The sequence below is a fragment of the Bradyrhizobium sp. MOS001 genome, from assembly GCF_004634465.1.
Lineage (GTDB): Bacteria > Pseudomonadota > Alphaproteobacteria > Rhizobiales > Xanthobacteraceae > Bradyrhizobium > Bradyrhizobium barranii.
In genome coordinates, this window is sequence record NZ_SPVJ01000014.1 from 110,424 (window position 1) to 159,333 (window position 48,910).

The following is a 48,910-nucleotide window of genomic DNA, read 5'->3' on the forward strand; positions in this document are numbered from 1 at the left end:
TGCGTCGAACCGCGCATGTCCACGAACAGGCTGACGAGGTAGCGCTCCTGGCCGATTCTGGCTGATGTCGAGGCCTGTCCGTCCGCCGAATGCGTGTGGGGCGTGAAGAGCTGGAAGAAGGAGAGGTCGGAGTCCGGCCGCAGCTGGCAGGCAAGCCGGATCGAGGGATCGGCGGTGCCGACGCGCGCGAGCACGAAGGCCTCGCGCTGCGACGGCACGGGCAGGGCGGCATGATCGCCGATGATGCGGATGCGGCAGGTCGAGCAGCGGGCGCGGCCGCCGCAGACGCTGGCATGCGGCACATTGTGGCGCAGGCTCGCCTCCAGCACGGAGAGACCCTTCGGCACGCGCACCGTCTTGCCGTTGCCGTAGGACAGCGCGATCATGCCGCGGCGCCGCTCGCGCAAGGCGCGCACGCCGCGTGCCGCCAGCGCCAGTCCGAGCAGGCCGACATAGCCGATGGTGAGGCCGCCGGTGATGCGGTCGAGCGTCGCGGCTTCCGCGGTCGAGCCGAGCTGGCGGCGGGTGAGATTGTGCGTGCGCCATTCGCCGTCGTCGACCTCGATCTGGACACTGCGTCCGCCCTGGTAGACGCCGAGCAGCGACAGCGTCGGGATCAGCACGGCGGCGGCGAGCAGATAAGGCGCGGCGCGCGCGAAGAACGGTTTCAGGCGCAGCCAGAAATAGATGCCGATGCAGCCATGGACCCAGGCGATGATCAGCAGGATCGTCATGGTCCAGATGCGGTTCGAGGTGACGAAGAACAGATAGAGTTCCTGCGGATAGAGTTTCTGGTGCCCGTACAGCGTGTAGCCGAGCCGGACGCCGATCACATGGGCCATGACGAGGGCGGGGATGCTCAAGCCAAGCACGAGCTGGAGCGGCTCGATCGTCCGCCAGCGGAACTGGCGGCGTTGATAGAGCGCGTAGATGCCGAGCCCCATATGCGTGAGCGCGGCCGTATAGAACACGATCGCGATGGGGAGGAACCGCCAGAACGCCGTGTGATAGTAGACCCCGATCTCCATGGCATCGACCGAGATGTTGCCGAGCGCATGGTTGAGGAAATGGCTCACCACGTAGGAGAACAGGATGACGCCGCAGACCAGCCGAACCTGCCGCATGCTGGTCGCGCGGGACAGTTCGGACAATCGTGAGGATGCAGTGGCCATGATTCAGTTTGTATCAGTTCATGAAGGAGAACAGCCAGCGTAGCGTTTAATTCCAGGGGCGGACAGCTGGCCTGATCACATGCGCGGCAAGGTTACCGAACCGTAGGGTGGGCAAAGGCGCGCGCCACACCCACCGCTGTCGTCCCGGACAAGCGGCGCGCCGATCCGGGATCCATAGCCACAGGATCGGATTTGACGAAGACTCGTGGTTACCAGTTCGCGCCACGACTCCTCCCTGTGGCTATGGGTCCCGGGCTCGCGACTTCGTCGCGCCCCGGGACGACACCGGTGTTTGCGGCACCACCCCCTGCATTGACTCCCCCTCCCAGGTTGGCGAAAAGCGCGGCCGTGACGACAGCCCCTGATATGACCGTGTCCCCAGCCGGCGCCGCGCGCCGACCCCTCGTTATGGCCGTGCTCGTCATTGCCGCGATGACGCTGCTGCGGATCGTCTACGCCTCCGCGATCGAGCTGCGCACCGACGAGGCCTATTACTGGACCTGGTCGAAGGAGGCAGCGCTCAGCTTCCTCGATCATCCCCCCATGATCGCCTGGTTCATCCGTTTTGGCACCGCGATCTTCGGCGACACCGTGCTCGGCGTCCGCTTCGGCGGCATCGTCGCGATGCTGGTGACGCAGCTGCTGCTCGCCGACATGGTCCGCCGCCTCACTCATGATGCGCGCGCCATCATGTTCGCGGTGCTGATGCCGGAGGCTGCGCTCTATTACGGCCTGCTGATGGCCAAGGTCGCGCCGGACGTTGCCATGATCCCGTTCGCGGTGGCGATGATGTGGGCCCTGGTGCGGCTCGCGCAGGGCGGCGACGGACGCTGGTGGCTGGCGGCGGGCCTGTTCGCCGGGCTGTCGATGCTGTCGAAATTCACCGCGATCATGTTCGCGCCGGCGGTCGCCGCGTTTCTGCTGGTGCCGGATTGGCGCTGGCGCTGGCTGCGAAGTCCTTACCCCTATCTCGCGGTGCTGATCGCGATCGCCGTGTTCTCCCCGGTGCTGATCTGGAACGCGCAGCACGACTGGGCCTCGTTCCGTTTCCAGGGCGTGCGGGCCACTGCCAATTACGGCATCTCGCTGCGCACCATCGGCGACTACATCGGCCTGCAATTCGGGCTGGTCGGCTTCGTCATGCTGCCGGTCGTGCTGTCAGGCCTCGTGATGACGGCGTGGCGCGGCTATCGCACGCGCGAGCCGGTCGCGATCCTGCTGTCGACCGCGGTGCTGGTGCCGTTCCTCTATTTCTTCTTCAAGTCGACGACGCTCAGGGTCGGCGACACCTGGCCGATGTTCATGTGGCCGGTCGGCTTTGCCGCCGCTGCGGTCAACCTCGTCATGCTGTCGCACGAGCACTGGTCGGCGCGGATGATCCGCTCGAGTATCTTCTGGCTCAACACGGCGGTCGTCACGGGGATCGCCTTCGTCGTCATCGTATTCCTGTACTACGTCGCCGCGCCCTGGAACCTACTCGGCAAGATCGATCCGATCGGCGCCGAAGCCGGCTACGAGCAGATCGCGGCGCGTGCGCAGGCTGCGCTCGACGAGACCGGCGCGACCTGGATCGCGACCACGGACTATCGCACCTACGCGATGATGCGCTGGCTGTTCAGGGGCCGCGTGCCCGTCGTCGAGATCAACGAACGCGGCCGCTTCCAGGATTTTCGCGATCCCGGCATGGATCGGATCAGCGGGCATGCGGGCATCTATGTCGGGCGAGAGCCGGACAATCGCGCACCGGTGTGGGGATCGATCCCTGCGAAGCGCGAGCAGCTCGGCCAGGTCGAACGTCGGTGGCGCGGCGTTCTGACGGATACCTACGTGATTGAGAAGCTCACCGGCTGGACGCCGGAACTCTCGCCGCCAACGGATTCGCCGCTGTTTCAATGGCGGGTGCTGGCGGGGGAATTCGAGAAACGTACGCTCGCCTAACGAGGCACCCTTCTTCCCTTCTCCCCTTGTGGGGGCCCAAATGCAAACGAGGCCACGCGTTGAAGCGGCCTGGCGTGGCATGAGAACAACATACAAACAGAAATCTGAGCTGATCGCTTAGCTGCAACCAGCATTTTTCCCGACATTCACAGGCCGCCATCCCAGATTACCACCCGCTCAGGCATTTAAGCCACTAAGCTGGAGCTATCGTGACGAAGCATATTTTCTCTTATTGATATTATCTACGGGGATAGGACATGTTTGATGTCTATCGCAATGGCAAGCGGGACTTCCTCGTCGTCAGCAACGGCTCTCCGATGCCCGCGCTCTACTCTTCCAACAAATGGCGCAAGAGCAGAGCGAGAGTTCTCAAGGTCAGCGACGAGATCAGGGCAGCCGTCCAGGAGCGAGGTTATTATCTTGGCAGCGTGCGGGTGACCAAGAAGGACCTGATCCACACCGAGTGCACCGTTGTCGATACGACACCGGGCAATCTCTGAACATCCGGCCGACTAGGCCGGCAACCGCGCCAGCCCGGCCTCAATCACGACGATGTCTTCCTCGATCTGCCGGATCGTACTCCTGCAGTCGATCCCGGTACATGCATCGAGATCTGCGATAAGTTTGCGACGCTGTGTTCGAAGCTCATCAAGAGCTGCTTGGTCCCTGAGGGAAACGTAGCCCTCCACGATCAGCTCAATTGCACCTGCCACCATCAAACTCCCCACGCCTTGTTAGCCCCGGCAAGGCACTCCCGACCAGCCGAGGATCGAGCGTGCCAATTGGTTACGCGGCTCAATCCCGCGCACTGAGTTCTTCCAGAACAACGCGCCTCCGCAACTCGTGCGCAGCAGCGGTCAAACGAGACCCTGCGATCAGCCCGAGCCGCCTCAATCTTGGCAGAGCGACGGGGTCGCACAGCTCGATGGAGAGCCCGGCGCCCAATATCGCAATGGCGCGTTGCTCCTCCGCGTCGAGATCAGTCCATGGGATGCCCTTCATCACCGGCCTCAAATCGTCCAGTGCACCTCAAAATCCAAACGCGCGCCTGATATGCCGCAGCATATCCATGGCCGCGTCGGTGTACCGGCCGTTGGTCAGGTATCGATCCAGTTGCAGTGTGCTGATCAGCGCCACAAGCGCTGCCATTAAGCCCTTAAACATTGGGCCTCTCCTGAAAGAGACCGCCAACCGGGCGTGTCGAAATATTGAGCCGTTCTCAGAATGCGCGCCGCATATGGCGGCCTAATATGCAAATGGTGACATTGACTGGTAACCAGTTTCTTAACGGGCTGATGCGCCGTGGATGGGGCGGCCAGAGGCTGACTTGAAAGCGGCGACTTGAATTGCCGCTTCCTTGTGCTCAGTTGCCATTAACTGCGGCACATAATCCTCCAATACTCGAAAGGGCTAACTCGATAGTTCGCTTGCGAGGTGCGGCTTGACTGAGCAACGTCATTTTACCGGACAATTGCCCTTTAACCCCGTCCGGGTCTGCCTCAGATCAGCCGGCGAGGGATGATATTCCGCTCGTTGGCTCGATTGGGTGGCATCAGCTGCTCGGAGCCTTTCGTGTGGTCCTTTGCTGTTGCGGCACTGTTCCTGGCGCTGTTGGTGTTTGGTGCGGTCGGGTTTATCATTGTCAGCTTCGACTTTCCCGATGAACCGCGAGCTTAAGCTTCGCTCTTTCAGACGGCGCGCCATGGGTCGGTCCGGCGAATGGCGCGAACGATGGCGCGGATAGCGCCGCTACTCCTCGTCCTTCTTCCGCAGCAGATCCGTCGCGAGGTCCGACAGTTTTGGCGGCGGCAGCGCCGCGAACGGCAGCGGCCGCGTCACGTCGATCGCGGCCAGACCCAGCCGCGCGGTCAGCAATCCGTTCAGCACACCTTCGCCAAGCCGCTGAGACAGCTTTGCCGCAATCCCATGGCCCAGCATCTGCTGCACCAGGCTGTCGCTCGCGGCCATGCCGCCGGTGATGGCGAGATGGGCGATCACGTGGCGGAGCAGGCGGATCATGCCGAGCGCGCCGGGGCGGCCGCCATAGAGAAAAGCGAGCTGACGGATCAGGCGCAACGCGGCCACGAACACGAACAATACGTCGATCGCCGCGCGCGGCGAAACTGCGGTCACGATCGAGACCTTTTGTGCGGCCGACGACACCAGCCGCCGCGCTTCCGCGTCCAGCGGCGACATCAGTTCGCGCTCGGCAAGCCGGATCATGTCGGCGCCGTCGATGATATCGCCGGTGTGGCTTTCCAGCGTGGCGCGCGCGCGGGCGAGCTGCGGGTTCTGGTGCGCGATCTTCAGCAGGTCCTGCACGATCACGCGGCTCTCCTTGCGATCGTCGCTGGCAAGGACCGCGGCGGCGCGCGCATGCAGCTTCTCGATGGTTGCAAGGCGCGCCAGCCCGAAGGCCTCGCGCCCGATCACCACCGCGAGCGCCAGTGCGGTGACGAAGGCGAATGCGAGGCCGACGAAGCCGAGCGTTTCGCTGCGCGCAAACAGATCCTCGATCAGACGGACCACGCCGAGCCCGGTGCCGAGCAGCGTCAGCCCGCCGAGCCCGGACCAGAACAGCGTGCCCCAGGGAAAGCCGCGCCGCGCCGGAAGCGCGGCCTCGATCGGCACCGGCAATGCCTGCGGATCGTGCTCCGGCGTGATCTGGATCGTGGCGCGTCCGAGCCGGCTGGTCTCGTCGGCTTCGGTGACGACGACGCCGGGATCGTCGAGCCGGAACGTCGCCGGCCGCCGCGGCTTGGATCGATCGTTCATGACAGCTTGTCTCCGATCAGGAACTGCAGGGCACGGTCGAGGCGGATGTGTGGCAGCGCCGGCTCGTCATTGCCCTCGCGTTCGAGCTTTGGCGGACGGAAGCGCAGGAAGCGAAAATCGCTCTTCTCGGCGGCCTCGGTCGCGAGGCCCCGGAACGCGCCGGTGCCGTTGAACAGCGGCTCGGGGTCCTGCGGCAGGTCACCCGGAAAGGTCGCAACCTCCGTGTTGCCGTCAAAGAACTCGCCGCCGGCGCTTTCGCCGGCCGCTGGCGTTCCCAGGATCGACGGCAATTTGTCGCGGCCATGCGCGACCTGGGCCTCGCGCGTGGCGCGAACTGCGGCGAGCGCCACCACGTCGATCTCCGCGCCGGTATCTTCCGCGCGCACCACCGCGCGGGTGACGGCGCGGCGCAGCACCGCCTCGAGCCGGTCGTGACTGGAATGATGCAGATGGTCCGCCTTGGTCGCCGCGAACAGGATGCGGTCGATACGCGGCCGGAACAGGCTGGAGAGGAACGTGCTGCGGCCGATGCGGAAGCAGTCGAGAATTCCGGCAAGCGCGGCTTCGAGATCGTGCAGCGCTTCGGGGCCGGAGTTGAACGCCGCGAGCGCATCGGCCAGTACGATCTGGCGATCGAGCCGGGCAAAATGATCATGGAAGAACGGCCGCACCACGACGTCCTTGTAGGCCTCGAAGCGGCGGACCATCATCGCCCACAGCGAGCCGTCCGGTGCCTGGCCGCCCACAGGCACGTCGAGCGGCGCAAAAGTCAGCGCCGGCGTGTCGGCGAGATTGCCGGGCATCAGGAAGCGGCCGGGCGGCAGCAGGCTCATCGCGAAGCGCTCGTCGCGGCAGGCGCGCAAATAGCCGGTGAAGAGCTTTGCCGCCGTCAGCGTCGCCTGCTCGTCCTCGCGCGCCTCGGGCTTGAGCGTCGCGAGATGCGCGTGCCAATCCCCCGCAAGATGCGCGCGCGGCGCCTCGCGCGACAGCGCGAGGCTTTCGGCTGACCATTGCTCATAGCTCTTCTGGAGCAGCGGCAGGTCGAGCAACCACTCGCCGGGATAATCGACGATGTCGAGCGTCAATGTGCGATCGGCGCCGTTCTGGCGCTGATAGTCGATGACGAGCCTGAGTTCGCTGATGTCGACGGTCGAGTTCGGCCAGCGCCGCTCCTCGAGCAGCGCGCGCAAATGGTTCTCATAGGCGAAGCGCGGCACGGCGTCGTCCGGCTGCGGCGCCAGATGCGCCCGCGCGATCCGGCCCGAGGCATAGGCCTCGAACACCGGAAAGCGGCCGCCACGGGTGAGGCCGTGGATCAGCGCGGTAATGAATACGGTCTTACCGGCCCGTGACAGGCCGGTGACCCCGAGACGCACCGTCGGGTTGAAGAAGTGCTCACCATAGTCGATCAGCGCCCTGGCCGACAGCCGCGCTTCTTCGACCATATCCTGGAAACTGAATGCCATATGAACGTGATTGATCTCGGGGCGGGCGGAACAGTGAAGCCGTTCACAAAAGTGGCAATTGCGTAGGGAAAATCAAGCTTCATACTTCCACCGCCTTTGTCGGCAAATCAGCCGTTTGAACGATGCGCCGATCGCGAAAGACCCTACAAGAGGGCATTGTCTTAGCCTTGCGGATTGCCATGACCGTCTTCCAGCTGAAACAGCTTGCATCCACCTCCGTCCACGCCGCGGCCGACGCGATCGGCTGGAACTACGACCGTGCCGAATTGATCGCGGACGGCGTGATCCACGCGATCGGCGTGTTCTGCGGCATCGTCGCCGCCACGGTCCTGGTGGTGCTGACGGCGGTTTATGCCGACGCCACCAACATCGTCGGGGTCTCGATCTATGTCGCCGGCCTGCTCTCGATGCTGGTGCTGTCGGCGACCTATAATCTCTGGCCGGTCTCGCCGGCCAAATGGCTGCTGCGGCGATTCGACCATTGCGCGATCTATCTGCTGATCGCGGCGACCTATACGCCGTTCATCCTCGAGGTGAGGGACAGTGTGTTCGCGCTGGTGCTGCTCGGTGGCGTCTGGTGCGTCGCGATCCTGGGTATCGTGCTGAAACTTCTCTACCCCGGCCGGTTCGACCGCGTCGCAGTCGGAATCTATCTCGCGATGGGCTGGAGCGGCGTGATGGTCTACGACGCCGTGGTCAAGGCGCTGCCTGCGCTGGTGCTGGGCTTCATCCTTGCGGGCGGCCTGCTCTACAGCTTTGGCGTGATCTTCCATGCCTGGCGGCGGCTGCGCTTCCAGAATGCGATCTGGCACGGCTTTGTCTTGGCCGGCGCGGCGTGCCATTATACCGCGGTGCTCGACCTCGTGTTGAGCTGAGCAAGATCCGCGAAGCGGAATAAGCGAAGCGGTATAAGATAGCGAAGCGCTATCCGAAAAGAGAAGCGCTACAAGACAAAGAGGAGACGTCGCATGCAGGTGACCGGCAAGGTCGTGGTCGTCACGGGCGGCGCAAACGGCATCGGCAAGGCGCTGTGCGAGGCCTTCCACAAGGCGGGTGCCGCCAAGGTCGTCGTCGCGGACATGGACGCCGCCAATGCAAGAGCCGTCGCCGCCACGGTGGATGGCGCGGCCTTCAGATGCGACGTCGCGCAGGAAAAAGAGATCGCCCACGTCATCGAGGAGACCGAACGGCAGTTCGGCCCGATCGAATTGTTCTGCTCCAATGCCGGCATCGGCGGCGGCTTCGATCCGATGTCGGTCAATGCCGGCGGCGCCTCCGACGAGCCGTGGCAGCGGAGCTGGGCGATCCATGTCATGGCCCATGTCTATGCGGCGCGGTATCTCATTCCCCGCATGAAGGCGCGCGGCGGCGGATATTTTCTCAATACGATTTCGGCGGCAGGTCTGCTGTCGCAGGTCGGAAGCCCCGCTTACTCCACCACCAAGCACGCCGCGGTCGGCTTTGCCGAAAACCTCGCGATCTCGCACAAGGCCCACAACATCAAGGTGTCGATCCTCTGCCCGCAGGGCGTCGACACCAACATGCTGCGCTCGATCCCGAAGGGCCCGCAATCCGGCGACGGCGATCTCACGCCGGAGCAGGTCGCGAAAGACGTGCTCGCCGGCCTCGAGCAGGAGACGTTCCTGATCCTGCCGCACCCCCAGGTGCTCGGTTACATGCGCAAGAAGACCGAGAATTACGACCGCTGGATCGGCGGCATGGCCAAGATCCAGGCCAAGATGCGGGAGGAGTTCGGGAAGTAGGGTAGGCTGGTGCCACCCGCACCGCTGTCATTCCCCGCGGAAACGGGGCATCCAGTACGCCGCGGCCTGTCGAGGAATCACAGCCGTCTCTGGAATACTGGATCGCCCGCCTTCGCGGGCGATGACACTGAGAATACGGCTACGCCGCCGACTCCCCCTCATCCTCCATGCGGCTCTGCCGCAGCGCCCGGGCATAGAGCATCATGCCCTCGCGCACCGTGCGCTGCTCGGCCTCTGTCAGCGCGGCCAGCGCGCCGCGCACCTGCTGGCGTCCGAACGCGTGCAGCGCCTCCAGCGTGCGCCGGCCCTTCGCCGTCAGCGACAAGAGCTTGCTGCGCGCGTCGGCTTCATCAGGCGTCTCCCGCAGCTCGCCGCAATCGACCAGCTTGCGCACCAGGCGGCTGACGCTGGATTTCTCCAGCCGCAGGAAATCGCCGAGGTCGCCTGAGTTCATCGGGCCGCGGATGCCGATCTCCAAAATGGTGTGCACCGCCGAGGGCGGATAGTCCGAGGCCGCCACCGTCGCATCCATGAAGCCGAGCTCCCGCACCATCAATCGCGAGGCGGCGCGGATGTCGTCGATCAGCGCAAGCTCGGCCATCTTGACTCCCGGCATATAGTTGTATCATACAACTATATGCGCGCAACGTCGCGCGCAAGCGTTTTGGAGTGAGCCATGAGCGGAACTGTGCCGGCCGGGATGCGGATGAGAGGCAAGGTCTGCCTCGTCACGGGCGGCGGCAGCGGCATCGGCCGCGCCACGGCGCTGCGGATGGCCTCGGAAGGTGCGGAGGCGATTGTTGTCGCGGGACGGCGGGAGGCCGAAATCAAGGACACCGCCGCAGCGTGCCGGGAGCTCGGCGCTGACGCGATCGCGATCCAAACCGACATCACGCAAGAGGATGACGTCGAACGGCTGGTTCGCACGGCGGTCGAGCGCTGCGGCCGGCTCGATGTCGCCTTCAACAATGCCGGATTCCAGGAGCGCCGCGCGCCGCTGGAAGAGCAGGGCACGGAGATCTACGACACGGTGTTCGACACCAATGTCCGTGCGCTGTTCCTGTGCCTGCGCCATCAACTGCCGGCGATGCTGGCGCAGGGCCGCGGCAGCATCGTCGTCAACGCCTCCGTCAGCGGCGTGCGCAATCCCAATCCCGGCTTCTCGCTCTACTCGGCCTCGAAGGCGGCGGCGATCTCGCTGACACGCTCGGCCGCGATGGAGAACGCCCCGCGCGGCATCCGCATCAACGCCATCGCGCCCGGCCGCGTCGTCACCGACATGATGCTGCGCGCCGGCGTCGGCGATGTCGCAACCGTCAGTGCGGGCCTGCCGCTGCGGCGGATGGGGAGCCCGGAGGAAGTGGCGGAGGCCGTGGTGTGGCTGTCGTCCGACGCGTCGTCGTATGTCGTTGGCCACGTGCTCGCGGCGGACGGGGGATTTTTGGCGTCGTGATGTCGTAGTCGTAGTTCGTAGCCCGGATGGAGCGCAGCGTAATCCGGGTCGACTCGCTTGTGCCACGATTCCCGGATTTCGCTTCGCTCCATCCGGGCTACGCGCCCCCCTAATGCTTCTGCCCGTACAGCACCGGCACCGCCGAATCCACGACGACCTCGACGAGGCTCGTCCCCTCGAACGCCATTCCGCGCTTGAGCGCCTCGCCCAGCTCCGCGGCCTTGCTCACCCGCACCGCATGGCAGCCCATGCCCTCGGCGAGCCTGACGAAATCGATCCCCGGCAGCTCCAGCCCCGGCACGTTCCTCACCTGCATCACCTGGCTGAACGAGCGCATCGCGCCGTAGCCGGAATTGTTGATGACGACGATGGTCAGCGGCAGTTTTCGTTGCGCGGCGGTCCACAGCGCCTGGATCGAATACATCGCCGAGCCGTCGCCGATCAGGCACACCGTCCGCTGCTTCGGCTTGCCGAGCGCCATGCCGACCCCCGCGGGCAGGGAGTAACCGAGGCCACCGCTCGCCATGGTGTAGAAACTGTCCTGGCCGCGCATCGGCATGAACTTCTGCATCGCCGGTCGGTGCGAGGGCACTTCCTCGACCAGCGACGCGTCATCCGGCATCGCCTGCGACAGCGAATGCAGCAAAAATTCGACCGGCAGCGGGTCGGCGGCCTGCGGCGCCGACGGCAGCGTGCGGCCTTTCGGCGTCGCGCGTTTGCTCTCCGGCAGCAAGTCGAGCAGCAGGCTCAGCGCCGGCTTCATGGTCGCGATGATGCTGGTGCCGACCGGCGTCACCGCCGCCGCGTCCGGATCGTCGGTGATCTGAAAAATCGTCGCGCCGCCATCGAAGATCGCGGCATGGCCTTCGACATGGAAGGTGAACACCGGCGCGCCGATGACGACGACGAGATCGTGCTCGCGCAGCGCATCGGACAGCTGCGCCGGCGAGGCGTGCAGGAACCCCGCGAATTGCGGATGACGCTCGGGGAACGAGCAGCGCGCGGAGAACGGGCTGACCCAGACGCTGGCCTTGGCTTTCTCGGCCACGCGCACCATCAAATCGACCGCGCCGGCGCGGTCGATGCCGGGGCCGACCACGAGGGCAGGGTGTTTTGCTGAGCCGAGCGCGGCGACGAGCGCCTTCATCGCGTCCGGCTCGGGCCCGATCTCGCGGCTGACCTTGCGCGCCTCGACCGGTGCGGTCGCATGCGCCCAGTCGTCGATCGGGATCGACACGAAGGTCGGCCCGCAGGGCGGCTGCATCGCGGTGTAATAGGCCCGCGCGATCGCGGCCGGAACGTCCTCGGGCCGGGCCGGCTCGACGCTGTATTTGACGTAAGGCCGCGGGAATTCCGAGGCGCGCTCGGCATAGAGGAACGCCTGCAAGGGCAGGATCGAGCGCGCCTGCTGGCCCGCGGTGATCACGAGCGGCGTCTGGTTGCGGTGCGCGGTGTAGATATTGCCGAGCGCGTTGCCGACGCCGGCCGCCGAATGCAGATTGACGAAGCCGGCATTGCGCGTCGCCTGCGCGTAACCATCGGCCATGCCGACGGCGGAGGCTTCCTGCAGCGCCAGCACGTAGTCGATGTCATCAGGCCAGTCGCTCAGGAACGGCAGTTCGGTCGAACCGGGGTTGCCGAACACCCTGTCGATGCCCAGCGAGCGCAGCAGATCGAGCGTCGCCTGCTTCACGGTGACGGACTTGCTGCCGCTCTTGCCGTTCTTGGACATGGTTTCCGTCCCCTGTAAATTCCTCATCCTGAGGAGCGCGGAACGCGCGTCTCGAAGGATGAAGGCCCGGCTGGTGGCCTCGCCCTTCGAGACGCGCGCGAAGGGGCGCGCTCCTCAGGGTGAGGGTCTAATAGCGGTGCCTACCACACCGCCGCGCCCTTCATCGTCGGCTGTCCCTCCGCATTCGCGGTCCACAGCTCCATTCCCGCCTCGGTCTCGTTGGCGTTGATGGAGAACTCGGTGCCCTCGAACAGCGGCTGCACGCCGCGATAGGTGAATTTCTTCGGTGCCTTGCCGTCGTGCAGCTTCGCCGCCATCTCCACGATCAGCGACGCCTGCAGCGGCCCATGGAAGATCAGGCCCGGATAGCCCTCGACCTTGGTGACGTAGTCACGGTCGTAATGGATGCGGTGACCGTTGAAGGTCAGCGCGGAATAACGAAACAGCAGCACGGGATCGGACACATGCGTCTCGCGGTGCTGCGCCTTCGGCGGCGGGGGCGGGGCCTTGGCGCCGGCGGGCGCGCTGCTCGTCATCTCGCGATAGACGATGTCCTGCCGCTCGCGGATGGCAATGCCCCGCGGCGAGGAGATGCTGTGCTCGACCGAGACGAAGCACAGCGTGCCGGTCGTGCCCGATTTCACCTGCACGTCGGCGATGCGCGAGGTCCGCGTCGATTCATCGCCGACGCGCAGCGGCTGCAGGAATTCGATCTCGCCGCCGGCCCACATCCGGCGCGGCAACGGCACCGGCGGCAGGAAGCCGCCGCGGGTCGGATGGCCGTCGGGGCCGAGCATCGACATCGGAAACACCGGCTGCGCCAGGCACCAATGCACCGTGAACGGCGCGGCATCGCCCGCTTTGGGCTCGCCGACCTCCTGGAACAGGGTCGCGCGCAGGCCCTTCACGAGCTGCGCGGTGACGATGTCGGTGGCCTCGGTGCTGCGGCCGATCCATTGCCGCAAGTGGTCGATGTCGAGCTTCTCGGTCATGACGCCTCGCTCTTGTTATGACTTCCTGGCCGGCCGCTCGCCGATGGCGGGCACAGCGCCGTAAGCGCGGGTCTCGCCGACGATGATCGGCGCCGGCGCGGGATAGCTGACACGTCCCTGCGGCGTGTCGACCTCGATGCGGCGCAGATGCGGATGATTGGTGAGGTCGGCCATGGTGTTGACCTCGGCAAAGGCGATGTCGGCGTCCGACAGCCGCTTCAACAGCTCGTCGCGCGTCATCTTGCCGAAGATATCTGCGACCGTCGTGTCGGTGAAATCGCGGTTGCGCACGCGCTCGACCATGTTGGCGACGCGCGGATCGGCCGGCAAATCGGGCTGGTCTAGCACCTTGACGCAGAGCGTCTTCCACTCGCGCTCGCTCTGGATCGAGATCAGGATGTCCTTGCCGTCCTTCGAGGTGAACACGCCGTAGGGCGCGATCGAGGGATGGCGCAGGCCCATCCGCTTCGGCGGATTGCCGGCTTCGGAATTGAGCAGCGGCACGGTGCACCAGTCGGCCATCACGTCGAACATGGAGATGCGGATGTCACAGCCCTTGCCGGTGCGCCCGCGCGCGATCAGCGCTTCCAGGATCGCCGCATGCGCGGTGGCGCCGGTCGCGACGTCGACGATCGACATGCCGACTCGCGAGGCTCCATCAGGGTTGCCGGTGATCGAGGCAAGGCCGCTCTCGGCCTGGATCAGCAGGTCATAGGCCTTGCGGTGGGCGTAGGGGCCTTCGTCGCCATAGCCGGTGATCGTGCACGAGATCAGCTTCGGATAGTCCTTCAGCAGCCGTTCGCGCGAAAAGCCGAGCTTGTCCATCGAGCCCGGCTTGAGATTCTGGATCAGCACGTCCGCGCTCGCGATCAGTTTCTCGAGCTCGGCGCAGCCTTCTTTCATTGCGAGATCGACCACCGCCGATTGCTTGCCGCGGTTGAGCCACACGAAATAGCTGCTCTGGCCCTTGGCCGCCGCGTCATAGCCGCGAGCGAAATCGCCTTCGGGCCGCTCGATCTTGATCACCTCCGCGCCGGCGTCTGCCAGCCGCGACGAGCAGAACGGCGCCGCGACCGCCTGCTCGACCGCAATCACCCTGATCCCGTCCAATGCTCCCATGACGCGACCTCAGTACGAGCGGGGCATGCCGAGCACGTGCTCGGCGACGTAGGACAGCACGAGGTTGGTCGAGATCGGCGCCACCTGGTAGAGCCGCGTCTCGCGGAATTTGCGCTCGACGTCGTACTCCTCGGCGAAGCCGAAGCCGCCATGGGTCTGGATGCAGGCGTTTGCCGCTTCCCACGACGCATCGGCCGCCAGCATCTTGGCCATGTTGGCCTCCGCGCCGCAGTCGAGCCCGGCCTCGTATTTGCGCGTCGCTTCCTTCACCATCAGCTCGGCCGCGCGCATCGAGGCGTAGGCCTTGGCGATCGGAAACTGAATGCCCTGGTTCTGGCCGATCGGCCGGCCGAACACCGCGCGCTCCTTGGCGTAGTTCGTGGCCTTGGCGATGAACCATTTGGCGTCGCCGACGCATTCGGCGGCGATCAGGATGCGCTCGGCATTCATGCCGGAGAGGATGTAGCGGAACCCCTTGCCTTCCTCGCCGATCAGATTCTCCGCCGGCACCTTCATGTCGGTAAAGAACACTTCGGTGGTGGCGTGGTTCATCATGGTGCGGATCGGGCGGATCTCGAGGCCGTTGTTCTTGGCCTCGCGCATGTCGACGATGAACACCGAAAGACCATCGGTGCGCTTCTTGCTCTGCTCCTTCGGCGTAGTGCGCGCCAGCAGCACCATCAGGTCGGAATGCTCGGCCCGGCTGGTCCAGATCTTCTGGCCGTTGACGATGTAGCTGTCGTTGCCTTCCTTGCGCGCAAAGGTCTTCAGCGAGGAGGTGTCGGTGCCGCTGGTCGGCTCGGTGACGCCGAACGCCTGAAGCCGCAATTCGCCGCTTGCGATCTTCGGCAGATATTTTGCCTTCTGCTCGTCGTTGCCGTGCCGCAGCACCGTACCCATCGTGTACATCTGGGCGTGGCAGCCGCCGCCGTTGCAGCCAGCGCGCTGGATCTCCTCGAGGATCGCAGCCGCGGCGGAAAGCTTCAGGCCCGCGCCGCCATATTCCTCGGGGATCAGCACCGAGAGATAGCCGGCCTGCGTCAGCGCATCGACGAAGGCCTTGGGATAGGCCATCTCGCGATCGAGCTTGCGCCAGTACTCGCCGGGAAACTGCGCGCACAGCTTCGCGACGGCTTCGCGGATGTCGGCGTGATCTTCGGTGTGGTGTTCTTCACTCATGGCGTTTCCCGTATCTAGCGGCAGTCAAGATAACGCCGGCCGATCCTCTGGCGTTGTGAAAACATCGCCAGCCCCCTATGCTCATTTGCTATAGCGTATGAAGTAGCCTTCGAGGATTGGCAAGCATGGATTTCCGGCAGCTCAGGACCTTCAGTTGCGTGGCGGAGCTCGGCAGTCTCTCCAAGGCCTCCGACACGTTGCGCGTGGCGCAGCCGGCGCTCTCTAGGCAGATCAAGCTGCTGGAACACGAGCTGCGCACCGAATTGTTCACGCGCAATGGCCGCGGCATGGTGCTGACGGAAGCCGGCCGTCTCCTGCTGGCACGCACCTCCGGCATCGTGCGGCAGATCGACCAGATCCGCGACGACATCCAGTCGACCAAGGGGCCGCCGTCCGGCCAGGTCGTGCTCGGCCTGGTTCCGACCGTGAGTTGCGTGCTGTCGGCGCGCTTTGCGCGCCGCTGCGTCGAAAAATTTCCCGGCATTTCGCTGCGCATCGTCGAGAGCTACAGCGGCCATCTCGTCGAATGGCTGCATCGCGGCGAGATGGATCTGGCCATTCTCTACGGCCGCTCCGCCGATCTGCATCTCAACGTGGAGAGCCTTGGCCGCGACAACATCGTCGCGGTTGGCCCGCGCGGCTGCGGCCTCGCGCGCAAGAAGAGCGTCGATGTCGGCTGGCTGCTGCGCCAGCGGCTGGTGCTGCCCAGTCATTCCCACGGTCTCCGCGCGCTGATCGAGCACGCCGCCGCCCAGCGCAAGATCAAGCTCAACGTCCAGCTCGAGGCGGATTCCTTCCGCGTGCTGACGAGCCTCGTCGAGGAAGGCCTCGGCTTCGCGCTGCTGCCGCCCTCGTCGGTCCACGGTGAGGTCGCCGACGGACGGCTGGAGACCGCGCCCGTATCCAAGCCGATGACGCGCGAACTCATTTTCGCCTCTCCGATCGACCGCCCGGGCTCAACGGCGTCGCTCGCCATCACGACGCTATTGCGCGAGGAAGTCGCGGCCTGCCGCAAGGAAGGCCTGTGGGACATCAAGTTGAGTTGAGGGCCAGTGCTGAATTCTCAGGAGAATTTAGGACACAAGCCCGCAGCTGGCCCTTCGCATATTGAGCGAGCTGTCATGCCGGAATTTTATAGCCGGCCGCGCGCTCCTCGAGCGTTAGGAGCACACTCTTCGTCCTACACTCGGTGTCATTGCCCGCGAAGGCGAGCAATCCAGTATTCCAGAGACGGCGCGGCTAGAATCGAGGAGCCGCGGCGTACTGGATGCCCCGCCTGCGCGGGGCATGACAGCAGAGATTGGCGAGGCCGCTTGCCTTAAGGTAGTCCCTAGAGCACGCCTACCCCGGAATCCTCACCGGCAACGACTCATATCCCTTGATGAAGCTCGAATAGATCCGCTTGGGCTCGCCGACCACCTCGATGCGGTCGAAGCGCTTCAGCATCTCCTCCCACACGATCCGCAGCTGCAGCTCGGCGAGGCGCATGCCGACGCAGCGGTGGATGCCGAAGCCGAAGGAGAGGTGGGTGCGCGGCCGCGGGCGGTCGATGATGAAGTCGTTTGGCTTCTCGAACATCTCCTCGTCGCGGTTGCCCGAGACGTACCACATCACGACGCGGTCGCCTTTCTTGATATGCTTGCCGCCGATTTCGGTGTCGGCAAGCGCGGTACGCCGCATATGCGCCAGCGGCGTCTGCCAGCGGATCACCTCGGGCACCATGGAGTCGATCAGCTCCGGATTGGCGCGCAGCTTGTCGAACTGGTCCGGGTTCTCGCTCAGCGCCAGCACCGAGCCGCTCATGGTGTTGCGCGTGGTGTCGTTGCCGCCGACGATGAGCAGGATGATGTTGCCCATGAGATTGTCGGGGTCCATGAAGCGCGTCGCATCATTATGTGCCATCAGCGACAGCAAATCGTTGCGCGGCGCGGAGTTGACGCGTTCGTTCCAGAGCTTGGACATGTAGGCGTAGCATTCGTCCATCTCGCGGCGGCGCTCTTCGGCCGAGGCGACGATGCCGCTCTTGGGCAGGGCGGTCGCGACATCGGACCAGCGCGTCAGCTTGCGGCGTTCTTCCCAGGGGAAGTCGAACAGGGTCGCCAGCATCTGCGTCGTCAGCTCGATCGAGACGCGTTCGACGAAATTGAAGGTCTCGTTGCGGGGTAGATTGTCGAGCACGGTCTGCGAGCGCTGGCGGATCAGTTTTGCCAGCTCGTCCAGATGCGTCGGCGTGAACATCGGCGACACCGTCTTGCGCTGCGCCGAGTGCTGCGGCTGGTCCATCGCGATGAAGCTCGGCCAGTCATAGCCCTGCGGCACGTCGCGGATCCCGATGCCGCCGAGCGTCGAGTCCGAGGAGAAGATGCCGTGACTGGTGTCGACATGCATGATGTCGTTGTACTTCACCACCGACCAGTACGGCTCGATCGGCGCATTGGTGCAGTAGTGCACCGGCTCTTCCTTGCGCAGCCGCTCGAACCACGGCCACAAGGTGTCGTCCTGGAACAGCCTGGGTGCGCCGGGGTGGAATTGCGCCAGCGGCGTCGCATAGGCCTCCTCGCGGGCCCTGCGCATGCGTTCGGCGTTGTCGGTTTTGACCGGAGTCTGGATGTTCATGGTAGTAGCTCCAGTGTTTCTCTTTCTCCCCGCAAGCGGGGAGAGGGAGTGATCTCACGCCGTGATCTTCACCGGCAAGGTTTCAAGTCCCTTTACGAAACTCGAATAGACCCGTTTGGGTTCGCCGACCACGTCGATATGGTCGAAGCGCTTGAGGATCTCTTCCCAGATAATCTTGAGCTGAAGTTCGGCAAGCCGCAAGCCGACGCAACGGTGAATGCCGAAGCCGAAAGAGAGGTGCGTACGCGGGCGGGCGCGGTCGATGATGAAATCGTAGGGCTTTTCGATCGCTTCCTCGTCGCGGTTGCCCGAGACGTACCACATCACGACCTTGTCACCTTGCTTGATCTGCTTGCCGCGGAACTCGAAGTCGGCAAGCGCGGTGCGCCGCATATGCGCCAGCGGCGTCTGCCAGCGGATCACCTCCGGCACGAAACTGTCGAGCAGGCCGGGGTTCTCGCGCAGCTTGCGATACTGCTCCGGATGCTGGCTCAGCGCGTAGATCGATCCCGACATCGTGTTGCGGGTGGTGTCGTTGCCGCCGACGATCAAAAGGATGAGATTGCCGAGGAAGTTTTTTGCATCCATGTCGCGCGTCGCGGCACCATGCGCCATCATCGAGAGCAGGTCACTCTTCGGCGGCTGCTCGATGCGCTCCTTCCACAGCCGCGCGAAATAGCCCGCACATTCGGTCAGCTCGGCCTGCCGTTCGTCTTCGGTGGCGACGAGGCCGTCGGGGCCGGGAATGGTGGTCGCGATATCGGACCAGCGCGTCAGCTTGCGGCGGTCCTCCCAGGGAAAGTCGAACAGCACCGCGAGCATCTGCGTGGTGAGCTCGATCGAGACACGATCGACCCAGTCGAACACCTGGCCCACGGGCAGATTGTCGAGGCACTCGGCGGAGCGCTCGCGGATGCTGAGCGCGAGATTGTCCAGATGCGTCGGTGTGAACATCGGCGCCACGGTCTTGCGCTGCGCCGCGTGGCGCGGCGGATCCATCGAGATGAAACTCTCGCGGCGCAGGTCCGGGTCGATGTCGCGGATGGTGATGCCGCCGAGCGCGGAGGCCGAGGAGAACACCGAATGGTTGGTCTCGATCTCCATGATGTCGTTGTAGCGCGTCACCGACCAGTACGGCCCGAACATCGAGTCCTTGCAATAGTGCACGGGATCTTCGCGGCGCAGCCGATCGAAATACGGCCAGAACGTATCGGTCCTGAACAACTCGGGATCGCCCGGATCGAACTGCTCCAGCGGCAGTGACGTGGCGCGCGCGCGTAGCTCGTCGAGCTTCGCCGCGCTCTCGATGGTCCCATGCATGACCGCTCTCCCTGACATGAACCGCGCGTTCTCGTTGAATTCTGCGCTGCGGTATTTGATTTGCAATTACAGCCGGTTGTCTGCGTCGGAGCAAGGGAGACTTTTGCCACATCCAACCTTTGCGAGAGGTGGCTAGATGCGTAGCCCGGATGGAGCGGAGCGAAATCCGGGATTCGGGCCGCCATTGGCGCTGTCCCGGATGACGCGGAGCCTGTCATCGGGCTACGGATCAGCAACCGTCACGCAGATGTGTCAACGTGATCTCCCGCACCCCCGCGCCTGCGGAATCATGCGAGAAATCGAGGTAAATCGAACCCAGCCATCTTGGGGATCGACCAAATCTCTGATCTATAGTTTGACCGTATCAGGTCCGCACCCCGAGGTTGCCGCCGTGAACGACATGCAATGGGCCCCCATCGGCTCCGAACCCTTACCCCCGCCGCTGCCGCCCACGCGGGTCGACTTCACCGGCAACCGCTCCGAGTTCCGCAAATTGGTCACCAAGGGTGCCATGCTTGAGCTCGTCACCTTCGGCTTCTACCGGTTCTGGCTGGTCACCGACATCCGCCGTCATTTGTGGACGAACACCGCGGTCGACGGCGATGCGGCCGAATACACCGGCCGGGCCAAGGAGCTGCTGGTCGGCTTCCTGTTCGCGCTCGCGATCCTGGTGCCGATCTACCTCGCTTATTTTCTCATCGGCATCGAGTTCGAGCGCTGGCAGGGCTTTGCCTCGACGCCGCTGTTCATCAGCTTCTACGCCTTCGGACAGTTCGCGATTTTTCGCGCGCGGCGCTATCGCCTGACGCGCACGGTCTGGCGCGGCGTCCGGTTCTGGATGGACGGCTCGGGCTGGGCCTATTCGTTCCGGGCCATGGCGTGGGGCCTGCTGGTGTTCCTCACCCTCGGCCTGGCGCTGCCCTGGCGCGAGGCGTCGCTCGAACGCTACAAGATGCGGCACACCCATTACGGCGATCTCTCCGGCGACTTCGAAGGCGACGGCTGGACCTTCTTCAAGCGCGGCTGGTGGCTGTGGCTCTTGAGCCCGATCGCACTCGTGATCTTCCCGCTCGCCCCGTTCTTCTATGCCGAGTTCAAGGCGCGTGAATGGCGCTGGTGGCTCGACGGCATCCGCATCGGCGGTGTCAGCCTGTCCTCGGAGTTGCCGCACAACGCGTTCTACGGCCTGTACTGGAAAGTGATCGGCTGGTGGATGCTGCTTTCGACCGTTTTCGCCGCCTATATGGGCGGTGGCGCCTTACTCGTCGTCCAGCTAAGTGGCGTTCCGGCTGATCAGGTCTTCGGCCCCGGAAATGCCGGCAAGAGCATCCCGATGCTGGTCATGATGGTGATCGGCTATTTCGCCGTGGCGCTAGCGATCAACATCGTCATGCGGGTCTATCTGCAGCGCGATCTCTGGGCCAAGGTGCTGGAAACCGTCGAGGTGCACAACATCGGGGCCGCGGCGGATGTACGCGGCAGCGGTGAGCTTGCCAGCGCGCTCGGCGAAGGCTTTGCCGATGGGCTCGATGTCGCGGGATTCTGATCTGTGAGTGAGTTGTCCACCGAGGTTCCGGCGCAGTCCGCCAAGCCGACGATATTCTTCGACGGCGTGTCGAGCCGCAGGCGGGAGGTGTCGCTGGCGCTCGGTGACGCGCTCGACATCGTCGAGGAGGGCGGAGCGCCGGTTCGCTGGACCTATGCCGACATTCGCCGCGCCGACAGTCCGGCCGGGATATTGCGCCTGGCCTCGACATCCGCGCCGCCGCTGGCGCGGCTTGAAATTCGCGACGCCGCGCTCGCCGCCGACGTGACCGCCCGCTGCATGCGTCTCGACGAGCACCAGACGTCGCGCCGCGGTGTCGCAAAGATCGTCGGCTGGTCGGTGGCCGCCGCCGTCTCCATCGTTTGCGTCGTGCTGTTCGGTGTGCCGCTCGCTGCCGACCGGCTAGCGCCGCTGGTGCCCAAGCCGATCGAACGGCGCATTGGCGACGCCTCCGAAGTCCAGGTGAAAACCATCTTCGGCCGCAAGGCGTGCGAAGACCCCGCGGGCAAAGCCGCGTTCACAAAACTGGTCAATCGTCTGCGCGATGCCGCCGGCCTCGACGACGATTCCATGACGGCCGGTGTACTGCCGACCTCGGTGCCGAATGCATTCGCGCTGCCCGGCGGCAAGGTGTACGTGCTGAGGGGCCTGGTCGACAAGGCCGAAAACCCCGACGAACTCGCCGGCATCCTTGCCCATGAGCTCGGCCATCTCAAGCATTACGACAACATGCGCGGGCTGATCTACAACGGCGGCACATCGTTCCTGATCGGCCTGTTGTTCGGCGACGTCACCGGCTCGAGCGCCGTGATCTTCGCCTCGCGCAGCGTGGTCGAAGCCTCCTATTCGCGCGAGGCCGAGACCGCCGCGGATACGTTTGCGATCGAGATCATGCACAAGCTCGGCCGCTCGCCGAAACCCGCGGCCGAACTGATGTTCCGCATCACCGGCAAGGAAGGCGGCTCCGGCCTCACCACGATCCTGGCGAGCCACCCGCTCACCGAAGACCGCCTCGCACGCATGACGAAGGAAGATCGTCCCGCCAGCGGCCCGCCGCTGCTGACGGACAAGGAATGGCAGTCGCTCAAGCTGATTTGCGGCAGCGGGAAGATCTAGAGCGTTTTCGAGCGAAGTGGCGACCGGTTCGCGTGAAGAAAACGCGTCAAAAAAAGAGCTCCGCGCCTACCGCGTCCCGTAAGCGCGGTCGCCGGCATCGCCGAGGCCCGGCAGGATAAAGCCGTTCTCGTCGAGACCTTCGTCCACTGCAGCCGTCCAGATCGGAACGTCGGGATGCAGTCCGCGCAGCCGTTCGAGCCCTTCAGGGGCCGCGATCAGGCAGGCGAGACGGATGTCCCTGGCGCCGCGCTCCTTCAGCCGGTCGATTGCGGCGACGGCCGTGTTGGCGGTCGCGACCACCGGGGTCACCACGATCGCGAGGCGCTCGCTGAGGTCGGACGGCGATTTGAAGAAATACTCGACCGCGGCAAAACTGTGCGGCTCGCGGTAGAGGCCGATATGGGCGACGCGCGCGGTCGGCACCAGATCCATCATGCCGTCGACGAAGGTCGTGCCGGCGCGCAGCATCGGCACGAATACCAGCTTCTTGCCGGCGATCTTGGCCGAATGCATCGTCGCCAGCGGCGTCTCGATGACGGTATCGGCGAGCGGCAGATCCCGCGTGATCTCGTAGCACAGCAGCATGCCGATCTCCTTGATCAGCTCGCGGAAGGACTTGGTCGAGATGGACTTGTCCCGCACCAGCGTCAGCTTGTGCTGCACCAGCGGATGATCGACGATCGTGACGCCTTCCATGAAACGCTCCTAACGAAATGCACTTGGGTGAAACGCGACGGGCCGTTGCTTCTTCCCTTCTCCCCCTGTGGGAGAAGGTGGCATAGGCGGCCCTTGGGCCGCCGTTCTTAAGAACGCCGATGCCCCGCATCGGCTACGGCGCCGGATGAGGGGTCTCTCTCCACGAACTCCAATGAGAGATGCCCTCGCGGAGACAACCCCTCACCCGGCTTCGCTTTCGCGAAGCCACCCTCTCCCACAGGGGGAGAGGGTTTAGAAAACCGTGCCGTCGCTGATCACCTTGAGCGGCGGCGCGCCGTCCGGCCGGCGCGCGAAGGCGATGGCGCGGCCGGCGGCCCAGCTGCCACCTTCGAGAATGCTCGCGAGGGGCAAGGTCTCGGGCGTGCGGCCGAGCCTGGCGCGGATGCTGCCCGCAAGCCGGTCGAGCAGCGCGACGGTGAGCGCGCGCCATTCTACGACGAGCAGGGAATCCACCGCATGCGCGCGCTCGGCATCGGCGGCGTCGCGCAGGCGCAGCACCTCGTGATCGACGAACAGGCCGCCATTGCGGTATTCGGCGAGGCCGGTGAGGCCGTCGATGTCGGTGACGTCAAAGCCGGCGCGCTGCAGCGGTTCGATCAGCGAATAGCTCAGCCATTGCGACAGCTTGTGCAGGGGTACGAGGCCTGCCGTTCCGTCGTCCGCCCCGATCGCCGGATGACGCCAGCAATCGCCGAGCGGAATCCCGGCGAGCTCGAGCCGTGACGGCCAGATCGGTCCAAGCTGGTTCAGCACTGCGGACAGGATGGCGGGCGCGGCGACCGCGCCCCCCACGGCCTGTGCCGCGATGTGATCGAACAGGCCGCCTGGCCGCGGCGTATCGTGCAGGCCGAAGATGTCCGCGCGCTCGGCAACCAGCTTGCCCAGACGTCGCAGCAGATCAGTGCGTCCGTCGAGACCGAGCAGCGGATTGGCATCGCTCGCCTGAAAGGCGGAGGTGAGGGAGGCGAGCGGTAGTTTCGCCAGCACGTCTGCATCGGCCCTGAACGGCGCACGCGCATCGCCGGAGAACAGGCCGCCTGCAAACATGTCGAGGCTTGCGATGGCAAGCCCCTCCGATCGGCCGATACTTTCGCCGGTCACAGCGTCGCGATAGCGCCACGTGGCTCCCGCACCTGCGTCGAGCAGCACGCTGACAATGGCGAGGTCGAACTCGGCGCGCGCACGTGCCGCGCGATCCGGCCACGATGCGACGTTGGCAAGCCTCGCCCAGCGATCGACGCCGCCGAGCACGAAATGCCGCCAGCGGGCATGGAAGGGAATCTCCAGCGTCGGATAGGCCTTGCGCGTGACCGCGATCACGGCCTCCGCGACGCCGTCCATGCGGTCGAGGTCGATCGTGAAGTGCCGGAGCCCGCCGGCGAGGCCGATCTCGAGCATTTTTGCGGCACGCGCGCGAACCGCTCCTGCGCTGAGCAGGGAGCGGGCCTGTTGTTCCAAAGCCTCCGCCATCGCGCGATCAGTACTTTTCCAGCGAGCGCCCGACCACGCCGTTCACGTCCTTCTCCGGCGCGATGTCGGTCGAGTAATAGCCGGCAGCCTTTTTCGCGGCGATCTCGACATAGGCGTCGGCCGGGATCAGCTCCGGCGGGATCGGCACGCGCTCGACGATGTCGATGCCCTGCGAGGTCAGCGCGTCATGCTTCATGTCGCTCATCGACAGGAAACGGTCGATGCGCTTCAGGCCGAGCCAGTGGATCGTATCCGGCATCAATTGCTGGAAGCGCGCGTCCTGGACGCCGGCGACGCATTCGGTGCGCTCGAAATAGGCGGCCGCCGCGTCGCCGTCCTCCTGGCGCTTGCGCGCATTGTAGACCAGGAATTTGGTGACCTCGCCGAGCGCGCGGCCTTCCTTGCGGTTGTAGATGACGAGCCCGAGCCCGCCCTCCTGCGCGCCGCGCGCGGATTCCTCGATGCCGTGGATGAGATAGGGGCGGCAGGTGCAGATGTCGGAGCCGAACACGTCGGAGCCGTTGCACTCGTCATGCACGCGGCAGGTGATCTTGGTGCGGTGGTCCGGAAGTTTTGTCACATCGCCGAACATGTAGACGGTGGTGCCGCCGATCGGCGGCAGGAATACCTTCATGTCCGGCCGGGTGACCAACTCGGGGAACATGCCGGCGGTCTGCTCGAACAGCGTGCGCCGCAGCTCGGTCTCGCCGGTGCCGAAGCGCGTCGCAAGGCCCGGCAGGTACCAGACCGGATCGATCGCGATTTTCACCACCGACACGCTGCCATTGGCGTGCACGACCTCGCCGTCGGCGCGCAGCCGTTTTGCGGCGAGCGCCTCGCGGATCTCCGGCAGGTCGAGCCGCGCGCGCGTCACCGCGATGCTCGGCCTGATGTCGACGCCCTCGGCGATGTCCTTGCCGAAATTCTCCGCGACGAGATGCCCCCAGGGATCGAGCGCGACGATCTTGTCGGGATCGCGCCATTGCTCGAACGGCCCGATGGTCGCGGCCGGAAAGGTGTTGGTGAGGTCGGGCCGGCGGATCGGATCGAGCGCGCCGGCGGACACCGCGAGCGCCCGGTACATGGCGTAGGAGCCGCCATGGCTGCCGATCACGTTGCGATCCCCAGCGCGCGATACCGTGCCGATGATCGGCCCCCGGGTGCGTGCGTCGGCTGCGCCCCAGTGAATCGGAAACGCGGCCTTTTTGCCCGGCTCCGGATGGGAGGTCAGGCGGATGTGATCGGTACGGTTCGCGCGGCTCATGTCCAGGCTCCCAAAAAGCCGACGGCCCGCCGCTCGGACGGGCCTGGCTCACTTGCGTTGCCGGTGCCGAACACCGGCGACGCGAGCTCAATCCAACATATTGTAGCGGCTGGCGACGACAGACAAGTTAATGGTTCCCCGCCGGGCAGGCGACCCTGGCCAAATTCCCGTCACCGACGGGCAGGTCCGGCTCGCCTGGATGCCGCTCCTTCGCCCCGGCCGAACCTTGCTATTCGATCCGCGCGATAGGTCTAAGGATTTGAACTAGTTATATTTTTTATGTTTTCAAGAGGGCGGCGCGGCGGTTGCGCCACCGCGGTGCCGTGGACTGGACCAGACCCACATAATCGGACAAATCGTATAGATCGCCTCTCGCCTGGAGACTGCCATGCCCACCGCCAGCTACATCGACCCCCGTAACGGACGGCTCTATCCGCTGGACCAGCCGCGCTGGTGCTCGGACGAGCGGACGCCGCTGCTGGTGACGCCGGGACCAGGCATATCGCGCGCGGACATCGACGGCGCCACGCGCTCGCTCTGGCGCTACCGGGCGGCGCTGCCGGTCGAGATCAAGAAGCCGATCACGCTCGGCGAAGGCTGCACGCCGCTGGTCCAGCAGGACTGGGGCGATTTGCGTCCGTTCTTCAAGCTCGAATGGTTCAACCCGACCGGCAGCTTCAAGGATAGGGGCTCTTCGGTGATGCTGTCATTCCTGCGGCAAATCGGCGTCGACGCGATCCTGGAGGACTCCTCGGGCAATGGCGGCTCGTCGATGGCGGGATTAGGTGCCGCCGGCGGCACGCGCGTGAAGATCCTGGCGCCAGCCTCGACGTCGCCGGCCAAGATCGCGCAGGTGCGCGCCTATGGCGCCGCGGTTCAACTCGTCGAGGGGCCGCGCGAGGAGTCGGAGGCCGAGGCCATCCGCCAGTCGAGCCAGACCTTTTATGCCAGCCACAATTGGCAGCCGTTCTTCCTCGAAGGCACCAAGTCGCTCGCCTATGAAATCTGGGAAGACCTCGGTTTTCGCGCGCCCGACAATATCATCGTTCCCGTTGGCGCCGGCAGCAGCCTGCTCGGTTGCGCCTTCGGTTTCCGCGAGCTGTTGAAAGCCGGGCAGATCGCGAAGCTGCCGCGCCTGTTCGCGGCGCAGCCGCTAAACTGCTCGCCGATCGATGCAAGCTTCAAGGCGGGTGTCGACACGCCGGTCGCCCGCGAGGTGAACAAGACCGTCGCCGAAGGCACCGCCATCAAGAATCCGCTGCGCCTGCGCGAGATCATCGGGAGCTTGCGCGAGAGCGGCGGCGGCACCGTTGCGCTGACCGAGGACGAGATCGTCGCCGCGTTGCGGCGTCTTGCGCGGCAGGGATTGTTTGCCGAACCGACCAGCGCCAGCGCGGCTGCTGCATTGGAAAAACTCTCCGCGGCGGGATCTATCAAGGCGAACGAGACCACGGTTGTGGTCCTCACCGGCACGGGCCTGAAGGCTGCGGCCACGGTTGCTGATCTCGTGCAGTAGAGGCGGAGGAGGCGTTCCGCTTACCCTCCCCTGGAGGGGGAGGGTCGATCGCGCGTAGCGCGAGCGGGGTGGGGTGATCTCTCCACACGGGCAGCGCTTCGGTGGAGAGACTTTCACCCCACCCCGTCTCACGTCGCTGACGCGCCGCGAGCCGACCCTCCCCCTCCAGGGGAGGGTAAGACGCGCCTCACTCCTTCAAATCATTCACGCGCTTCACCCAGGCGCGCACATCGGCGAGCACCTGGGGCAGCACCGCCCTGACCTCCTGCACGGTCATGCCGGGTTTGATGCGGGGATCGTAGAGCAGGTTGAGGATGTACTGGTCGTAGACGTCGAAATAGCCCATCGACACATTGTCGTTGAACATGGTCCACGGCACGCTCGCGGTGTCGTTGATAGGGCCGAGCGATTGCAGCAGTTCCTCATAGGCGCAATCGAGGAAGGTGAAATCGCCGTTGTCGACGGTGAGGATGACGTCGGAATGCTCGATCTCGAAATTGTCGTTCTTGCGGAAGCCGGACAGGCATTGCGGATCGAGCGAGGTGCGGATCTCGCGCGCCTTCTCCGCGCCGTAGAAGCTGGAAATCGTCCGAAACAGGTCGCGGTCGCGAACCAGCTTCACCCGCACGTTCGCGGCTTCGCTGGTGTCGATCATGGCGATGTCGAGATGCTGCACGCGCCTGCCGATGTCGGCCACGACCTTGGCGAGCTGCGTCTTGCGGTCGGCGCGCTCGCTCTCGGCGTAGACGCGCACCGGCCCGTCGAATTTCCGGATGCGGTCGACGCGGCCGGCGAGGTGGTATTCGGCGCCGAACGCCGTCTTCAGAAAGCCTTCGACGATCTCGCCGTCGGTGAAGCTCTTCTTCTCGGCGCGCTGGCGCGAGGCGATCGCGGGCAATTCGCCCGCGACGGCGATGGTAGCGGTGTCAGGGGCGAACGCGAAAGTGGCGAGCGCCAGCAGGGCGATGCGAAAGCCTGACGAAGGCGGGGCCAATGCGCTCATTACGACCCGACGCTGCCGTATTCGGCAGCGACGCACAAGACCGCATATTCACGCGCCCTGCGGGTTCCCGCAGTTCGCCGACGGCTAGTTGTTGAGCACGACCACCTTGGTGCCGACCGAGACGCGGCTGTAGAGATCGCTGACGTCCTCGTTGGTCATGCGGAAGCAGCCCGAGGACACGGCCTGGCCGATCGTCTCCGGCTCGTTGGAGCCGTGGATGCGGTAGAGCGTCGAGCCCAGATACATCGCGCGCGCGCCGAGCGGATTCTCGATGCCGCCCTTCATGTGGCGCGGCAGGTCGGGCCGGCGGGCCAGCATCTGCGACGGCGGCGTCCAGTCCGGCCATTCCTTCTTGGCGGTGATCCTGTGCACTCCGCCCCAGCGGAAGCCGTCGCGGCCGACGCCGATGCCGTAGCGCAGCGCCTGGCCGTTCTGGAGCACCAGATACAGGCGGCGCTCGCTCGTGTTCACCACGATCGTGCCGGGGGCGTAATTGCCGTTGTACATGATGGTGGTGCGGGGGATCGGGCTAGAGCCGCCGCGGAAGAAGCTCGGGCCGAAGCCCATGATCTCGCGCGAGTCGAACCCCTCGGCGAATGCGCCGCCGGCGGTGGCCGACAGCAATGCGATGGCGGCAATCGGCGCGGCAAAAAATCGGATCATTGTTTCCCCCAGTAAAAAAATCGGATTCAACTGAAGTCACAGGCCATATTTGCGGGCATTTCGCAAGCCACGGGCCCGTGAGGGAGATCATCCTTAACGTCTGGCGTTGCCAAACCGGCAACCACGCTAATTTGCCTGAAAGCATTAGCCAAACAAGCGGATCGTCGCGCGGGGCAGGCCGGCGATGCCGGCTATTGCTTTGACGGAGGCGGCGAACAATGATTGATCGAGCGGACATTTGAATATTGCCGGTTGCAGGGAGCTTTGGGATGAACGGTGCGGAAAGCCTGGTGCGGACGATGGTCAAGGGTGGGGTGGATGTCTGCTTCACCAACCCAGGCACCTCCGAGATGCATTTTGTCGCGGCGCTCGACCGCGTGCCGGGCATGCGCTGCGTGCTCGGCCTGTTCGAAGGCGTGGTGACCGGCGCCGCTGACGGCTATTTCCGCATGAAGGGCACGCCGGCTTCGACGCTGCTCCATCTCGGCCCTGGCCTGGCCAATGGCCTGGCCAATCTGCACAACGCCAAGAAGGCGAATTCCGGCATCGTCAACATCGTCGGCCAGCATGCGGTCTACCACATCGACTACAACGCGCCGCTGACCTCCGACATCGAGGGCCTGGCCCGGCCGATGTCGTCCTGGGTCCGCACCTCGCCGGACTCCAAATCGGTTGCAGCTGACGGCGCCGCGGCGATCGCCGCCGCCAAGAGCGCACCGCCACAGATCGCGACCCTGATCCTGCCCGCCGACACCGCCTGGAACGAGGCCGATGGCATCGCCGAGGTACCGGCCGAGCAGCAGCGCGCCAGCTATTCGCCGCAGGCGGTCGAGCGGGCCGCGAAGATCCTGCACGGCGATGGCGAGGGTACGCTGCTGCTGATGACCGGCAGCGCGCTGAGCGAACAGGGCCTGGCGCTGGCCGAGCGTATCGCCGGCAAGACCGGCTGCACGGTGATGGGCCCGACCTTCCGTCCCAAGATGGCGCGCGGCCGCGGCCGCTATTCGATCGACCGCATTCATTACGTGATCGAGAACGCGCTGCCGATGCTGGCGAAGTTCCGGCACATCGTGCTGATCGAGTCCGATGATCCGGTGGCGTTCTTCGCCTATCCGAACAAGCCGAGCATGCTCAAGCCCGAGGGCTGCGAGGTGCATCGCATGACCTCCTGGGGCGAGAATTCGGTCGCGGCGCTCGAAGCACTGGCCGGCGCGGTGAAGGCGAGCGCGAAGGACGTCAAGCCGCAGGCCCTGGCTGAGCTGGTGAAGCCGACCGGCGCGCTGACCTTCGCCTCGATCGCGCAGGCGATCGCATGCGCCATCCCCGAGAACGCGATCATGGTCGACGAATCCCTGACCACCGGCCGCGGCTTCTTCCCGCCGACGGCGGCGGCCGCTCCGCACGACTGGCTCCAGAACATGGGCGGCTCGATCGGCTTCTCCACGCCGCTTTCGATCGGCGCCGCGATCGCATGTCCGGACCGCAAGGTGATCACCATGGTCGGCGACGGCAGCGCGATGTACACGATCCAGTCGCTGTGGACGCAGGCCCGCGAGAACCTCAACATCGTCACCATCGTGTTCGCCAACCGCATCTACCAGATCCTGCGCGGCGAGTTCGACAATGTCGGCGCCGGCGAGCCCGGCCAGCGTGCCAACGACATGCTGCGCCTCGACCGTCCGACGCTGGACTTCGTCGCGCTGGCGAAGGGCATGGGCGTCCCCGGCCGCGCCGTCACCAATGCCGAAGAGTTCAACAAGGCTCTGGCCGAAGCCGTCGCCGAGCCCGGGCCGCGGCTGATCGAAGTCCAGATGTAGGGCACAGCACCAGGGAGCGCCGAGGGCCGGGGGGCAAGATGCAGACCGAGCTGAACAAGGTGATCGCGGCGCTCCGGGACTTCTACGCTCACGAAGGATTCTTGTTCGAGAAGGACGTCGGCGAGCGGGCGGTGACGCACCGCTTTGCCGTCTATCTGGAGCGGCAATTCTCGGGCTGGTCAGTCGATTGCAACTACGACCGCCTCGGCGAGCGCACGCTGCATCTGCCGCACGGCACGATCGTCTCCACCGACGATCATCTGGGAAAATCGATCTACCCCGATGTCGTCGTGCATCAGCGCGAGATCCCGAACAATCTGCTCGCCGTCGAGATCCGCAAGGCGAGCAATCACACCTCGCTCGAGCACGACCAGCACAAGCTGATGGCGCTGACCGACGCGCATGTGTGGTTCGCGTACTGGATCGGCGTGCTGCTGGTGCTGGACAGGCAGCATGTGACGATTTCGGAAGTCTATGTCAGCGGCCTGGTCGATCAGCCGCTGTCGCTATGGTTTGCGGCGCGGCTGGAGGAGAGCGGTCTCGGGGCCGCGCATTAGACCGTCTCCACAGCGTCATGGCCGGGCCTGTCCCGGCCATCCACGCCTTGTCACGCAGCACAAAGAACGGGTCTCATCTCATCAGGCCTCAGTGCAGCGGATCGCCCTGGCCGAGCGCATAGGCGACGAGGTCCTTCAGCGCGAAGCTGGAGCCGGTCACCGGCGTCCATTGCGGGTCGAGCGACAGCACGGAGGAATGGTCGCCGAACATCATGCCGAGGAAGACCTCGGCGACGATGCGACCGCCGACGGGGCCGAGCTGCGGCGTGTTGATTCCGGTCGCCGGCGCGCCGGTGGCCGGGATCGTCACCGCGGTCTGGAATTGCCGCGCCTCGGCAAGGATGTAGGTCCAGAGCGGGCAATTGCCGGCAAACACGCCGTTCGCGATGGTTGCGATCCCAGTTTGCGGATCGCCCGCGCCGGGTTCGTCGACGGCCTTGCCGACGATGATCTGATCATCCGTCAGCGGCGTCAGGTTCATCGCCTTGGCGACGGCCTGGCCTGAGGGCAGGCCGAGCCGCCAGCTGCGCTCGAGATTGCGCAGCGCCAGCGACGACGGATTGGATGCGACCTCCGGCGGCAGCTTGCGCAGCGGATCGACCAGCGAGGCGTCGATGCGATAGGCGAACTGCAGCCGCTTCTTGTTGTCGGGGTTGGTGTCGTCGTCCTCGACGCCGTAGGGACGCGTGTCCAGATCGATGAAGCGGCCCCAATCCATGGCGCGTCCCGGGCCCATGGCGCGGAAGCCGGTCAGCGCGTTTTTGTCGGGATTGTTGGGGTCGGGGAAGATCTGCAGCAGCATGTTGTCCGCATCGTTCAGCCGATAGCCGGGGCGGATCATGGAATGGCCGAGACGGTAGGCCGCAACCGAGAACTCGACCGGCATGAACGGGTAAGTCTTCCAGTGGTAGTGGGCGAGCTTGCTGCGGTCGTACTGGCCTGCGGTCCTCAGCTCGTCCAGCACGCTGGCGTGAACGATGCGCGGCAGGAAGTCGTTCAGCACGACGTATTGATAATGGAATCGGACGCGCTGCTGCACGTCCTCGAACGACAGGCTGTCGTTGTCGTCGACCATGCGGTTGTGAAAGCGCAGCATCAAGGCCTGGAACTGCGAGACGATGCTGTTCTCGTCGTTGCGGGGGTCGCCGATCAGGGCGCGGCCCTTGAAGCGCGGCAGGTCGCTGGCATCGGGTACGCCCGCGCCGGTCAGCTTCTCGCCGAGCCGGAACTTGATGCCGTCATACATGTAGGGCTGATCGTTCGGACCACGGCCGTAGAGATTGTCCAGATCGAGCGACGGCGTGCGGAAGTCGACGAGCCCGTCGGGATCCTGCTGCTTGGTCAGCGAGCTGACCGGATCGAAGGTGATGTCGTGGTCGATGAACTGGCCGAAATAGGTGTAGAGCGCGGGAATGCCGCTCTCCTCCGCGTCCGGCCCGTCCTTCGGACCATCGAAGTCGGCGACCATCTTGTCGGCCAGCGCCGAAAGGTTCGCGACATTGTCGGCGTCGTTCGGACCGAATTTCGCCGGCGTGAGCTTGCGGAACATGCGTCCGAAGCGGCCCTGGGAAAGCGGCGAACGCGTTGCGTTCAGACCGCGCGGAACAATGCTGTGGCGGCTGCTCATTGAAAACACCTCCCTGAAAAGTCACGACGTGCAACGAATAAAGCTAAAGTTGTTCGCAACAGAATATGCATGTCACGCTAGATCAGGCGATTGGGTGCCACAAGCGATCTGCTTCACACACTGCGCGACATCGATGTTGTTCCGGGAGGGAGCGTTACGAGCAAGCTGCGGCCGCGCTTTGCAAATTTTTCCCTGTGCGATGACGGATAACATTCTCGTCATCGGCGCGCACGAGCGGCTTCGCGCAAGTGAGTTCGCCGGACTGTCGGCGAAGCGGATCGTCTTCACGCAATAAGTGTGGCGGCGTGCGCGTCATGCGCGCACGCCGCGACGTCGTCAGTAGGCACGCTGCTGCGAGAACGCGTAGCGCGGATTGATGCCACAAGAGGCCGACGTGCCGGAGGCGGTGGCGAGGCACTGCTGATAGCTCGCGAACTGGCAGTTGCCGGGATAGCCCCACATGCGTCCCTGCAGGCAATATCGATCGTTTGCAGGATGTGCCTGGGCGGCCGGGGATGCTACGGCGACCAGGGCGGCGAACGATGCGAGAGTGAGGATGATGCGACGCATTTCAATCTCCTTCGAGAGCGGGTGGACGGGTACGTCAGCGAGCTGGGCTCGTCTGAGGCATGTCATGCCTATCTTGGTGTCGGCGGAATGCCGTGCGTTCGCGACATGGCACATCATGACGCAGCCGGCGGCCAGCAATGTGATCTACGCCACAGTTCGCGGTGGGGGTCCGGGCCTATCGTGAGCAGACTTGCGCGCGTCGATCCCGGAGAACCAGGCTTGTCTCATTCGGATCAGGTATTTTGGAGGTTCTAATGCAAAGGTCATATTTGCTGGCTGCGACAGCAGCGCTGGCGCTTTTCATGCAAATACCGCTCGCGCTGGCCCAGAATGCGCCGGCCGCCGGTGGAACCGCAGCGCCTGCCGCGACAACCACTGCGCCGGCAGCGACGACGACAACGCCGGCCGCGACCAGCGACACCTCCAGCCAGCCGGCCGACTCCAAGAAGAGCGCATCGAAGAAGCCGGCGAAGAAGAAGATGACGCGGCAGCAGGAAATCGATCATTCGGTCGACAGCGGCACCGTGCCCGCGCGCTACCGCAACTCTGTGCCCAGGCAGTACCAGCGGTACATTCCGTTCGATAAGCGGTGATGGGTCTCACGGCGGGCGACGTGATCGGACGTCGGGCCGCCGGTGCCATCGTGTGACGGCCTTGGTGTGACGCCTTGTCGTAGCGCCTTAACCAAGCGGAATCCGGCCATACATCCCCAGTGGCGGTCCGCGAGAGCGGTGCTAGAGTAGGCCGAAGCCCGGGGGGAGAAATGAGCGACGACGTGAAGGATGCTGGCCTTGTGGCCATGATCAGCAGCATCCTGGGAGGCAACAAGCGCGCAGACAGCAGTGCTCCGCCGCCGCTCACCGAGGTTCCGCCGACAGCGCCGACGAACGGGTTCGACCTGATCGAGCCGTCCACCCCCGATCCTGCACCGGCCGAACCCGACGCTGCGCCCGATGCCGTGCCGGCTGCCGCGAAGCCGGTCGAGCGGCCGGCGAAAATCACGACGACGCCTGATGGCAAGAAGTTGCTTCCTGCCGAGGCGATTGCCGATCTGGTGCTTGGCGAGCTGCGCAAGCTGGAGAATTTTCCGGCGACCGGCGCCTCCGTCACGGTCTACGGTTACAAGCACTGGAATGCGATGATCACCTTCGCGCCGTTCTCGACCACGTTCCAGAACGCGACGCGGTTCCGCCAGGCCGTACCGGACCTGGTCTTCAAGCTGCGCCGTTTCGTCGAACTTGAGATATAGTCCGGGACAATCACCGGCTGCTGTTCGGCGCGATTCCCCGTTGTGGGGCGAGGCGCGAGCGGGTGTCCGAAACAGTTCGACAGGATTCTGAATTGAGCGTCGCCTTTACCAAGGAAGAAAGCGCCGAAACTGCGTCCGAGACGCTGCTGCCGGATCGCCCGATCTCGCCGCATCCAAACCTCGTGACGGAAGCCGGCTTGCAGGCGCTGCAGGCGCAGCTTCGCGAGGCGCGCGAGGCCTATGAAGCCGCGCAAGCCATCGAGGATGTCAACGAAAAGCGCCGACAGTCGGCGGTGCCCTTGCGCGACGCTCGTTATCTGACCGAACGGCTGCGCACGGCGCAGGTCATTCCCGATCCGGCGTCGACCGATGTCGTCGCCTTCGGCAGCACCGTGACCTTCAGCCGCACCGACGGCCGCGTGCAGACCTATCGCATCGTCGGCGAGGACGAAGCGGATCCAAAGGCCGGAACGATCTCGTTCGTGGCGCCGGTCGCGAAGTCGCTGATCGGGAAGGCGGTCGGCGATGTCGTGGGTTCAGGCGCGCAAGAGATCGAGATTCTGTCGATCGCGTAGCGACGCGATCCGAGGCCAGAATGATGCGCGCGTAAGGATCGAACTCCGACGGCGCTGGCTTCGGATTGATTTCGCCAACTTCGAGGCGCCGCTGGGTCAGTTGCGCTGCCGCGATTCACTTCGCTGTTCAAAAGCCGCGAACGTCATATAGTGAGGGGGTATCAAGACCAATTCATTGCGTATCAGGCAAAGGGAGGGATCCATGCGGAAGTCCCTGTTCCTCGTCATCGTAGCCGGTTTCGGCCTATCAGGACCACAGGCTCTGGTCGCGCAAGACGATGTAGATCAGCAGCTCGGCAGCGTTCATTTCCAGACCTCTTGCAACGATGTGGCCCAGCGTCGTTTCGATCGCGGGATGCGCTATCAGCATTCCTACTGGTACGCCAACGCCAAGGAGATCTTCGAAGAAGCCATCAAGGCTGACCCGACATGCAGCATGGCCTATTGGGGCATTGCGCTCACCTACATGGACAATCCGCACAATGCGATTCCAAAGCCGAACCTCGCGCCAGGCCTCGCCGCGATCATGAAGGCCAAGGAGATCGGCGCCGCGACCGAGCGCGAACGCGACTACATCGATGCGCTGATGGTGATGTATGCCGACTACGACAAGATTCCTCACGTCCAGCGGATGCGCATGCTGCGTGACGCGCAGGCGCGCGTCGCGGCAAAATATCCAGACGACGACGAAGCCCAGATCGCCTACGCCATTACGCTCAATACCTCGGCGGATCTGAACGACAAGACCTATGCGCAGCAAATTAAAGGCGCGGCGATTCTCGAGCCGATCTCCAGGCGGCTGCCGATGCATCCGGGCGTGACGCATTATCTGATCCATCTCTACGACTACCCGGCGCTGGCGCAGAAAGGGCTCGATGCCGCCAATCGTTACGCCAAGATCGCACCGGCCGCGCCGCACGCCCAGCACATGCCCTCCCACATCTACACGCGCGTCGGCTATTGGAAGGAATCGATCGACTCCAACACCGCTTCCGTGAAAGCCGCGATGGCCGAAAAGTCGGTCGGCAACTACCTGCATGCGCAGGACTACATGGTCTATGCTTACCTGCAGCTCGGCCAGGACAAGCAGGCGCGTGCCGTCATCGACGACATGATCAAGGAGACCGACTTCAAGGCGACGGTCGCGGCGGCAGACTACGCGCTGGCGGCTTCGCCGGCGCGTTATGCGATCGACCGTGGCGATTGGGAGGGGGCCTCGCAGCTGCCGGTCAGGCCGAGCAACCTCAACTTTGCGATGGCGGTAACGCATTTCGCCCGGGCCCTCGGCGCGGCGCGCTCCGGCAAACCGGAGGCCGCCAAGGCCGACATCCAGAAGCTGGCAGAATTGCGCGACAAGCTGCAGGACGCCAAGGACAGTTATTGGTCCGGAATCGTCGACATCCAGCGTCAGGTCGCCGTCGCCTGGGTGCTTTACGCCGAGGGCAAGTATGACGAGGCGCTCAATGCGATGAGTGCCGCGGCGGATGCCGAGGACAAGACGGAAAAGCACGTGATCACGCCCGGACCGCTGGCGCCGGCACGCGAACTTTACGGCTTCATGCTGCTCGATCGCGGCATGGCCAAGGAGGCGCTTGCTGCATTCGAGGCAACCAAGGCGAAGGAGCCGAACCGCTTGCACGCGTTCGCGGGAGCGGCCAAGGCGGCCGAAGCCCTTGGTGACAGGGAAGCGGCACGACAGAACTGTCAGCAGCTCGTAACGCTGACGGCCAGTGCCGATTCGGAACGCCCCGAGGTCGCGGCGGCGAAGCAATATCTCGCCAGCAACTGACCCGGAACGAGAACGGTGAAATGATGAGAAGGGCAGCCGCCATCGCCGTCGCAGCAATCTCGCTGGGAAGCGCGCTGGCGGCATCGCTCTTGTGGCTCCATGTGCCACGGCATGCCGCCGCGAATTCCGCCACGCCGGTGTGGCAGGAGGTGACGTGGCCCTTCTCGATCGACCAATGGGGCAAGGGAAAGGCGTTCCGCTGCAGGGCTTCCGACTGCGGTGTCGAGGTGACGCTGTACCTGCGTGCCAAGATAGGTTTTTGCAATTGCACGACGGGCGTCGCCGATGACGAGGATCTCGATCGCATGGGCGATACCGTTCTCCTGGGCGAAGTCTCTCCACGCGGTTCCGGCCATCCCATCAGGATTGCGTCGATGAACGGTCGCAGCCGCGCCTACACGCTCAACTCACGTGGCGCTCCCGGCAAAACGCTGGTGTCGGTCGTCTACAACGAGCGTTGCGACATGATCGCAGCGACCGCTGTCATTGGCCACGATCGGCCGGAGACCATCGAGCCCCGCGTGATCGAGTTTCTGGGCGGCAGCACCGCGATGCACTGGGCTGAGGTCACACTAGGTCTGTGATCGACTGCGTCTTCCCGATCAGCGAGCATTTTCAATGCGGCGAATGGCCCGCGCAGCTGGGGCGAGGATTGCTATCGACAGGGGCAATCTCATTCGCCTAAACATGAGCCATGCGTTTCCGTCGTCTTGTCCCGATATCGAAGGTCTCCGCCCTGTCCGCGAAACAAAGCGCGGCGGCTGGATGAGACGGTTTTTGTCGGGGGCGTTGCCGTTCTACGCGCTGGCCGGATTGGCCATGTGCATGTACCTCGTCCTGTACAAGACGAACCTGTTCGACTTGAACGCCATCGTCCAGGATGCGACCGGTTCGGCATGGTTTCCGGTCTTCATGTTCGCTTGCGTGCTCCTGGAGTCGGTCTTTCCGTATTTCGGCTATTTTCCCGGAACCGCCCTCATCCTGATGTCCGTGGCGCTCAATCCGAAGCCTGCGGATGTCTCCGTTTTCATCGTGGCGTGGGCGGCCATCATCGTGGGCGCCGTTCTGAGTTACGGACAGGCTCGCTTTTTCAGACCGATGTTGCAACGGGTTGCCTCAAAAGCGGCACTGGGCCGATGTGAGTCCCTTCTCGACTCCTATGGTCCGTACGCGCGCGTTGCCTTGTTCGTTCATCCCAACGCTTGCGCGATGTATTTCACGGCACTCGGACTTCTCGGCCGGAACCTGACGCGAGAGCTCGCTTATCTCAGTGTGGGTGCAGCAGCCTCCGTGGGCATTCTGTTCGTCGTCGTGACCAGGCTGGTGTCGTCCGCAGGCGCCACCGATGATGGGGAATTGCAGGTGCTGCTGGCGGCAGGCCTGGTCGCCATCGGAACCCTCGTCGGTCTCTACGCGGCCTTGCGGCCGGATCGGGCTGCTTGAAGCTTGATCCGGAAGAGCGCGAAGCGGTTTTCCGACCAGAGAGCCCGCTTTGAGCTTAATCGGTCATGATCCATGTGCGGAAGCACCCAAGTCAGAGCCTAAACCAAGGCAGGGTGAGATAGACGCAAGCGATCATCGAGAGGATGGGAATTACCCACACCCATCCCGACCAGAAGTTTCGCACTGAACGTCCGGGTAACGACGCAGCAACGAGGGCGACGATCAGTGCCCCGAGCGCGGCCGTCGCGGCCCACCCGTACCAGTACATCGCTGGAGCTAGAAATCCCATCGCAGGGTCAGCAACGTCTCGCGAATGATGCGTGCCCGCCAGCACGATGCCGAGCGACGGGAAAACGGTGAAAAGAGCAAGGTCCTTTGCGAGTGCAACCACGTAGAGGAAGCCAAATGTCGTCCCGAACGCGAATGCAAAGCGGCGGAACGCAGCCGATAACGTCATGCGCCGAAACCCCTGATGTTGTTTACGACGTGGCCAGTTAGGAAGCCCCACCAGATGACAAAGGCGAGGATCGAGGTGAGCATCGTGCGCGTCTGAGCAGGCTCGTCGGCACGCGGCCGTCGCCAGCAAACCCAGTAGGCTGGTAGCAACGCAAAACCGATAGCGGCGAAGTGCTCCTTGAGGTCGAAGAAGCCCAGGGCTGGCCAATGACCGGCGCGCTCTAACTCTGGCCTGATGTCGACGCGAAAATACAGATAGATGATCCCACCGAGCAGGATGGAGATGGCATACAAGACGACGACGGCGTCGGCGAACCGGGCCGATGGCACGGAGCGAAAGCGGCCGAAAAACGAACTGGGGCGCGTTCCCACAGTCGCCCACGTCGCCAAGGTCTGGTGCGTAATCGCGCCAAGCAGTGCAACGGCGACCAAGCCGTGAATAATCAGGAGTACTGTCGCCAGAACCTCACTCCCGGCCTATTGCCCGCTTGCTGTCACGTGAAGAGTTCCTCAGTCCCGAATGGCTCCGCCGACCACGGCCGGAAGCGATTGAGGGTGAACTTAGTCTTCTGGCCGGGTTCAACGTCCACCAGCACGTAGTTGTACTCCTCTTGCGGAGGCTGGCCCTTCCAGTAAAGGTCCCGCGGATAGTCGGCGGGCACCTTGATGCTGGTTCGCCCCGGCAGGATTGGGTCTTGTTCTGCGCCCCCACCGCCCAACATCAGATACTTTACCCCATCTACATCGTAGATTTCCGTGGTGTGGACGTGCCCGTTCAACACGATCACCTCCATGTCCTTGGCATACGACGCAATCACCTTGTGCGGGTTATCGGGAGCCGGGATCGGGCCTAAGCCTGACCGCGCAAACACGGGATAGTGGAAGACGATAAACGCCTTCCGAATGCCGTTGGCCTTCGCCTCGTCCATCCACTTTTGAAGCTGGGTCATCTGCTCGGCATATTTTGGCCGATCAGCGTCCCACAGCGACGGCGAACGGTAATCGTACTTGCCACTCCAGAGATAGATGAAGCGGGTGCCCTTGAAGTCGAATTTGTAGATGAGGTTTTCCGGCGTGACGCCGAATTTTTTCAGATACGGCACAGCCGAAAGTACGCCCTCAATCTTTGGGTCGGCCCACACCTCATGATTACCCACACTCATGAAAAAGCGCCCATCCAGACCGGCCGCGCGCATCTCGTCATCCGGCGCGGGTAGCTTCTTCAACATTGTTTCGTTCACGCGCTTCCAGTATGGGCTGTCACTCACGGTCAAGCCCTGATTGCCCCACCACACAGCGTCACCGCTATTGACCACGAATTTGGCGCGACCGGATTGAACGTCCTTGACAATTTCGCGCGTCACCCATTCGCCGCCCTGAAGCCGGAACATGGTTCGATGCACTCCGGGAAGCAGTTTCACGTCTTCAACGGATGCCTCAGTGACCCAACCCTTATCTACCGTCAGGGTCATCACTTCCGTCTTGGATGCGAACGGCATGACGACCTTGACCAGGTCCTTTGTGACCGGATCGAAGATCATCTTCACATCCTTCGCTACGACGGCCTCGGCGACCTTTTCCGGCATGACCAATCCGAACATCTCGACGAAGAACTTGCTGAGGTCCGGTTGTCCCTCTTTCAACGGGAGGTACATCATCGGTCGGGTATCGCCGACCGCAGCGAATGAAAAACCGGCTGCGGGAAGCGGTGCTTGCGCGGGCGTTGTTTGTGTCTGGGCACCGGCAACGAGTGGCACGGAGAATGCGGGCACTGCTGCGAGTGCGCCTAGAACCAGGCGACGACTGGGCTCGTTAGGCCAAGAGGATTGCATGATGATCACCCCTGATCGAGGAGAGGGAATGAGCCGCCGCATAGGGCGCGCAAACAGCCCGATTTGCCGGCCGTTTCCCGTAGACCTTCAGCGGTGGGTGAGCTTGATATAGATCAACGTCCTCATCTGCCGTAGCAGCGAGCACGTAGAGCGGCGGCTGGCAGCTATTCTGGCCGCGGACGTTTGCGGGCATCGCAGGTGTGCAGAAATACAGCGGCAGGGACGTGGCGAACCCACACAGGTGGCGAGCATGATGTCGATGAAATTGCCGCTGTGGCTTCGCTTTTTCCTGCTCGTCGGCGTCGTCGCCTTTGCGGCAGGCGCGGGTCTCCTTGCCTATCGGTACTACAGCCGCCCGGTAACGCTGACTGTGGCGGTCGGTTCGGTCGACGGCGAGGCGGCCAAGGCAATGTCAGCGATGGCAGGCGAGTTCGTTTCAGCGAACGCGCCGGTCCGGCTCAAGGTCATCGACAGCGGCACCGCGCTTGAGGCCGCTGCCGCTTTCTCCGCGGGCAAGGTCGATCTCGCTGTGGTTCGCGGCGATGTTGGCGACTTGTCGCAGGCGCAAGCCGTCGTCGTCGTCAGCCATATGGTCGTACTGATCATCGCGCCGCCGGGATCGTCCATCGACAGCATTGCCAACCTGAAGGGACGCACGGTCGGCGTGGTCGGCGGAGCAGTGAACGCCAAAATTGTCGATGTGTTGACCAAGGGATACGATCTGGCGGGCGCAAAAGTTGTCTTCAAGAACCTTGCTTTGACGGATGTCCGGCAAGCCATTCAGTCAAAGCAAGTCAGCGCCCTGCTTGTCGTGATCCCGCTCGCCGAAAAATACCTCTCGCTCGTTCGCGGATTTTTTCAGCTTGACCGTAAAAAGACCCCGGTACTGATCCCAATCGAGTCCGCGGGGGCAATTGCAGAGAATGAGCGCGCTTTTGAAAGCTTCGACGTCCCGAAGGGCACACTGCGGGGATCGCCGCCGGTCCCGGAAGATGACCTGACGACTCTGAGGACCTCGCTATATCTGGTTGCGCAAAAGAAGCTTGGCACTGATCTGGTAACCGACCTCACGGAGGCGATCATGAGCGCGCGCAGGAATCTTCTGCGTGAGCAGCCGATTTTCGCGCAGATCACCGCGCCCAGCACCGACCAGGATGCCTACCTTCCGCTGCACCCTGGCGCCGCAGCCGTCTACAACAGCACCACGCAAAGCTTCATGGATGAGTACGGCAACTGGATCTATTTGACGCCGATGGTACTGGGTGGCGCTGCCACCATGCTTGCGGCGGCGTGGAAATTCCTGGGCCTCGGCAGCCGCGCAGCCGAAGGCCCGCTCGATTCTCTCTACGCCCTGGCGCGCCGGATTCGGAAAGTCGAAACAGAGGCTGAACTTTCGGATATCGAAGACGAAATCGACCGCATTCTAAAGGCGGAGCTCGCCAAATCCGCTGCTGGAGACGAGAGCGCGGTGGATGATGCCACATTGAACGTGGCAGCCCACCGGCTGGAGAGCTTGATTCACGACCGACGCACATTGATCGCCAAGGGACCCGCAGTTGCCTCCGCGGCGAAGGCGACACAGCGCTAAGTCACGACACGCCTCGCAACACAGTGGTGAATCATGAATGCAATCGCGCTATCGTGCATCACGTTTCTATGCATCTCAGGCGGTGCCCTGCTCGGTATGTTCCTTCCTGGGCATCACTTGAGCACGGATGACAAGGATGTGGTCAGGCTGGGCACGGGCCTCATCGGGACGATAGCCGCGCTTGTCCTCGGTCTGCTGATCGCCTCGGCGAAGGGCTCCTACGACACGCAGAGCACTCAAGTCACGCAGATGACGAGTAATGTTGTCCTGCTCGACAATCTGCTGGCGCAGTACGGACCGGAGGCGAATGACGAACGCAATCTGTTGCGGCGCGCCATCGTTGTTTTAGCCGATCGAATGTGGCGCGAGAAAAGTTCCGAGGTTGCCAAGGCGAACCCCTTCGAGGCCAGCGCCGTAAGCGAAGCATTCTTTGCGAAGCTTCAGGAGCTTTCGCCGCAGAACGATTCCCAGCGCTCCCTGCAAGCCAGGGCCATACAGATCGCCACCGACATTGCGCAAACCCGCCTGTTGCTGTTCGCACAGACGAACAACTCGATCCCTATGCCGTTCCTGGTGGTGCTGATTTTCTGGCTCACCATCATCTTTGGAAGCTTCGGCCTGTTTGCCAAGCCCAGCGCAACCGTTTTCGGCTCGCTGTTCGTTTTTGCACTGTCGGCCGCCGGGGCGATCTACCTGGTCCTGGAGCTGGGTCAGCCATTTGCGGGTTTGATGCAGATTTCCAGCGCGCCACTGCGCAGCGCCCTCACGCCGCTCGGTCCCTAACGTTCGCATGATCGAGGTTGCCGGCCAGAGCGAGCCCCGACTGCTATCGTGGTCGTTGCGACCTGCTGCAGCGGTTTTTCGAGTTGATCAAGATGCCCATTGTGCTGCGATGTCCGAATCTGGCCCATGTCGGTCGGCTGCCTGATTCTGCTTGCGAGGGCAAAGCGGACATTTGGGAAATTAGCGAGGTCGGCTAAGGGCCGATTGTGTTGCAAAAGTCGAAAGTTGCAGGGCTCAAGATTTTTCGCGAAAACACTAAGCAGCGAGCGATCGCTGATTCGTATGACCTCAATCGCGCTACCGAAGTCGCCTGTGAATTTTGCGTGAGGCCGTGAGGTCCCCCGCATCTTGTACGCGAAAGTCGCGCCCACGGCCCGCAGAATTTTGGTCATCGGCGAAAATCGACTTTTGCAACAATATCGGCCACAAGCAGACTCCGGCGTCTGGTCGATCACTTCGAAACAGTCGTCATATGGACAGGCCGGTAATCCGCACCGGACGATGCGTCGAGTGCGACAAGGCGCCTAGACGTTGATCTCGGCCGCTGCCCGCACAATCGCTGCTACGGTTGCCTTGGCTGCCGGCGACGAGGTTCTCCCTCGCAAACACACGATGCCCGTGCTTGACGGCGGCGACTGCCAGCCATGTACGACAAGCCGGACAAGCGCGCCGGATTCCAGCTCCCCCCGTACCGCCGCGTTCGTCGCACCCAGAACAGTATCCGTGGTGAGCGCGACCGTCTTGAGCAGGCCGTAGTTGTCGCACTCGAGCGCAATGGCGGCCTCCTGGCCCGCAGGCAGGCCCAGCAGGGCGGCGAGCTCCACCTTTGAGGGGCTCAGCAACTTCGGTGCGGCGAGACCGTACGCCCAGACGTCCTGCAGCATGTGCTCGCGCCCGGCCAGCGGATGTCCTGCCCGCACATACAGGCCGGCCTGCTGCCCCCCGATCAACTGGATGTCCAGCGCGGCATCCCCAGGCATGTCACGGACATCGGCGGCAAAGAACTCGATGCTTTCGGTACGCAAGCTCTCCAGCAACTGCGCCCAGTTGCCGACCTCCATGCGCAGCGCCACCTGCGGGTGCTGGCGGCGCAACGCCACAAGCGCGCGTGGCATCAGGGTGGCCGTTAGCAGCGGCCCGACGCCGAAGGCCGTGTCGCCGAGCTGGCTGTCGCGGTAAAGATCCACGTCGCGCTGCAGGCAACGCGCCTCGAACAGCAGCTTGCGCGCCCGCTCAATGACGAATTCCCCGGCACGGGTGGGGCGGACATCACCAACGTCGCGGTCGAACAGGCGGATACCCAGGTCGTTCTCGATGGCCTGGATGCTGCGGCTGAAGGCCGGCTGGCTCAGGTGGGCGGCTGCGGCGGCGCGGGCGAAGTGCAGAGTGTCGGCAAGGGCGACAACGTGATTCAGGCGGCGCAGATTCACGGCATTGCTCTCCATGCATCAAGACGATGAATATTATGCATTGGACGCAATATGGCGACACCCCTTAGACCGTTCCACAATTCAAAACATGAGAGCGGCAGGAGACGTCCCATATGAGCTCGCAATTGCAGTACCTCTTAATTGGCGCCTGCATCCTAGGCTTTGCCGCCATGGAGTTCGTCACCCGGCGGTATCAAGCCACCGTGCGCGGCAACGCGACAGCCAACGACGCCTGGCTTGAAGTGCTGATGTTCGTCAGCCTGATCGCCATCACCCAGCCTATCGCACTGCTGGGCAGCAACGCGTTGTGCAGCTGGCTCATGCCGACGCAGCACGACGCCTGGGCCAACCTGCCATGGTGGGCGATGGCCGGACTGCTGCTCATCGGCGATGACCTCACGCAGTACCTCTGGCACCGCGCCTCGCACACGCCGTTGCTGTGGCCGCTGCACCGCGCGCATCACAGCGCGGCCTACATGAGCGTGCGCATTACCTACCGCAACAACTTCTTTTACTACCTGATGATGCCGGGCCTGTGGATCGGCGGCGTGGCGGTGTACCTGGGTTTCGGCCCAGTCTATGCGGCGTACCTGGTGATCAAGTTGGCGGTCATCCTGGGCGCGCACTGCGCTTGGGCGTGGGATGCGCCGCTGTACCGCATCCGCGCGCTGCATCCGCTGATGTGGGTGCTGGAGCGCACCATCTCCACGCCGGCCACGCACCAGGCGCACCATGCGCTCACCAACGAAGATGGCATTGGCCACTACAAGGGCAACTTCGGCAACCTGCTGTTCTTCTGGGACGTGCTGTTCGGCACGGCGCATATCACACGCAAATATCCCGCCAAGGTCGGCCTGCAGGACGACATCCTGTTTGGCCCGGAGCGCTGGACGACGCAGATGTTCTACCCGCTCGTCCACTCAAAGCGCGAACATTCGGCGCTCCGCCCCGGCGGCCGTGGCTTCACCGAAGCAGACCTGCAGACCGAAGCTAAGCAGAAGGCCACCTGAACGCGGGTAGCGTCGAGGCGCCGCAGCAAGCGTTCGCGATGCCTCGGAAGGAGCTGGAATGGGTAACCATCTGGTCCGCGAGCGGCCTCTTGGCCACACCGAGATGAGCCGAGCGGAAACCATCGTGCTTGCGGCTGGAGCACCGCGCTTGTGGCGGTCTTCATCCGACTCATTGGTATTGGTTAGGAGAAGGCGATGATCGTCTGTTCTTGCAATGTGTTCAGCGACCACCAGGTGCGCTCAGTGGTCATAAAAGAAGCGCGACGGCCCCGCATGAGCGAGGTGTATGCCTGCCTCGGATGCTGCGCCCAGTGCGGCTGCTGCGCTCGCGCCATCAAGCGGATCATGGATGAGAGGCCGGGCTCCGTCCATGCGAGCGCAAGCATGCACTGACTTGGAGTTGACACGGTCACGGTCAGCGCGTGCCCTGGTTATCCACCTGGAGGACACGCGAAACCCAGAGAAAGCGAACATCATGAACGTGCCTGTCAATTTCCGTTCCGTCGACATTCCCGCCGAACTGCAGTCCTGCTTCGCCGCGCAGCGGGCGGCCTATTTGGCGGCGCCCGAGCCATCCTACGATCAGCGCATTGCTGACCTGAAGGCCCTCGGGCAACTCCTGAAGGACAACAAGGACGAGCTGGTCGCAGCGATCAACGCCGACTACGGCAACCGGTCTGAATTCGAGACCCTGTTCGCCGAATATTTCGTTGTCCTGGAAACAATCGCCGACGCCAGAAAGAACCTGAAAAAGTGGATGAAACCGCAGCGCAGGCACGTCGACTTCATGACCTACCCGCTCGCGCGCAACCGCGTCATCCCACAGCCGCTCGGCGTCGTCGGGGTCATCGTTCCCTGGAATTTCCCGCTTAACCTCAGCTTCTGCCCGCTCGCCGCAATTCTGGCCGCCGGCAATCGTGCGATGGTCAAGATGTCGGAAAATTCAAGAGCGCTCGCCGAGGTCCTGATCCGTGTCTCGCCAAAGTATTTCCCGCTCGAGAAGCTTGCCTTTTTCGAGGATGGCGGCGGACGAGGACCCGCATTCTCGTCATTGCCCTTCGACCATCTGCTGTTCACGGGATCCGGCGCGACTGGTCGCGCAGTCATGGCAAACGCGGCCCGCAACCTCACCCCTGTCACGCTTGAATTGGGCGGCAAGGCACCTGCAATTGTTGGGCCTGACTTCCCGGTCAAGACAGCGGCAGAGCGCATTCTCTGGGTGAAGATGTTCAATGCCGGTCAGATCTGTACGAATGTCGACTACATGTTTCTGCCCAAAGGGAGTGAGGACGAGTTCGTCCATCATTGCCGCAAGCTGTTTGCCGAGCGCTTCCCGGACATCAACGGTCAAGACTACACGTCGATCATCGATGAACCGTCGTTCACGCGGCTGCAGGCGACCCTGGAGGATGCCCGTACAAAGGGTGCAGTCCTGGTCAATCTTGCGGAACGGCAGATTCCGGACACGAAGCAGCGCAAATTTCCACCGCATCTCGTGCTAAATCCGACGGACGACATGATTGTCATGCAGCGCGAGATCTTTGGCCCGATCCTGCCGATCAAGACCTATACAGATCGGCAGGAGGTCGCCGACTATATCAATAGTCACGACCGACCGTTGGCAATCTATCCATTCACCTCCGATGCCGAGCTGCGCGACTTCTACATCTCGCGGGTGATGTCGGGTGGCGTATCGGTCAATGAAGCTCTCCTGCACGTCGGCCAGCACGACCTGCCATTCGGTGGGATCGGTGCGAGCGGTATGGGCCATTACCACGCGCGCGAGGGGTTCAACACCTTTTCAAAATTGCGCCCGGTCTTCTATCAAGGTCCTCTCTCGCCGATCCAAATGCTATTTCAGCCGCCCTACGCCGGCCGCCCAATGAGCATCCTGCGGACGATGATCAAGTGGAAGACGTGATGCGTGACTGTGGCAGATCGGCGCCAATGATATGCGCCGCAAGCCTGGGCGGATGCCGGGCGTCGTCGGCATTTTATCCCGGTATCGTCGCGGTCGATCTCAGCCAGGGCGGCGCACATTTTGAAGCTCTGCTGACCATAGTGATTGCGGCGTCGATTCATTCTCATTCGCACGGAGACCGCCATGAAGGGTAACGTCTTTATCATCACCGGCGCGCTGGGCGCGCTTGGCAAGGTGGTCACCGAGGAAGCCCTTTCGCGCGGCGCGCGAGTCGCCGGTATCGATCATGCTGAGTCGCAGTTCGCCGCAACAGCCCAGCGGATCGAATTCGGCCGCATCGACCTGACCGATGCGGCACAGGCGAAAGAGGCGATCGATGCCGCCGCCGCGCATTTTGGCGCGATCGACGCGCTAATCAATATTGCTGGCGGATTTGCCTTCGAGACCATTGCCGACGGCGATCCCAAGGTTTGGCAGCGCATGCATGCTCTCAATGTCGAGACCGCGCTGAATGCTTCGCGCGCAGCGATCCCGCATCTTCTCAACTCGCGGGCGGCCCGCATCGTCAATATCGGTGCGACGGGCGCACTGCAGGCCGGCCCCGGCATGGGTCCTTATGCGGCGTCGAAGGCCGGCGTGCATAAGCTGACGGAGTCACTAGCTGCCGAGTTGAAAGGCAAGATCACCGTCAATGCGGTGCTGCCCTCGATCATCGATACCGCGGCAAACCGCGCCAGCATGCCGAAGGCCGATTCTTCCAAATGGGTCGCGCCAAAGGAACTCGCCGATGTCATCCTCTTCCTGGCGAGTGACGCCGCCAGCGCCGTTACCGGCGCGCTGCTGCCGGTCAACGGACGGGTCTGAAGCGCGGTTGCGCCGCTACCAGCTTCCGAAGCACAGTTCAGCTACCGGATGCCCCTGCGCCGATATCGATGTACGTCCCAGTCGCCTGTCCCGCAAAGACCACCGAAAGATGATAGTCCTCGAGGTTCTGTGAATAGGATAGCTCCAACCCAGCTTATTGCGATGACCGAGGTCGGCATGTCCGCTTTGGGTCGATTTTGTTGCAAAAGTCAGTTGAGACGAGCCGGCAAGCGTGATTCCGTTGTGTTGACGCGAATCGCGACGAGGTCGATCCATGATGGGCCGTCTGAAGAGTGACCAAGGTCAACTGTTCTACGAGTTTCATCTCAGCGACGCGGTTCCCGAAGATCATCTGGTGCGGAAGATTGACACTGCTCTCGATCTGTCTTGGCTTCGCAGCGAACTAGCTCCTCATTATTCGTCCATGGGTCGCCCGTCGATCGATCCGGAGCTGATGATCCGGATGCTGATCGTGGGGTATGTCTTCGCGATCCGCTCGGAGCGGCTGCTCTGCCGTGAAGTGCAGGTGAACCTCGCCTATCGGTGGTTCTGCAAGCTCGGGATCGAGGATGCTATCCC

46 protein-coding genes (1 of these 46 running past the window's edge) are annotated in these 48,910 nt (G+C 63.7%); 23 read left to right on the top strand and 23 right to left on the bottom strand.

Annotated elements, in window-relative coordinates; all coding sequences use genetic code 11:
* Positions 1–1,172, bottom strand: the 5' portion of a protein-coding gene (locus CT676_RS19645; RefSeq protein WP_135215202.1) for an adenylate/guanylate cyclase domain-containing protein. It extends 559 nt beyond the left edge of the window; only the first 1,172 of its 1,731 coding nucleotides appear in the window; the start codon lies at positions 1,170–1,172; its stop codon lies beyond the left edge, outside the window.
* A 366-nt stretch (positions 1,173–1,538) separates the two neighbouring features.
* On the opposite strand from CT676_RS19645, the gene CT676_RS19650 reads away from it, so the two are divergent.
* Complete coding sequence (locus CT676_RS19650; protein ID WP_244623209.1) at positions 1,539–3,110, top strand: glycosyltransferase family 39 protein; 1,572 nt, start codon at positions 1,539–1,541, stop codon at positions 3,108–3,110.
* A 257-nt stretch (positions 3,111–3,367) separates the two neighbouring features.
* Positions 3,368–3,610: a hypothetical protein gene (locus tag CT676_RS19655; protein WP_085399824.1), complete on the top strand. Its 243-nt coding sequence runs from the start codon at positions 3,368–3,370 to the stop codon at positions 3,608–3,610.
* A 12-nt stretch (positions 3,611–3,622) separates the two neighbouring features.
* Here the strand turns inward: CT676_RS19655 and CT676_RS19660 are convergent, their stop codons facing one another.
* The 4 genes from CT676_RS19660 to CT676_RS19670 all read right to left on the bottom strand — a co-directional run bounded on the left by CT676_RS19660 (position 3,623) and on the right by CT676_RS19670 (position 7,351).
* Positions 3,623–3,823, bottom strand: a complete 201-nt coding sequence (locus CT676_RS19660; protein ID WP_167768100.1) for a hypothetical protein — start codon at positions 3,821–3,823, stop codon at positions 3,623–3,625.
* Positions 3,824–4,139: 316 nt separating this feature from the next.
* Complete coding sequence (locus tag CT676_RS46075; RefSeq protein ID WP_275552114.1) at positions 4,140–4,274, bottom strand: hypothetical protein; 135 nt, start codon at positions 4,272–4,274, stop codon at positions 4,140–4,142.
* A gap of 585 nt (positions 4,275–4,859) precedes the next feature.
* Positions 4,860–5,885: a TIGR01620 family protein gene (locus CT676_RS19665; RefSeq protein ID WP_085399827.1), complete on the bottom strand. Its 1,026-nt coding sequence runs from the start codon at positions 5,883–5,885 to the stop codon at positions 4,860–4,862.
* The gene (locus CT676_RS19670; RefSeq protein WP_085399828.1) at positions 5,882–7,351 is read right to left on the bottom strand and encodes a YcjX family protein; all 1,470 of its coding nucleotides are present in this window, start codon (positions 7,349–7,351) and stop codon (positions 5,882–5,884) included. The genes CT676_RS19665 and CT676_RS19670 overlap by 4 nt, the downstream gene beginning before the upstream one ends.
* Before the next feature lie 179 nt (positions 7,352–7,530).
* Between CT676_RS19670 and CT676_RS19675 the strand changes: the two genes are divergently transcribed.
* Together CT676_RS19675 and CT676_RS19680 are read left to right on the top strand one after the other, a co-directional pair.
* Positions 7,531–8,226: a hemolysin III family protein gene (locus tag CT676_RS19675; protein WP_028151267.1), complete on the top strand. Its 696-nt coding sequence runs from the start codon at positions 7,531–7,533 to the stop codon at positions 8,224–8,226.
* 93 nt (positions 8,227–8,319) lie between these two features.
* Positions 8,320–9,114: an SDR family oxidoreductase gene (locus CT676_RS19680; protein WP_085399829.1), complete on the top strand. Its 795-nt coding sequence runs from the start codon at positions 8,320–8,322 to the stop codon at positions 9,112–9,114.
* A 139-nt stretch (positions 9,115–9,253) separates the two neighbouring features.
* Here CT676_RS19680 and CT676_RS19685 read toward each other — a convergent pair whose 3' ends face one another.
* Positions 9,254–9,715, bottom strand: coding sequence for a MarR family transcriptional regulator (locus CT676_RS19685; RefSeq protein ID WP_085399839.1), 462 nt, complete (start codon positions 9,713–9,715; stop codon positions 9,254–9,256).
* Positions 9,716–9,790: 75 nt separating this feature from the next.
* Between CT676_RS19685 and CT676_RS19690 the strand changes: the two genes are divergently transcribed.
* Entirely contained in the window at positions 9,791–10,567 is a 777-nt protein-coding gene (locus CT676_RS19690; protein WP_063985429.1) for a glucose 1-dehydrogenase, read from the top strand.
* A 109-nt stretch (positions 10,568–10,676) separates the two neighbouring features.
* Here the strand turns inward: CT676_RS19690 and mdlC are convergent, their stop codons facing one another.
* The 4 genes from mdlC to CT676_RS19710 all read right to left on the bottom strand — a co-directional run bounded on the left by mdlC (position 10,677) and on the right by CT676_RS19710 (position 15,589).
* A complete protein-coding gene (gene mdlC, locus CT676_RS19695) occupies positions 10,677–12,299 on the bottom strand; it encodes a benzoylformate decarboxylase (protein WP_085399830.1) in 1,623 nt (540 codons plus the stop codon).
* Between the two features lie 140 nt (positions 12,300–12,439).
* Entirely contained in the window at positions 12,440–13,291 is an 852-nt protein-coding gene (locus tag CT676_RS19700) for a MaoC family dehydratase N-terminal domain-containing protein (RefSeq protein WP_085399831.1), read from the bottom strand.
* A 15-nt stretch (positions 13,292–13,306) separates the two neighbouring features.
* Positions 13,307–14,410, bottom strand: coding sequence for a CaiB/BaiF CoA-transferase family protein (locus tag CT676_RS19705; RefSeq protein ID WP_085399832.1), 1,104 nt, complete (start codon positions 14,408–14,410; stop codon positions 13,307–13,309).
* Between the two features lie 9 nt (positions 14,411–14,419).
* Positions 14,420–15,589 carry an acyl-CoA dehydrogenase family protein gene (locus CT676_RS19710; protein WP_063985425.1) on the bottom strand — a complete coding sequence of 390 codons (1,170 nt, stop codon included), beginning with the start codon at positions 15,587–15,589 and terminating at the stop codon, positions 14,420–14,422.
* Between the two features lie 125 nt (positions 15,590–15,714).
* On the opposite strand from CT676_RS19710, the gene CT676_RS19715 reads away from it, so the two are divergent.
* A complete protein-coding gene (locus tag CT676_RS19715; RefSeq protein WP_085399833.1) occupies positions 15,715–16,635 on the top strand; it encodes a LysR substrate-binding domain-containing protein in 921 nt (306 codons plus the stop codon).
* A 295-nt stretch (positions 16,636–16,930) separates the two neighbouring features.
* Here the strand turns inward: CT676_RS19715 and CT676_RS19720 are convergent, their stop codons facing one another.
* Entirely contained in the window at positions 16,931–18,205 is a 1,275-nt protein-coding gene (locus tag CT676_RS19720; RefSeq protein ID WP_063985423.1) for a cytochrome P450, read from the bottom strand.
* 54 nt (positions 18,206–18,259) lie between these two features.
* Entirely contained in the window at positions 18,260–19,525 is a 1,266-nt protein-coding gene (locus CT676_RS19725) for a cytochrome P450 (protein WP_085399840.1), read from the bottom strand.
* Between the two features lie 400 nt (positions 19,526–19,925).
* On the opposite strand from CT676_RS19725, the gene CT676_RS19730 reads away from it, so the two are divergent.
* Both CT676_RS19730 and CT676_RS19735 read left to right on the top strand, forming a co-directional pair.
* Complete coding sequence (locus CT676_RS19730; RefSeq protein WP_193560897.1) at positions 19,926–21,071, top strand: YjgN family protein; 1,146 nt, start codon at positions 19,926–19,928, stop codon at positions 21,069–21,071.
* Between the two features lie 3 nt (positions 21,072–21,074).
* On the top strand, positions 21,075–22,187 hold the full coding sequence (locus CT676_RS19735) for a M48 family metallopeptidase (protein WP_063985420.1): 1,113 nt from the start codon (positions 21,075–21,077) through the stop codon (positions 22,185–22,187).
* A gap of 66 nt (positions 22,188–22,253) precedes the next feature.
* On the opposite strand, the gene upp is transcribed toward CT676_RS19735, so the two are convergent.
* The 3 genes from upp to CT676_RS19750 all read right to left on the bottom strand — a co-directional run bounded on the left by upp (position 22,254) and on the right by CT676_RS19750 (position 25,638).
* Complete coding sequence (gene upp / locus CT676_RS19740; RefSeq protein ID WP_014492299.1) at positions 22,254–22,883, bottom strand: uracil phosphoribosyltransferase; 630 nt, start codon at positions 22,881–22,883, stop codon at positions 22,254–22,256.
* Between the two features lie 252 nt (positions 22,884–23,135).
* Entirely contained in the window at positions 23,136–24,374 is a 1,239-nt protein-coding gene (locus CT676_RS19745; protein ID WP_085399835.1) for a URC4/urg3 family protein, read from the bottom strand.
* Positions 24,375–24,381: 7 nt separating this feature from the next.
* Entirely contained in the window at positions 24,382–25,638 is a 1,257-nt protein-coding gene (locus CT676_RS19750) for a GTP cyclohydrolase II (RefSeq protein ID WP_028159520.1), read from the bottom strand.
* A 388-nt stretch (positions 25,639–26,026) separates the two neighbouring features.
* Here CT676_RS19750 and CT676_RS19755 point away from each other — a divergent pair, with 388 nt between their 5' ends.
* The gene (locus tag CT676_RS19755; RefSeq protein WP_085399836.1) at positions 26,027–27,154 is read left to right on the top strand and encodes a threonine synthase; all 1,128 of its coding nucleotides are present in this window, start codon (positions 26,027–26,029) and stop codon (positions 27,152–27,154) included.
* Between the two features lie 187 nt (positions 27,155–27,341).
* Here CT676_RS19755 and CT676_RS19760 read toward each other — a convergent pair whose 3' ends face one another.
* On the bottom strand, positions 27,342–28,157 hold the full coding sequence (locus CT676_RS19760) for a DUF2927 domain-containing protein (protein ID WP_085398749.1): 816 nt from the start codon (positions 28,155–28,157) through the stop codon (positions 27,342–27,344).
* 84 nt (positions 28,158–28,241) lie between these two features.
* Positions 28,242–28,820 carry a L,D-transpeptidase gene (locus CT676_RS19765; RefSeq protein WP_063985416.1) on the bottom strand — a complete coding sequence of 193 codons (579 nt, stop codon included), beginning with the start codon at positions 28,818–28,820 and terminating at the stop codon, positions 28,242–28,244.
* Positions 28,821–29,089: 269 nt separating this feature from the next.
* Here CT676_RS19765 and CT676_RS19770 point away from each other — a divergent pair, with 269 nt between their 5' ends.
* Together CT676_RS19770 and CT676_RS19775 are read left to right on the top strand one after the other, a co-directional pair.
* On the top strand, positions 29,090–30,637 hold the full coding sequence (locus tag CT676_RS19770; protein ID WP_085398748.1) for an acetolactate synthase large subunit: 1,548 nt from the start codon (positions 29,090–29,092) through the stop codon (positions 30,635–30,637).
* A 38-nt stretch (positions 30,638–30,675) separates the two neighbouring features.
* Complete coding sequence (locus CT676_RS19775; protein WP_085398747.1) at positions 30,676–31,194, top strand: hypothetical protein; 519 nt, start codon at positions 30,676–30,678, stop codon at positions 31,192–31,194.
* A gap of 88 nt (positions 31,195–31,282) precedes the next feature.
* On the opposite strand, the gene CT676_RS19780 is transcribed toward CT676_RS19775, so the two are convergent.
* Both CT676_RS19780 and CT676_RS19785 read right to left on the bottom strand, forming a co-directional pair.
* Positions 31,283–32,821 (bottom strand): heme peroxidase family protein, encoded by a 1,539-nt coding sequence (locus tag CT676_RS19780; RefSeq protein WP_085398746.1) that lies wholly within the window; start codon positions 32,819–32,821, stop codon positions 31,283–31,285.
* A gap of 336 nt (positions 32,822–33,157) precedes the next feature.
* Positions 33,158–33,391: a DUF3551 domain-containing protein gene (locus CT676_RS19785; RefSeq protein WP_085398745.1), complete on the bottom strand. Its 234-nt coding sequence runs from the start codon at positions 33,389–33,391 to the stop codon at positions 33,158–33,160.
* 254 nt (positions 33,392–33,645) lie between these two features.
* On the opposite strand from CT676_RS19785, the gene CT676_RS19790 reads away from it, so the two are divergent.
* The 6 genes from CT676_RS19790 (at position 33,646) to CT676_RS19815 (ending at position 38,447) form a co-directional block, all read left to right on the top strand.
* A complete protein-coding gene (locus CT676_RS19790) occupies positions 33,646–33,984 on the top strand; it encodes a hypothetical protein (RefSeq protein WP_085398744.1) in 339 nt (112 codons plus the stop codon).
* 170 nt (positions 33,985–34,154) lie between these two features.
* The gene (locus CT676_RS19795; protein WP_071909689.1) at positions 34,155–34,640 is read left to right on the top strand and encodes a hypothetical protein; all 486 of its coding nucleotides are present in this window, start codon (positions 34,155–34,157) and stop codon (positions 34,638–34,640) included.
* A gap of 92 nt (positions 34,641–34,732) precedes the next feature.
* The gene (greA, locus tag CT676_RS19800; protein ID WP_085398743.1) at positions 34,733–35,215 is read left to right on the top strand and encodes a transcription elongation factor GreA; all 483 of its coding nucleotides are present in this window, start codon (positions 34,733–34,735) and stop codon (positions 35,213–35,215) included.
* A 202-nt stretch (positions 35,216–35,417) separates the two neighbouring features.
* A complete protein-coding gene (locus CT676_RS19805; RefSeq protein WP_085398742.1) occupies positions 35,418–37,004 on the top strand; it encodes a hypothetical protein in 1,587 nt (528 codons plus the stop codon).
* Positions 37,005–37,024: 20 nt separating this feature from the next.
* A complete protein-coding gene (locus CT676_RS19810; protein WP_085398741.1) occupies positions 37,025–37,588 on the top strand; it encodes a hypothetical protein in 564 nt (187 codons plus the stop codon).
* A gap of 181 nt (positions 37,589–37,769) precedes the next feature.
* Complete coding sequence (locus CT676_RS19815; RefSeq protein ID WP_085398754.1) at positions 37,770–38,447, top strand: hypothetical protein; 678 nt, start codon at positions 37,770–37,772, stop codon at positions 38,445–38,447.
* A 91-nt stretch (positions 38,448–38,538) separates the two neighbouring features.
* Here CT676_RS19815 and CT676_RS19820 read toward each other — a convergent pair whose 3' ends face one another.
* The 3 genes from CT676_RS19820 to CT676_RS19830 form a co-directional block, all read right to left on the bottom strand.
* Positions 38,539–38,904, bottom strand: coding sequence for a hypothetical protein (locus CT676_RS19820; RefSeq protein ID WP_028151240.1), 366 nt, complete (start codon positions 38,902–38,904; stop codon positions 38,539–38,541).
* On the bottom strand, positions 38,901–39,335 hold the full coding sequence (locus CT676_RS19825; protein WP_085398740.1) for a hypothetical protein: 435 nt from the start codon (positions 39,333–39,335) through the stop codon (positions 38,901–38,903). The genes CT676_RS19820 and CT676_RS19825 overlap by 4 nt, the downstream gene beginning before the upstream one ends.
* A 62-nt stretch (positions 39,336–39,397) precedes the next feature.
* Positions 39,398–40,675, bottom strand: coding sequence for a metallophosphoesterase (locus CT676_RS19830; protein ID WP_244623211.1), 1,278 nt, complete (start codon positions 40,673–40,675; stop codon positions 39,398–39,400).
* A gap of 310 nt (positions 40,676–40,985) precedes the next feature.
* Here CT676_RS19830 and CT676_RS19835 point away from each other — a divergent pair, with 310 nt between their 5' ends.
* Positions 40,986–42,323 carry a TAXI family TRAP transporter solute-binding subunit gene (locus tag CT676_RS19835; RefSeq protein ID WP_135215203.1) on the top strand — a complete coding sequence of 446 codons (1,338 nt, stop codon included), beginning with the start codon at positions 40,986–40,988 and terminating at the stop codon, positions 42,321–42,323.
* Positions 42,324–42,356: 33 nt separating this feature from the next.
* On the top strand, positions 42,357–43,106 hold the full coding sequence (locus CT676_RS19840; RefSeq protein ID WP_085398738.1) for a DUF4239 domain-containing protein: 750 nt from the start codon (positions 42,357–42,359) through the stop codon (positions 43,104–43,106).
* A gap of 524 nt (positions 43,107–43,630) precedes the next feature.
* On the opposite strand, the gene CT676_RS19845 is transcribed toward CT676_RS19840, so the two are convergent.
* Positions 43,631–44,536 carry a LysR family transcriptional regulator gene (locus CT676_RS19845; protein WP_085398752.1) on the bottom strand — a complete coding sequence of 302 codons (906 nt, stop codon included), beginning with the start codon at positions 44,534–44,536 and terminating at the stop codon, positions 43,631–43,633.
* Between the two features lie 113 nt (positions 44,537–44,649).
* On the opposite strand from CT676_RS19845, the gene CT676_RS19850 reads away from it, so the two are divergent.
* The 4 genes from CT676_RS19850 to CT676_RS19870 all read left to right on the top strand — a co-directional run.
* Positions 44,650–45,546, top strand: coding sequence for a sterol desaturase family protein (locus CT676_RS19850; RefSeq protein WP_038388984.1), 897 nt, complete (start codon positions 44,650–44,652; stop codon positions 45,544–45,546).
* 475 nt (positions 45,547–46,021) lie between these two features.
* Positions 46,022–47,467, top strand: coding sequence for a coniferyl aldehyde dehydrogenase (locus tag CT676_RS19860; RefSeq protein ID WP_085398736.1), 1,446 nt, complete (start codon positions 46,022–46,024; stop codon positions 47,465–47,467).
* A 183-nt stretch (positions 47,468–47,650) separates the two neighbouring features.
* Entirely contained in the window at positions 47,651–48,331 is a 681-nt protein-coding gene (gene fabG / locus CT676_RS19865; RefSeq protein ID WP_085398751.1) for a 3-oxoacyl-ACP reductase FabG, read from the top strand.
* Positions 48,332–48,605: 274 nt separating this feature from the next.
* Positions 48,606–48,910: transposase (locus CT676_RS19870; protein WP_135215204.1), on the top strand; the 305-nt coding region annotated here is incomplete at its 3' end.

Excerpts from the sequence above, each read along its gene's own strand:
- CT676_RS19775 (WP_085398747.1), top strand. The coding sequence starts at position 30,676 with ATGCAGACCGAGCTGAACAAGGTGATCGCGGCGCTCCGGGACTTCTAC.
- CT676_RS19760 (WP_085398749.1), bottom strand. The coding sequence starts at position 28,157 with ATGAGCGCATTGGCCCCGCCTTCGTCAGGCTTTCGCATCGCCCTGCTG.
- CT676_RS19840 (WP_085398738.1), top strand. The coding sequence starts at position 42,357 with ATGAATGCAATCGCGCTATCGTGCATCACGTTTCTATGCATCTCAGGC.
- CT676_RS19810 (WP_085398741.1), top strand. The coding sequence starts at position 37,025 with ATGATGAGAAGGGCAGCCGCCATCGCCGTCGCAGCAATCTCGCTGGGA.
- CT676_RS19730 (WP_193560897.1), top strand. The coding sequence starts at position 19,926 with ATGCAATGGGCCCCCATCGGCTCCGAACCCTTACCCCCGCCGCTGCCG.
- CT676_RS19650 (WP_244623209.1), top strand. The coding sequence starts at position 1,539 with ATGACCGTGTCCCCAGCCGGCGCCGCGCGCCGACCCCTCGTTATGGCC.
- CT676_RS19750 (WP_028159520.1), bottom strand. The coding sequence starts at position 25,638 with ATGAGCCGCGCGAACCGTACCGATCACATCCGCCTGACCTCCCATCCG.
- CT676_RS19690 (WP_063985429.1), top strand. The coding sequence starts at position 9,791 with ATGAGCGGAACTGTGCCGGCCGGGATGCGGATGAGAGGCAAGGTCTGC.
- CT676_RS19815 (WP_085398754.1), top strand. The coding sequence starts at position 37,770 with ATGAGACGGTTTTTGTCGGGGGCGTTGCCGTTCTACGCGCTGGCCGGA.
- CT676_RS19675 (WP_028151267.1), top strand. The coding sequence starts at position 7,531 with ATGACCGTCTTCCAGCTGAAACAGCTTGCATCCACCTCCGTCCACGCC.
- CT676_RS19710 (WP_063985425.1), bottom strand. The coding sequence starts at position 15,589 with ATGAGTGAAGAACACCACACCGAAGATCACGCCGACATCCGCGAAGCC.
- CT676_RS19835 (WP_135215203.1), top strand. The coding sequence starts at position 40,986 with ATGATGTCGATGAAATTGCCGCTGTGGCTTCGCTTTTTCCTGCTCGTC.
- CT676_RS19670 (WP_085399828.1), bottom strand. The coding sequence starts at position 7,351 with ATGGCATTCAGTTTCCAGGATATGGTCGAAGAAGCGCGGCTGTCGGCC.
- upp (WP_014492299.1), bottom strand. The coding sequence starts at position 22,883 with ATGGAAGGCGTCACGATCGTCGATCATCCGCTGGTGCAGCACAAGCTG.
- CT676_RS19820 (WP_028151240.1), bottom strand. The coding sequence starts at position 38,904 with ATGACGTTATCGGCTGCGTTCCGCCGCTTTGCATTCGCGTTCGGGACG.
- CT676_RS19795 (WP_071909689.1), top strand. The coding sequence starts at position 34,155 with ATGAGCGACGACGTGAAGGATGCTGGCCTTGTGGCCATGATCAGCAGC.
- CT676_RS19780 (WP_085398746.1), bottom strand. The coding sequence starts at position 32,821 with ATGAGCAGCCGCCACAGCATTGTTCCGCGCGGTCTGAACGCAACGCGT.
- fabG (WP_085398751.1), top strand. The coding sequence starts at position 47,651 with ATGAAGGGTAACGTCTTTATCATCACCGGCGCGCTGGGCGCGCTTGGC.
- CT676_RS19685 (WP_085399839.1), bottom strand. The coding sequence starts at position 9,715 with ATGGCCGAGCTTGCGCTGATCGACGACATCCGCGCCGCCTCGCGATTG.
- CT676_RS19860 (WP_085398736.1), top strand. The coding sequence starts at position 46,022 with ATGAACGTGCCTGTCAATTTCCGTTCCGTCGACATTCCCGCCGAACTG.
- CT676_RS19755 (WP_085399836.1), top strand. The coding sequence starts at position 26,027 with ATGCCCACCGCCAGCTACATCGACCCCCGTAACGGACGGCTCTATCCG.
- CT676_RS19700 (WP_085399831.1), bottom strand. The coding sequence starts at position 13,291 with ATGACCGAGAAGCTCGACATCGACCACTTGCGGCAATGGATCGGCCGC.
- CT676_RS19680 (WP_085399829.1), top strand. The coding sequence starts at position 8,320 with ATGCAGGTGACCGGCAAGGTCGTGGTCGTCACGGGCGGCGCAAACGGC.
- CT676_RS19765 (WP_063985416.1), bottom strand. The coding sequence starts at position 28,820 with ATGATCCGATTTTTTGCCGCGCCGATTGCCGCCATCGCATTGCTGTCG.
- CT676_RS19805 (WP_085398742.1), top strand. The coding sequence starts at position 35,418 with ATGCGGAAGTCCCTGTTCCTCGTCATCGTAGCCGGTTTCGGCCTATCA.
- mdlC (WP_085399830.1), bottom strand. The coding sequence starts at position 12,299 with ATGTCCAAGAACGGCAAGAGCGGCAGCAAGTCCGTCACCGTGAAGCAG.
- CT676_RS19790 (WP_085398744.1), top strand. The coding sequence starts at position 33,646 with ATGCAAAGGTCATATTTGCTGGCTGCGACAGCAGCGCTGGCGCTTTTC.
- CT676_RS19785 (WP_085398745.1), bottom strand. The coding sequence starts at position 33,391 with ATGCGTCGCATCATCCTCACTCTCGCATCGTTCGCCGCCCTGGTCGCC.
- CT676_RS19655 (WP_085399824.1), top strand. The coding sequence starts at position 3,368 with ATGTTTGATGTCTATCGCAATGGCAAGCGGGACTTCCTCGTCGTCAGC.
- CT676_RS19705 (WP_085399832.1), bottom strand. The coding sequence starts at position 14,410 with ATGGGAGCATTGGACGGGATCAGGGTGATTGCGGTCGAGCAGGCGGTC.
- CT676_RS19850 (WP_038388984.1), top strand. The coding sequence starts at position 44,650 with ATGAGCTCGCAATTGCAGTACCTCTTAATTGGCGCCTGCATCCTAGGC.
- CT676_RS19770 (WP_085398748.1), top strand. The coding sequence starts at position 29,090 with ATGAACGGTGCGGAAAGCCTGGTGCGGACGATGGTCAAGGGTGGGGTG.
- CT676_RS19720 (WP_063985423.1), bottom strand. The coding sequence starts at position 18,205 with ATGAACATCCAGACTCCGGTCAAAACCGACAACGCCGAACGCATGCGC.
- CT676_RS46075 (WP_275552114.1), bottom strand. The coding sequence starts at position 4,274 with ATGTTTAAGGGCTTAATGGCAGCGCTTGTGGCGCTGATCAGCACACTG.
- CT676_RS19665 (WP_085399827.1), bottom strand. The coding sequence starts at position 5,885 with ATGAACGATCGATCCAAGCCGCGGCGGCCGGCGACGTTCCGGCTCGAC.
- CT676_RS19745 (WP_085399835.1), bottom strand. The coding sequence starts at position 24,374 with ATGGCGGAGGCTTTGGAACAACAGGCCCGCTCCCTGCTCAGCGCAGGA.
- CT676_RS19725 (WP_085399840.1), bottom strand. The coding sequence starts at position 19,525 with ATGCATGGGACCATCGAGAGCGCGGCGAAGCTCGACGAGCTACGCGCG.
- CT676_RS19715 (WP_085399833.1), top strand. The coding sequence starts at position 15,715 with ATGGATTTCCGGCAGCTCAGGACCTTCAGTTGCGTGGCGGAGCTCGGC.